Origin of the sequence: Methylobacterium indicum (assembly GCF_001043895.1) — a bacterium.
Taxonomy (GTDB): Bacteria; Pseudomonadota; Alphaproteobacteria; order Rhizobiales; family Beijerinckiaceae; genus Methylobacterium; species Methylobacterium indicum.
Window position 1 is genome coordinate 1 of sequence record NZ_JTHF01000105.1, and the last position, 42,421, is coordinate 42,421.

The 42,421-nt window shown below is 72.4% G+C and carries 51 protein-coding genes; 22 read left to right on the forward strand and 29 right to left on the reverse strand.

The window, feature by feature from the left end; genetic code table 11:
• From QR78_RS12335 to QR78_RS12355, 5 genes are all read right to left on the reverse strand, one after another.
• A partial coding sequence (locus QR78_RS12335) for an AI-2E family transporter (protein ID WP_048427863.1) occupies positions 1 to 779 on the reverse strand: 779 nt, incomplete at its 3' end.
• Positions 780 to 984: 205 nt separating this feature from the next.
• On the reverse strand, positions 985 to 1,257 hold the full coding sequence (locus tag QR78_RS12340) for a hypothetical protein (protein ID WP_048427822.1): 273 nt from the start codon (positions 1,255 to 1,257) through the stop codon (positions 985 to 987).
• Positions 1,258 to 1,351: 94 nt separating this feature from the next.
• Positions 1,352 to 2,221 (reverse strand): hypothetical protein, encoded by an 870-nt coding sequence (locus QR78_RS12345; protein WP_048427823.1) that lies wholly within the window; start codon positions 2,219 to 2,221, stop codon positions 1,352 to 1,354.
• 210 nt (positions 2,222 to 2,431) lie between these two features.
• A complete protein-coding gene (locus QR78_RS12350) occupies positions 2,432 to 2,818 on the reverse strand; it encodes a phasin (RefSeq protein ID WP_274534413.1) in 387 nt (128 codons plus the stop codon).
• 131 nt (positions 2,819 to 2,949) lie between these two features.
• Positions 2,950 to 4,221: a TadE/TadG family type IV pilus assembly protein gene (locus QR78_RS12355; protein ID WP_048427824.1), complete on the reverse strand. Its 1,272-nt coding sequence runs from the start codon at positions 4,219 to 4,221 to the stop codon at positions 2,950 to 2,952.
• 254 nt (positions 4,222 to 4,475) lie between these two features.
• On the opposite strand from QR78_RS12355, the gene QR78_RS12360 reads away from it, so the two are divergent.
• Complete coding sequence (locus QR78_RS12360; RefSeq protein ID WP_048427825.1) at positions 4,476 to 4,889, forward strand: lipase chaperone; 414 nt, start codon at positions 4,476 to 4,478, stop codon at positions 4,887 to 4,889.
• 72 nt (positions 4,890 to 4,961) lie between these two features.
• Here the strand turns inward: QR78_RS12360 and QR78_RS12365 are convergent, their stop codons facing one another.
• From QR78_RS12365 to QR78_RS12375, 3 genes are all read right to left on the reverse strand, one after another.
• Positions 4,962 to 5,324, reverse strand: a complete 363-nt coding sequence (locus QR78_RS12365; RefSeq protein ID WP_244276540.1) for a hypothetical protein — start codon at positions 5,322 to 5,324, stop codon at positions 4,962 to 4,964.
• 230 nt (positions 5,325 to 5,554) lie between these two features.
• Entirely contained in the window at positions 5,555 to 6,439 is an 885-nt protein-coding gene (locus QR78_RS12370) for an HpcH/HpaI aldolase/citrate lyase family protein (protein ID WP_048427826.1), read from the reverse strand.
• A gap of 175 nt (positions 6,440 to 6,614) precedes the next feature.
• Positions 6,615 to 7,505 carry an N-formylglutamate amidohydrolase gene (locus QR78_RS12375; RefSeq protein ID WP_048427827.1) on the reverse strand — a complete coding sequence of 297 codons (891 nt, stop codon included), beginning with the start codon at positions 7,503 to 7,505 and terminating at the stop codon, positions 6,615 to 6,617.
• 241 nt (positions 7,506 to 7,746) lie between these two features.
• Here QR78_RS12375 and cpdR point away from each other — a divergent pair, with 241 nt between their 5' ends.
• From cpdR to QR78_RS12395, 4 genes are all read left to right on the forward strand, one after another.
• The gene (gene cpdR / locus QR78_RS12380; RefSeq protein ID WP_048427828.1) at positions 7,747 to 8,103 is read left to right on the forward strand and encodes a cell cycle two-component system response regulator CpdR; all 357 of its coding nucleotides are present in this window, start codon (positions 7,747 to 7,749) and stop codon (positions 8,101 to 8,103) included.
• A gap of 95 nt (positions 8,104 to 8,198) precedes the next feature.
• Positions 8,199 to 8,456 (forward strand): glutaredoxin 3, encoded by a 258-nt coding sequence (grxC, locus tag QR78_RS12385; RefSeq protein ID WP_048427829.1) that lies wholly within the window; start codon positions 8,199 to 8,201, stop codon positions 8,454 to 8,456.
• Positions 8,457 to 8,539: 83 nt separating this feature from the next.
• Positions 8,540 to 9,379: a carbon-nitrogen hydrolase family protein gene (locus QR78_RS12390; protein WP_048427830.1), complete on the forward strand. Its 840-nt coding sequence runs from the start codon at positions 8,540 to 8,542 to the stop codon at positions 9,377 to 9,379.
• Positions 9,380 to 9,451: 72 nt separating this feature from the next.
• Complete coding sequence (locus QR78_RS12395) at positions 9,452 to 9,937, forward strand: DUF1178 family protein (protein ID WP_048427831.1); 486 nt, start codon at positions 9,452 to 9,454, stop codon at positions 9,935 to 9,937.
• Positions 9,938 to 9,941: 4 nt separating this feature from the next.
• Here QR78_RS12395 and QR78_RS12400 read toward each other — a convergent pair whose 3' ends face one another.
• Together QR78_RS12400 and QR78_RS12405 are read right to left on the reverse strand one after the other, a co-directional pair.
• The gene (locus QR78_RS12400; RefSeq protein ID WP_048427832.1) at positions 9,942 to 12,140 is read right to left on the reverse strand and encodes a cation:proton antiporter domain-containing protein; all 2,199 of its coding nucleotides are present in this window, start codon (positions 12,138 to 12,140) and stop codon (positions 9,942 to 9,944) included.
• A gap of 118 nt (positions 12,141 to 12,258) precedes the next feature.
• Entirely contained in the window at positions 12,259 to 12,534 is a 276-nt protein-coding gene (locus tag QR78_RS12405) for a hypothetical protein (RefSeq protein ID WP_125901242.1), read from the reverse strand.
• Between the two features lie 211 nt (positions 12,535 to 12,745).
• Here QR78_RS12405 and QR78_RS12410 point away from each other — a divergent pair, with 211 nt between their 5' ends.
• Positions 12,746 to 13,096: a hypothetical protein gene (locus QR78_RS12410; protein WP_053220897.1), complete on the forward strand. Its 351-nt coding sequence runs from the start codon at positions 12,746 to 12,748 to the stop codon at positions 13,094 to 13,096.
• A gap of 9 nt (positions 13,097 to 13,105) precedes the next feature.
• Here the strand turns inward: QR78_RS12410 and QR78_RS12415 are convergent, their stop codons facing one another.
• Both QR78_RS12415 and QR78_RS12420 read right to left on the reverse strand, forming a co-directional pair.
• Positions 13,106 to 13,630, reverse strand: a complete 525-nt coding sequence (locus QR78_RS12415; RefSeq protein ID WP_244276539.1) for a disulfide bond formation protein B — start codon at positions 13,628 to 13,630, stop codon at positions 13,106 to 13,108.
• 10 nt (positions 13,631 to 13,640) lie between these two features.
• The gene (locus QR78_RS12420; protein ID WP_048427835.1) at positions 13,641 to 14,222 is read right to left on the reverse strand and encodes a YqaA family protein; all 582 of its coding nucleotides are present in this window, start codon (positions 14,220 to 14,222) and stop codon (positions 13,641 to 13,643) included.
• Positions 14,223 to 14,502: 280 nt separating this feature from the next.
• Here QR78_RS12420 and QR78_RS12425 point away from each other — a divergent pair, with 280 nt between their 5' ends.
• On the forward strand, positions 14,503 to 14,799 hold the full coding sequence (locus QR78_RS12425; protein ID WP_048427836.1) for a hypothetical protein: 297 nt from the start codon (positions 14,503 to 14,505) through the stop codon (positions 14,797 to 14,799).
• A gap of 417 nt (positions 14,800 to 15,216) precedes the next feature.
• Here QR78_RS12425 and tyrS read toward each other — a convergent pair whose 3' ends face one another.
• Complete coding sequence (gene tyrS, locus QR78_RS12430) at positions 15,217 to 16,491, reverse strand: tyrosine--tRNA ligase (protein WP_048427837.1); 1,275 nt, start codon at positions 16,489 to 16,491, stop codon at positions 15,217 to 15,219.
• Between the two features lie 138 nt (positions 16,492 to 16,629).
• Between tyrS and QR78_RS12435 the strand changes: the two genes are divergently transcribed.
• The 3 genes from QR78_RS12435 to trhA all read left to right on the forward strand — a co-directional run bounded on the left by QR78_RS12435 (position 16,630) and on the right by trhA (position 19,817).
• Positions 16,630 to 17,769, forward strand: a complete 1,140-nt coding sequence (locus QR78_RS12435) for an anhydro-N-acetylmuramic acid kinase (RefSeq protein ID WP_179945823.1) — start codon at positions 16,630 to 16,632, stop codon at positions 17,767 to 17,769.
• Between the two features lie 62 nt (positions 17,770 to 17,831).
• Complete coding sequence (locus QR78_RS12440; protein ID WP_082171763.1) at positions 17,832 to 18,998, forward strand: COX15/CtaA family protein; 1,167 nt, start codon at positions 17,832 to 17,834, stop codon at positions 18,996 to 18,998.
• A 93-nt stretch (positions 18,999 to 19,091) separates the two neighbouring features.
• Entirely contained in the window at positions 19,092 to 19,817 is a 726-nt protein-coding gene (trhA, locus tag QR78_RS12445; protein WP_048427838.1) for a PAQR family membrane homeostasis protein TrhA, read from the forward strand.
• A 239-nt stretch (positions 19,818 to 20,056) separates the two neighbouring features.
• Here the strand turns inward: trhA and QR78_RS12450 are convergent, their stop codons facing one another.
• On the reverse strand, positions 20,057 to 20,305 hold the full coding sequence (locus tag QR78_RS12450) for a hypothetical protein (protein ID WP_048427839.1): 249 nt from the start codon (positions 20,303 to 20,305) through the stop codon (positions 20,057 to 20,059).
• A gap of 186 nt (positions 20,306 to 20,491) precedes the next feature.
• On the opposite strand from QR78_RS12450, the gene QR78_RS12455 reads away from it, so the two are divergent.
• On the forward strand, positions 20,492 to 20,707 hold the full coding sequence (locus QR78_RS12455) for a hypothetical protein (protein WP_048427840.1): 216 nt from the start codon (positions 20,492 to 20,494) through the stop codon (positions 20,705 to 20,707).
• Between the two features lie 37 nt (positions 20,708 to 20,744).
• On the opposite strand, the gene QR78_RS12460 is transcribed toward QR78_RS12455, so the two are convergent.
• Both QR78_RS12460 and QR78_RS12465 read right to left on the reverse strand, forming a co-directional pair.
• On the reverse strand, positions 20,745 to 21,230 hold the full coding sequence (locus QR78_RS12460; protein ID WP_048427841.1) for a DUF192 domain-containing protein: 486 nt from the start codon (positions 21,228 to 21,230) through the stop codon (positions 20,745 to 20,747).
• Between the two features lie 94 nt (positions 21,231 to 21,324).
• Positions 21,325 to 21,954 carry a cold-shock protein gene (locus tag QR78_RS12465; RefSeq protein ID WP_048427842.1) on the reverse strand — a complete coding sequence of 210 codons (630 nt, stop codon included), beginning with the start codon at positions 21,952 to 21,954 and terminating at the stop codon, positions 21,325 to 21,327.
• Between the two features lie 307 nt (positions 21,955 to 22,261).
• Here QR78_RS12465 and QR78_RS12470 point away from each other — a divergent pair, with 307 nt between their 5' ends.
• A complete protein-coding gene (locus QR78_RS12470; RefSeq protein ID WP_048427869.1) occupies positions 22,262 to 23,245 on the forward strand; it encodes an acetyltransferase domain-containing protein in 984 nt (327 codons plus the stop codon).
• A gap of 18 nt (positions 23,246 to 23,263) precedes the next feature.
• Here QR78_RS12470 and efp read toward each other — a convergent pair whose 3' ends face one another.
• The gene (gene efp / locus QR78_RS12475; RefSeq protein ID WP_048427843.1) at positions 23,264 to 23,833 is read right to left on the reverse strand and encodes an elongation factor P; all 570 of its coding nucleotides are present in this window, start codon (positions 23,831 to 23,833) and stop codon (positions 23,264 to 23,266) included.
• Positions 23,834 to 23,988: 155 nt separating this feature from the next.
• Here efp and epmA point away from each other — a divergent pair, with 155 nt between their 5' ends.
• From epmA to QR78_RS12500, 5 genes are all read left to right on the forward strand, one after another.
• Entirely contained in the window at positions 23,989 to 25,056 is a 1,068-nt protein-coding gene (epmA, locus tag QR78_RS12480) for an EF-P lysine aminoacylase EpmA (RefSeq protein ID WP_048427844.1), read from the forward strand.
• On the forward strand, positions 25,053 to 26,114 hold the full coding sequence (locus QR78_RS12485) for a lysine-2,3-aminomutase-like protein (RefSeq protein ID WP_048427845.1): 1,062 nt from the start codon (positions 25,053 to 25,055) through the stop codon (positions 26,112 to 26,114). Before epmA ends, QR78_RS12485 begins: the two co-directional genes overlap by 4 nt.
• Before the next feature lie 17 nt (positions 26,115 to 26,131).
• Positions 26,132 to 26,749, forward strand: a complete 618-nt coding sequence (locus QR78_RS12490; protein WP_048427846.1) for a glutathione S-transferase family protein — start codon at positions 26,132 to 26,134, stop codon at positions 26,747 to 26,749.
• Between the two features lie 105 nt (positions 26,750 to 26,854).
• Entirely contained in the window at positions 26,855 to 27,562 is a 708-nt protein-coding gene (locus QR78_RS12495; RefSeq protein WP_048427847.1) for a ribonuclease activity regulator RraA, read from the forward strand.
• 40 nt (positions 27,563 to 27,602) lie between these two features.
• Entirely contained in the window at positions 27,603 to 28,391 is a 789-nt protein-coding gene (locus QR78_RS12500; RefSeq protein ID WP_048427848.1) for a YdcF family protein, read from the forward strand.
• 7 nt (positions 28,392 to 28,398) lie between these two features.
• Here QR78_RS12500 and QR78_RS12505 read toward each other — a convergent pair whose 3' ends face one another.
• From QR78_RS12505 to QR78_RS12520, 4 genes are all read right to left on the reverse strand, one after another.
• On the reverse strand, positions 28,399 to 28,662 hold the full coding sequence (locus QR78_RS12505) for a DUF3253 domain-containing protein (protein ID WP_048427849.1): 264 nt from the start codon (positions 28,660 to 28,662) through the stop codon (positions 28,399 to 28,401).
• Entirely contained in the window at positions 28,652 to 29,359 is a 708-nt protein-coding gene (locus tag QR78_RS12510) for a DUF599 domain-containing protein (RefSeq protein WP_048427850.1), read from the reverse strand. Before QR78_RS12510 ends, QR78_RS12505 begins: the two co-directional genes overlap by 11 nt.
• A gap of 12 nt (positions 29,360 to 29,371) precedes the next feature.
• On the reverse strand, positions 29,372 to 29,659 hold the full coding sequence (locus QR78_RS12515; RefSeq protein WP_048427851.1) for an acylphosphatase: 288 nt from the start codon (positions 29,657 to 29,659) through the stop codon (positions 29,372 to 29,374).
• 83 nt (positions 29,660 to 29,742) lie between these two features.
• On the reverse strand, positions 29,743 to 30,150 hold the full coding sequence (locus QR78_RS12520; RefSeq protein WP_048427852.1) for a hypothetical protein: 408 nt from the start codon (positions 30,148 to 30,150) through the stop codon (positions 29,743 to 29,745).
• 222 nt (positions 30,151 to 30,372) lie between these two features.
• Between QR78_RS12520 and QR78_RS12525 the strand changes: the two genes are divergently transcribed.
• The 3 genes from QR78_RS12525 to QR78_RS12535 are packed head-to-tail and all read left to right on the forward strand — an operon-like array spanning position 30,373 to position 33,685.
• The gene (locus QR78_RS12525; protein WP_244276414.1) at positions 30,373 to 30,723 is read left to right on the forward strand and encodes a hypothetical protein; all 351 of its coding nucleotides are present in this window, start codon (positions 30,373 to 30,375) and stop codon (positions 30,721 to 30,723) included.
• Positions 30,724 to 30,731: 8 nt separating this feature from the next.
• Entirely contained in the window at positions 30,732 to 32,687 is a 1,956-nt protein-coding gene (locus QR78_RS12530) for an AAA family ATPase (RefSeq protein WP_048427871.1), read from the forward strand.
• Positions 32,684 to 33,685: a hypothetical protein gene (locus QR78_RS12535; protein WP_048427853.1), complete on the forward strand. Its 1,002-nt coding sequence runs from the start codon at positions 32,684 to 32,686 to the stop codon at positions 33,683 to 33,685. The genes QR78_RS12530 and QR78_RS12535 overlap by 4 nt, the downstream gene beginning before the upstream one ends.
• Before the next feature lie 12 nt (positions 33,686 to 33,697).
• Here the strand turns inward: QR78_RS12535 and QR78_RS12540 are convergent, their stop codons facing one another.
• Together QR78_RS12540 and QR78_RS12545 are read right to left on the reverse strand one after the other, a co-directional pair.
• On the reverse strand, positions 33,698 to 34,465 hold the full coding sequence (locus QR78_RS12540; RefSeq protein ID WP_053220898.1) for a glyoxalase superfamily protein: 768 nt from the start codon (positions 34,463 to 34,465) through the stop codon (positions 33,698 to 33,700).
• A 192-nt stretch (positions 34,466 to 34,657) separates the two neighbouring features.
• Complete coding sequence (locus QR78_RS12545) at positions 34,658 to 35,338, reverse strand: hypothetical protein (RefSeq protein WP_048427854.1); 681 nt, start codon at positions 35,336 to 35,338, stop codon at positions 34,658 to 34,660.
• Between the two features lie 345 nt (positions 35,339 to 35,683).
• Here QR78_RS12545 and QR78_RS12550 point away from each other — a divergent pair, with 345 nt between their 5' ends.
• Positions 35,684 to 36,424 (forward strand): hypothetical protein, encoded by a 741-nt coding sequence (locus QR78_RS12550; protein ID WP_048427855.1) that lies wholly within the window; start codon positions 35,684 to 35,686, stop codon positions 36,422 to 36,424.
• A 55-nt stretch (positions 36,425 to 36,479) separates the two neighbouring features.
• Here QR78_RS12550 and QR78_RS12555 read toward each other — a convergent pair whose 3' ends face one another.
• The 6 genes from QR78_RS12555 to QR78_RS12580 form a co-directional block, all read right to left on the reverse strand.
• The gene (locus QR78_RS12555) at positions 36,480 to 37,361 is read right to left on the reverse strand and encodes a 3-hydroxybutyryl-CoA dehydrogenase (protein ID WP_048427856.1); all 882 of its coding nucleotides are present in this window, start codon (positions 37,359 to 37,361) and stop codon (positions 36,480 to 36,482) included.
• Positions 37,362 to 37,497: 136 nt separating this feature from the next.
• Complete coding sequence (locus tag QR78_RS12560) at positions 37,498 to 38,448, reverse strand: electron transfer flavoprotein subunit alpha/FixB family protein (protein WP_048427857.1); 951 nt, start codon at positions 38,446 to 38,448, stop codon at positions 37,498 to 37,500.
• Positions 38,449 to 38,491: 43 nt separating this feature from the next.
• Positions 38,492 to 39,241 carry an electron transfer flavoprotein subunit beta/FixA family protein gene (locus QR78_RS12565; RefSeq protein WP_048427858.1) on the reverse strand — a complete coding sequence of 250 codons (750 nt, stop codon included), beginning with the start codon at positions 39,239 to 39,241 and terminating at the stop codon, positions 38,492 to 38,494.
• A gap of 232 nt (positions 39,242 to 39,473) precedes the next feature.
• Entirely contained in the window at positions 39,474 to 40,049 is a 576-nt protein-coding gene (locus tag QR78_RS12570; protein ID WP_048427859.1) for a cob(I)yrinic acid a,c-diamide adenosyltransferase, read from the reverse strand.
• Positions 40,050 to 40,233: 184 nt separating this feature from the next.
• Positions 40,234 to 40,824: an acyloxyacyl hydrolase gene (locus QR78_RS12575; RefSeq protein WP_048427860.1), complete on the reverse strand. Its 591-nt coding sequence runs from the start codon at positions 40,822 to 40,824 to the stop codon at positions 40,234 to 40,236.
• Between the two features lie 135 nt (positions 40,825 to 40,959).
• A complete protein-coding gene (locus tag QR78_RS12580; RefSeq protein WP_048427861.1) occupies positions 40,960 to 41,145 on the reverse strand; it encodes a twin transmembrane helix small protein in 186 nt (61 codons plus the stop codon).
• Between the two features lie 429 nt (positions 41,146 to 41,574).
• Here QR78_RS12580 and QR78_RS12585 point away from each other — a divergent pair, with 429 nt between their 5' ends.
• Positions 41,575 to 42,330 (forward strand): outer membrane protein, encoded by a 756-nt coding sequence (locus tag QR78_RS12585; RefSeq protein ID WP_053220899.1) that lies wholly within the window; start codon positions 41,575 to 41,577, stop codon positions 42,328 to 42,330.
• Positions 42,331 to 42,421 lie beyond the last annotated feature (91 nt).

Genomic DNA, 42,421 nt, shown 5'->3' on the forward strand with positions numbered 1-42,421 from the left:
GCGACGCCGGTCGAGAGCAGGAAGCCGGTGAGCGAGCCGACATACGGGATGAAGGTCAGGAGGCCCGACATCAGGCCGATCAGCACGCCGAAATTGAGCCCGACGCACCACAGGCCGACGGCGTAGAAGGTGCCGAGCAGGAGGCAGACCAGGGTCTGGCCGCGGATGAACGCGGTGATCGCCCCGTCGATCTCGCGGGCGAGGGTGCGGGCGGTATCCCGGTGGCGGGGCGGCACCCAGCGGTCGAGGGTGGCGATCATCCGGTCCCAGTCGACCAGGAGGTAGAACGCCACCACGGGCGTCACCACGAGCAGCGAGACGATGCCGACCACCGCCTGGCTGCCCGACCACAGCGAGCGCAGGAAGCCGAGGAGCCAGGCCACCGCCTGCCCGGTCAGGTTGCCGACGGAGGATTGCAGCTCCTGGAACGCGCCCGCGCCGCCGGCCCGCTCGATCAGGGGGCCGGCCCGCTCGGCGATGATCGCCTGGAGCTTGGCGATCATCGCCGGCAGCGAGGCGACGAGGGCGGCGATCTGGTTGGCGGCGAGCGGTACCACCACGATCAGCGCCAGGATCAGCCCGCAGACGAAGGTGGCCAGGATGAGCAGCGTCGCCGCGAGCCGCCCGAGTCCGAGGCGCTCCAGCCGGTCGGCGACGGGATCGAGGGCATAGGCCAGGGCCGCGCCCGCCACGAAGGGCAGCAGCACGTCGCGCAGCTGGTAGAGCAGGAAGACCAGCAGGGCGAGGACCGCCAGGGTGATGGCGGCCCGGCGTTGGATCGGCATCGGTGCGGAACCCCGTCCCCCCACGCGAATCCGTCGCGCCCCGGCCGGTCCGAGATGGAAGCGGTGCGCCGCACGGTCAAGCGGGGCGTGAGGGGGGAGGGCGTGCGCGCGGGGTCGTCCGGAGCGGTTCCGGGGCCGTCGCCGGAGGGCGCGGCGCTCCCGGGCGTGCCCGGGAGCAACGGGAGAGTCGCGTCGCCCGTCAGTGGCCGGCGGGGTGATCGTCGGTGGGCGTCGAGAGGCGCGCGACGTTGTTGCGGACGTGCTCGCGGTAGCGGTCGATCACCGCCTCGGGCGTGCCGCCGCCGAGCAGGGTGCCGGTCGCCTCGAGGGCGGCGCCGATCTTCTCGCTCACCATCCGCTGCGCCTCGACCTGGCCGGCGAGGCCGCCCCAGGCGAGCTTGACCATGCGCAGCTCGATGACCTTCTGGGATTCCATCGCGAGCATCGCGGTCGCGTACCAAGCGTCGAACATCCCGGTCTCCTTCTGCTGGTGGCGGGTCGAGGCCCGGATTCGTCGCCGATCCGGGCCCGGCGACCGGCATCGGGGATGCCGGCCGGGCGTGCGGTCAGGCGGCGCGGGACCGGGACGGCACCACGGTGGCGAGACGGCCCATGCGGCGGGCGAGGTCGGTCCAGCAGGCGAAGGCGGCATCGATCGCCCGGCTCATCTCGGCGGCCTGGAGCTGCGCCAGGTCGCCCGGCGAGCGGACGGTCATGGCCGACTTCCAGAACGCCACGGCGGCCTGGCCCTCGCCCTGGAGGAAGGCCACCAGCCGGCCGTTGATCTCGATGAAGCCCTGCAGGGCGGCGAGCGGCACTTCCTGCTCCGCACTGGACGGCTTCGACGCACCGGCGGCGGAGGCCGTGTCCGGCGAAGCGGCGGGGGCCGGCTCCGCGGCGCTCGCGATAGCCGGCACCTCGGCCGGTACCGGGGCTGACGAGACGGTCTGCGGGCGCGCGGTCGCCTCGTCCGACCCCTGTGGGGCGACGGGCTCGGGCTCCTGGGTCGCCGGCTCCTGCGCCGCAGCGTCATGGGCCTCGGCGTCATGGGCCTCGCCGTCATGGGCCTCGCCGTCATGGGCGGTCGGCTCCTGCGAGGCAGGGACGTCGGCCGACGCCTCGGCCGGTTCGGCGGGGGACTCGGACGCCGCGGCCTCGGTCTCCTCGCTCACCGCGTCGGCGGGCTGGGCGGCGGTCTCCCGCTCGGCGACGGACTCCGGCGCGGCAGGCTCCGGCGCGACGACCTCGGCGGCGTCCGGCGTGGCGGCAGGCGCGACGGCGACGGTCTCGGCGACCGTGTCGGGGGCCGTCTCGGCGGTGCCGGCCGGGCCGGTCTCGCCCTGGACGGACTGGGATGCACCATTCGGGCGCGCGGCCGTCCGCACGGGGGGACGGCGGGGCGGCTTGCGGGTCTTGTCGATGCGGCGCGTGGTCATGGCTCGGCCTCCTGGAGTAGCGGGCGCGCCCGCCCTCACCCGGAGCGGGGGGCGAACGCGCGACACCGGAGCGCCGGCAGGCTCGTCCGGGGCACCGGCGGATCGGCGCGGGCGGGGCCGGACGCGGAAGGCCCGGCGGGCCTCGCGCGGCCCGGCCCGCTGCCGTCATCGGCGCGGGGCGAGGCCTGTCGGCCCCGCCCCGTGGCGGCCTCAGGCCTTGGTCTGGGCCTTGGTCAGGTCGTCCTTGATCGACTCGGACAGGGTGGCGAACTCCTTCGCCTGGGCCTGCAGCGCGCTCATCTGGTTGCGCATGTACTCGCCCTGCAGCTCCAGCGCCTCCTTGACGTCGCGGGTGCGCACGAGCTTCTCGGCGAGGTCGAAGGTCGCGGTGGCGTGCTGCTCGGTGTAGTCGAAGCCGCGGGCCACGGCGGCGCCCATGCCGGTCTGCGAGGTCTGGGTCGAGGTCTGCACGGTTTCGGCGAGCTTGCGGGCGGAGCCCAGGAAGGTGCCGAACGCGGTGCGGGCGTTCTGCACGCCCTTCTCGGCGAAGTCGCGCATCTCGGTCGGGATCTCGAAGGGCTTCTGGGTGCTGCTCACGGGCGTGGCCTCCGGCTTGTCGCTACGCGCGCCGCCCTGAGGATTTGTGCGACGCAGCAATCACGATGCTGCAACGCAACGCAAGAGTCAACGGGTGGTCTCCGGCCGGCTTGTTGCGGACCGAGCCCGCCCTACTGCGTCAGCCGGAATTGCGCGATCGAGCGGCCGATGCTCTGGAAGGCCGGTTTCAAGTCGTCGGCCGTGATCACGTTGTAGAAGAACCCGTCCTTGCTCGCGCAGGACCGCAGCATGTCGGCATTCCCGTCGATCACCCGCACCGTGTAGATGACGATGCCGGCGGTCTTGGCGGCCGTGCAGGCGCTGAGCGTGCGGGCGTCGATGACGCTGTCGTCGACGCAGCCGGGGAGGGCGAGGAGATCGTACAGGAAGTTGCCGGTGCAGGCGACTTTCCAGCGGTTCTGCGTGTTCAGCCCGTCGGTGAGCACGATCATGACCTTCGTGACCCGGTCGTCGGCGAGGCTCGTGGCATTGGCGAGCGGCCCGTAGGGCGTCAGCGCCTCGAGACCCCAGGCCACCCCGACGGTGACGTTGGTGGCGCCGCCCGCGCTCATCGCGTCGATGGCGGCGTTGAGCGTCGCGTAGTCGGTGCCGAGGGGGCGGATCTCCGCGAGCGTCGGCTTGCCGTTCTGGAGCGAGGCGCAGCGGTCCGCGGGATAGGCGGCGGCCCCGGTCGGCTCGGCGTTCGGAGCCTGGACGTCGTAGGGCTGGTCGCGGTCGGTGATGCAGCCCTGCCAGTTCGTCGGCCCGACGGTGCCGAGCTTGCCGTAGCTGAGCCAGCCGGCGCTCGTGACGGCGGTCCCGAGATTGACCTGGGTCGAGAACGGGACCAGCGCGACCTTGGCGTCCGCCCGGCTGACCACGACCTTGTCGAGATAGGCCAGAAAGTCCTTCGCCGCCTGCTTGAGGGCCGGCAGCTTGCCGGCGTCGTTCATCGAGCCGGTATTGTCGAGGACCAGCGCCACCTCCAGCGCCCGGCCGCCGGACATCGCCTGCGACGTGCCGCTGACCACGAGCGGGGCCGGGTGCATCAGGCGCCCGAGGGTCATCTCGACCTGCGCGGTGGCGCTGACCGTCACCTGCGTGCCGGCGCGGGCCGGGGTGAAGCCGGTCACGGTCACGCCGGACTGGGGCGGGAAGCTCGCATCGAAGAAGGCCCGGGCGCGGGCGCGGAACGCCGCCTCGGAGGGCAGGGTCGGCGCCTCGCGGATGACCGCCAGCACCGCGGCGTCGGTGGCGGTCTGGAGCTTCGCCCGGACGGCGGCGGCGCGGGCGTAATCGACCCCCGCCCCGACCAGGAAGGTCACCGGGATCATCGTCAGCGCCATGATCACCGCGATGCTGCCGCGGCGGTCTGATCGGAAGCGGTCGATGAGCCGCATCATGACGGGTCCGCCCCTCCCGGCGCCGGCCTTGCTCTAACAGGACTAGGCCTAACGGATGGGGTGTTAAGCCTTCGTCCCGCGATCTCCCGGCAGGAGCGAAGGTCGCGGTAACCCAACATCAAGGTTTCCCGCCGCGTCGCCGAGCAAGGCCGCGTTAACGAAGATCCGTCATTGTTGCGGACAGTCGTGTTCCCGGGTTCGGGACATCCTCGGCCGCCACCGGCGGCCCTACGAGTATCTGACGAGGACTGCCGATGCGCGCCCTGCGGTTCCGCCCCACGCCCGCCCTTCTCGCGGCCGGCATCCTCGGCCTCGGCACCCTGTCGGGCTGGGGCGCCTACGGGGTGTCCTCGTCGGGCAAGAGCGCCCTGCGGGCCCAGCTGGCGGAGACCGAAGGCCAGCGCGACGCGCTCGCCGCGCGCTTCAAGCAGTTCCAGGACGTCGAGGCCGAGCTGCGCGACCGTCAGGCCAAGATCGCCGCGACCCGCGACGAGATCGCCCAGCTCGGCGCGACCCGCGACAAGGCCAAGGCGCAGCTCGCCACCACGCAGCGCGACCTCGCCGCCCTGACGAAGCGCCTCGACACGGCGCGGGACAAGGTGAACCAGACCGGCAGCATCGCCCCGGCCGCGGCGGCGGCCGAGCCGGCGAAGAAGCCCGCTCGCTGACGAAAACCCGCCGGTCGAAAGCCACCGAAGCCCGGTGACGCCGCGGGTGTCGCAGGCCGGCGACCCGGCCGCTCAGGCCGGGATGGCGTCGAGCACGGCGCCCTGCGGGTGCTGGAGCGCCGTCTCGGCCTCGCGCCGCGACAGGCTCTCCACCAGGGCGGCCCAGCGCATCCCGACCTCGTGCCCGAGGGTGAGTCGGCCCGCCTCGTCGTAGCGGCGCCAGCCGCAGCGCGACGCACCGTCGGCGCCGACCTCGTCGTAGGTCTCGTAGCGCGCCACCAGGCGGTCGCGCCGGTCGTATTCCCGGTGGAACCAGCACAGGCCGAAGACCCGGCCGCCGCGGCCGAGCATGCCGTCGCTCTCCAGCCGGTGCTCGCCCGGGATGCGGAAGATGGTCTCGAAGGCCGGGGGCTCGCAGCGCATGGGCGTCTCCATGGGCGTCTCCGTCGCGGGGGGGTGACGAGGGAGCGGCGCCGAAGGGCCGGGGGCGCCGAAGTAGGCCGGGCCTTGCGGCTGGCCGGAGGTGACGCGCGAGCCAAGGTGCCGTGGGGGGACGGTCCCGGCGCCCGCGCGTTCACTGTTCGTTAGGAATTTGTGCAGTGCGAACGTCCGGCGGTCAAGCCGGACGCACCGCGCGGTCCACCTGCCTCGGCGGCCTCGGGGCCTTACTGGCCCCGGGCGGCGATCGCCTCCGACCAGGCGACGGCGCGCCGAGCCATCGGGATATGCTGGCGCTCGAACATGCGGCCGCTGATCTGGATCGCGCCGCGCCTGGCGTTCTCGGGCCGCTCGAAGGCCTCGATCACGCTGCGGGCCACCGCGACCTCGGCCTCGGTCGGCGCGAAGGCGGTGTTGGCGAGCGCCACCTGGCTCGGATGGATCAGGGTCTTGCCGTCGAAGCCGAGGATGCGGGCCTGCTCGCATTCCTCGCGGCAGCCATCGAGGTCGGAGAAGTTGTTGTAGACGCCGTCGAGGATCGTCAGCCCCTCGGCCCGGGCGCCGGCGAGCGCGGTCATCAGCCAGGGCATCATCGGGGCGCGGCCGGGGACGATCTGGGTCCAGGTGTCCTTGGCGAGGTCGTTGGTGCCCAGCACGAAGCAGGTGAGACGGGTGCCCGGGTTGCGCCGCGCCGCCGCGATCGCCTGGATGTTGAGGATCGCCGCCGGGGTCTCGATCATCGCCCAGATCTTGATGCCGGCGGGCGCGTCGAGGGCCTCGAGCCGGTCGGCGATGTTCTCCAGCACCGCCGGCGAGGAGACCTTCGGCATCAGGATCGCGTCGGGCCCGGCTTCGATCGCCGCCCGCAGGTCCGCCTCGCCCCACGGAGTCTGCGGGGCGTTGACCCGGATGATCAGCTCCCGGTCGCCGTAGCCGCCCTGGCGCACCGCGGCGCAGACCTGCTCGCGCGCCACGTCCTTGGCGTCCGGGGCGACCGCGTCCTCAAGGTCGAGGATCAGCGCGTCGGCCGGGAGGCTGCGCGCCTTCTCGAGGGCGCGCAGGTTCGAGCCCGGCATGTAGAGCACGCTGCGGCGCAGGCGGAGGTCGATCATCGCAGGCTTCCCCAAGGTTCGCGCGGGAGTGTCACGCGCGAGAGTTTCACGCAGCAGTTTTGCGCCCCGGATCCGCCAGGGGAGCCGCGGGGCCGCGTCGCCGCCCTGCTTAGCCGATCGAACCGGCCGCGCCAGCCCGGCGATCGTCGGACGACGAAAGGGGACTTCGCAGGCTCTATTCGGCGGCGATGCGCCGGGGGCCGAGGTCGAGGGCGGCGTGCCCCAGCGTCTCGGCCACTCCCGTCAGGACCCGCGACAGCGCCTCGAAGCCGGGCCGGGGCAGGAGCTTGCGCTCGTCCATGTAGAGGGCGCGGTTGACCTCGATCTGCAGGGCGTGGCGGCCTTGCGCCGGCTCGCCGTAATGCTCGGTGACGAAGCCGCCCGCATAGGGCTTGTTGCGCACCACCCGCAGGCCGTGGCCGCGGAAGGCGGCCTCCGCGCAGTCGATCAGGTCGGGCGCGCAGGCGGTACCGAACCGGTCGCCCAGCACCACGTCGACCACCGGTCCCTCGTCGCGCGACAGGCTCGTCGAGGGCATCGAGTGGCAGTCGATCAGGACCGCGTGGCCGAAGGTCCGGGCGGTGCGCGCCACCAGCTCCTTCAGGGTGCGGTGATAGGGCTTGTACAGCTCCTCGATGCGCGCGAGCGCCTCCTCGACCGGCAGGCGTCCGCGGTAGATCTCCTGACCGTCCGCCACCACCCGGGGCACCGTGCCGAGGCCGCCCGCCACCCGCATCGAGCGCACGTTGACGAAGGGCGGCAGCCGCCCCTCGAACATCCGCGGGTCGAGCTCGTAGGGCTCGCGGTTGACGTCGAGATAGGCGCGCGGGAACGAGGCGCGCATCAAAGGGGCGCCGAGCCCGACGACGGGCGCGTAGAGCCGGTCGACGAAGGCGTCCTCCGAGCGGCGCAGGGCCATCGCGTCGAGCCGCGAGGCCGCCACGAAGGAGGCCGGGTACACCGCTCCGGAATGGCCGGTATTGTAGACGAACGGCAGGGTGTGCCGCTCCGGCTCGTCCACCTGGAAGGGCGGGGCGAACAGGCTGGCGGGGGAAACTCGGCTCATCCGGACGTGCCGGGGCGGGGGGCGGGATGCGATCGCACCATCATCATCCGGCTAATCTGGCGCCCCGGCCCGGGCCTGTCCACTGCCGCGCGGCCCCGGGGCGGCCGGATTCCGCCCGACGATTCCGCTCGACGATTCCACCGTGGACGGAGCGGCTCGGCGGCGCGGCGTCAACACTCTGTTTACCACGACGCCGCTTTATGGAATGAACGCTCCGAATCGGTATCCGGGACTTTCGTTCATGAAGATCCTCCTCGCGGAAGACGACAACGACATGCGTCGCTTCCTCGCCAAGGCGCTCCAGAACGCAGGCTACGACGTGGCCTCGTTCGACAACGGGCTCTCGGCCTATAACCGCCTGCGCGAGGAGCCGTTCGAGCTCCTGCTCACCGACATCGTGATGCCCGAGATGGACGGCATCGAGCTGGCGCGCCGCGCCACCGAGCTCGACCCCGACATCAAGGTGATGTTCATCACCGGCTTCGCCGCCGTGGCGCTCAACCCCGATTCGAAGGCTCCGAAGGACGCCAAGGTCCTCTCCAAGCCCTTCCACCTGCGCGAGCTGGTGACCGAGGTCGAGAAGCTGATGGCGGCCTGATCCGGCCGTCCGGGGGGCGCCGTTCAGGCGCCGCTGGCGTGCCGATCCGCCGGCGCCTATATCGGGTGACGTAACCCAGCAGCGCGAGCCGACGGATGCAGCCGGTCACGATCTACACCACCAGCTGGTGCCCCTATTGCTCGGCGGCCAAGTCGCTGCTGAAGGAGAAGGGCGCCGCCTTCACCGAGATCGACGTCGAGGCCAAGGCCGGCGCCCGCAGCGAGATGGTCGGGAAGGCCGGCGGGCGCACCAGCGTGCCGCAGATCTTCGTCGGCGAGACCCATGTCGGAGGCTGCGACGACCTCTACGCCCTCGACCGGTCCGGTCGCCTCGAGCCGCTGCTCGCCGGCTGATCCTCCGGCCGGGCGGGGCCCGCTCTAGCGGAGCGGGGGCTCGACGGCGTAAGCTTCCCGGATCGTCCCGGAGTCCGCCGCCCATGACCGCTCCCCGCTTCGTCGCCGCCTGCGTGCAGATGCGCTCCGGCCGCGACCCCGCGCAGAACCGCGACGCCGCGGTGGCGGGCATTCGCGAGGCGGCCGGGCGCGGCGCGCAGTATGTCCAGACGCCCGAGATGACCTCGCTCCTGGAGCGGGACAGGCCGAGCCTGTTTCGGAAGATCCGCGCGCCCGAGGACGACGCGACGCTCGGTGCGTTGCGCGACGTCGCCCGCGAGCGGGGAGTCGTGGTCCATGTCGGCTCGCTGGCGGTGACGAACGGCGACAAGGTCGCCAACCGCGCCTTCGTGATCGACCGCGAGGGCGCGATCGTCGCGGCCTACGACAAGCTCCACCTCTACGACGTCGATCTTCCCAACGGCGAGAGCTATCGCGAATCCGCCACCTATACGGGCGGCGACCGGGCCGTCGTCGCCGACCTGCCCTGGGGCCGCCTCGGCGTCGCGATCTGCTACGACGTGCGCTTCCCCGCCCTCTACCGGGCGCTCGCCGAGGCCGGGGCCGAGATCCTGTCGGCCCCCGCCGCCTTCACCCGCCAGACCGGGGAGGCGCATTGGCACGTCCTGCAGCGCGCCCGGGCGATCGAGACCGGCTCGTTCATGATCTCGGCCGCGCAGGGCGGCCGGCACGAGGACGGGCGCGAGACCTACGGCCACTCCCTCATCGTCGATCCCTGGGGCCGGGTGCTCGCCGAGGCCGACGGCAACGAACCGGGGGTGATCCTGGCCGAGATCGACATGGCCCTCGTCGCGGAGGCCCGCGCCCGCATCCCGGCCCTGCGCCACGCCCGCCCCGTGGCGGTCGAGGCGGCCCGCGCCTGACTGACACCGTACGGCGCCTCCAGCGTCGCATCTCCCTCGCAACGGCGCGCCCGCGCACCGATATCCGGTTCCATGATCCGCTACGCCCTGTCCTGCGATTCCGGCCACAGCTTCGAGAGCTGGTTCCCGTCGAGCGATTCCTACGACGAGCAGGCGCGCGCCGGCTTCGTGACCTGCCCGTTCTGCGACAGCGCGAAGGTCTCCAAGCAGATCATGGCGCCCTCGCTCGGCCGCGCCGTCGCGTTGCCCGCGCCCCCGTCCGATGCACCGGCCGCGGCACCCGCGCAGTCCGCGCCGGCCCCCGCCGAGGCACCGGTGAGCCTCGTATCCGAGCCCGAGCGGCAATTGCGGGCGATGATCCGCTCCCTGCACGAGCACGTCGCCCGCACCGCCGACCATGTCGGCGCGAACTTCGCCGCGGAAGCGCGGAAGATGCATTACGGCGAGGCCGAGCAGCGCGCGATCTACGGCGAGGCGAGCCTCGACGACGCCCGCGCGCTCCTCGACGAGGGCATCGCCGTCCAGCCGCTGCCGTCCCTGCCGGACGACCGGAACTGAGTCGTCAGCTCGCCAGAAACAGCACCGAGCGGTCCGAGGCCTCCAGCACCGTCTCGGCGAGCGGCCCGAAGGACGCGGCTTCGCCGGCGCGGCGCGTGACCCCCATCACGATCAGGTCGTGGTCGCCGGCCCGGGCCTGGCGCAGGATCTCGCGCTCGGGCGAGCGGGTCGCCCGGACGTGGGTGCGCACCCGCAGCCCGGCCCGCTCGGCGAGATCGACCACCTCGCGCAGGGCCGCGGCGTCGCCCTGACGCATCCCGGCGAGCCGGCGGCCCGCCCCCCCGCCGTCGGCCAGGAAGAGCACCGAGAGCGGGGCGCTCGCGCCGCGGGCCAGGGTGACGGCGATCTCGGCACCGCGGCGCGCGGCCTGCGTGCTGTCGGTCACCGCCAGGATCCTCAGCGCGGCGTCCGGATCGTCGCGGTGGGCGCCGCGGGCGGCCGCGATGGCGAGCGGCCCGTCGAACCGCTCCGCCGCGCCCGCCACCGCGTCGGTGAGGCCGCCCTCCGGCGCCACGGTGGGGCTGATGCCGACGATCAGGAGATCGTAGCCCTTGGCGGCCTCCTCGCCCACGGCCTCGGCGGCGGGCTCGGGACGAGCGTGTTCCGTCACTTCGACCGGCCCGGTCTCCTCGCCCCGGGCACCCTCCGCGGCGGCCGCCACCGCTCCCGACAGCACGGCCTCCTCGGTCGGCGTCCCGAGCCGCACCACCGTCACCGGCATGCCGCGGGAGCCCGCGACGAGGCCGGCGATCCGCGCGGCGAAGCGGCCTTTCGCCCCGTCGTCGGCGGCGACGAGCAGGCGCTCGAGCCGGGCGACGAAGCCGGTCTCCTCCGCCGCCTCGCGCTCCAGCCGCTCCTTCTCCTCGCCTTCCAGCGGCAGGCGGTGGAGGGCCCAGCGCAGCATCGGCGGCATCGCCAGGGTGGTGATCAGCGCCATCGCGACGATCATCGTGAACAGGTCCTGGCTCAGCGCGCCCATGCCGAGCCCGATCGAGGCGACGATCACCTCGGTCGAGCCGCGGGCGTTCATCCCGCAGGCGAGCGCCAGGGATTCCGGCCGCCGCAGGCCCCCGATCAGTCCGCCCGCGAAGGCGCCGGCGAACTTGCCGAGGCTCGCCACCGCGATGAGCCCGAGGGTGAGGAGCAGCAGGCGCGGGTCGCGCAGGATGGTCAGGTCGGCGCTGAGGCCCGCGAGCCCGAAGAAGATCGGCGCGAACAGGGCGGTGACGACGCCGCGCAGCTGCTCGTCGATCCGGCGGGTCAGGATCGGCGACTGGCCGACCAGCAGCCCGGCCACGAAGGCGCCCAGCACCGTGTGGACGCCGATGGCCTGCGTGACGAGCGCCAGCACCCCCATCAGCACCAGGATCGCGGTGATCACCGCCGCCTCGCTCCTCAGCGAGTCGTTGGCCCAGCGGATCAGCCAGAAGACCAGGCGGCGCCCGACCGTCAGGCTGATCCCGAGGAAGACCAGGGTGCCGGCGAGGCTGCGGCCGACCTCCCACAGATCGATGGTGCCGGCCCGTGCCAGGCTGAAGATCACCGCGATGATCACCCAGCCGATCGTGTCGTCGATGATCGCCGAGGCGACGATGACCTGGCCGACGTTGCGGCGCAAAAAGTTCATCTCGCGCACCACCATGGCGACGATCTTGACCGACGAGATCGCCAGCGCGGTGCCGAGGAAGAGCGAGGTGACGAGGCGCAGCTCCGGATGCGGCAGCATCGCCTCCGGCAGGAACCAGCCGAGGAGGAAGCCGCAGGCGAACGGCACCGCGACCCCGGTGACCGAGACGCTGACCGCCGCGCGCCGGACCTTGCGCACCAGCGCGAGGTCGGTCTCCATCCCGGTCATCAGCAGGAGCAGCAGGATGCCGAGCTGGGCGATGCCGTCGAGGAGCGCCCGCTGGTCGCGCCCGGGCGGAAACAGCCAGTGCTGCACCTCCGGCCAGACCGCCCCGAGGAAGGACGGGCCGAGCAGCAGCCCGGCGAGCAGCTGGCCCATCACCGCCGGTTGCCCGACCCGCAGCATCGCCTCGCCGAGCAGGCGCCCGAGGCTGAGGAGCAGCACGATCTGGACGACGAGAACGACCTCGGACGGGCCGCCGCCCGAACCGATCCCGGCGGCGTGCGCGCTTCCGGCCATCACGAAAGCGGCCAGGGCCAGGACGGCCGAGGCCGGGACGGGGTATGCGGGACGCATACGCCTCACGCGGCGGGTCCGGGCCGGGCCGGAGAGAAGGTCGGTGCCACGCGAATCGCTCGGGTCCTCGCCGGATTGCGGCCGTCAACCGGGCCGCACTGCCCGGGTTCCGGCGGGATCAACGCGGGGAGGCGAGGATTTCGACGGCCGGTTTCCGGTGGCGCGCGAAGCCCCGCAGCGCGGCACGGCGCCGGTGCGGCAGGCGCGGGAGATCGTCGGATGCTCGCCCGGCGTCGGTGGCCGGATCGATCCGGCGGTCGAGCCGGGCGAGAAGGGCTGCGGCCATGACGGCACTCGCCGCGCCGGCCATGGCCCCCGCTGCCGCCGCCACGGCCGGGCCGTCCTCGAGCAGCCAGATCGCGGCCATCATCCCGCCGCCGATCGCCGCCGTCATGGTAAAGAACATCGATCTCTTCCCCTTTGCGGGAAGAAGTCGTTAGGAACTGACAGGTTCGGACGGCCGCAGGAACAGCGTGTACGAATCCTGAATCGGATCGTGGATGGACAGGTGGCACCGGCAGGGCGAGAGATCAGGAGGCAAGGGGATCATTAAGGGTCGGCGCCTAGGCTCCGGGATGGTCAACCGTTCCTTGAGTACCCGGCCCGTGTCCCTGCGTACCAACCTCTTCCTCGCGACCGTCGCGAGCCTCGGCTTCGCCACGGTCTGCGCCGTCTGCTCGGCCCAGCTCGACCGCGAGCCGCCGCGCCCGCAGCTCGTCGCCGCCGCGAAACCCGCGATGCCCCTCGACGAGCCGGTCACCACCGGCTCGATCGTGCCGACGCCGCCCGTCGCGAAGGCCGCCCGGATGGCGCGGCCGGAGAAGATCGAGGCCAGGAAGGCCGAGGCGGCGAAGGAGGCCCGCAAGGAGGCGAAGCCGAAGCCCGAACCCGCCCTCGATTCCGAGCGGCTGGCCGCGCTCCTGGCCGAGCCGACGGTGATGAAGCCGAAGCGCTGATCCGCCGGATCAGCCGCGGCGCAGGGCGCGCCAGGCCGCCGTGCCGGCGAGCCCCGAAAGGGCCAGCGCGATGAGGGCGTTGTAGCCGGCGAGCGAGATCCCGAGGAAGCGCCAGGCCGCCGCGGTGCAATCCACCGGGCGGGTGGCCTGCAGGGATTTGAGGAAGTCGTCGACGCCGGCCGGCGCCGGGCCGGCCCCGCCGCCGCAATCGCTCGGCCCGGGCCAGAAGCCCCATTCGGCCCCGGCATGGTAGACGCCCAAGCCCGCCCCGACGAGGAAGATCACCGCCGCCAGCGCCAGGAGCCCGCCCGCAAGCCGGCGCGGCAGCAGCAGGGCGGCGGCGAGCAGCGGCAGGGCGAGGTAGTAGGGCTGACGCTCCGTCAGGCAGAGCTTGCACGGCACGTAGCCGAAGCCGTGCTGGAAGATCAGCGCGCCGCCGACGGTGGCGGCGGCTCCGACGAGCAGCAGCAGGGCCGCCGGACGGGGCGCCGTGAGCCGCCGCGCGAGGGTGGGAGCCATGAGGGTGTCGGCCATGGCGATGTCCTCAGACCAGGTAGCGGAAGCCGACGAAGCCGAGCACGGCGACCGCGACGCAGATCGCGGCCACGGCGTTCAGGTGCCGGTCGAGGACGGTGCGGATGCCGACGCCGTAGCGGCGCACCAGTCCCGCCAGGATGAAGAACCGCGCGCCCCGGGTGACGAGCGACAGCACGACGAACCAGAACAGGTCGTAGCCGGCGAAGCCCGACGTGATGGTGACGAGCTTGTAGGGGATCGGCGTGAGTCCCTTCAGCAGGATCACCCAGTGGCCGTAATGGGCGTAGGCCTCCCGGAACTGGTCGGCGCCCTTGTCGAGGCCGTAGAGGTGGAAGAGCCAAGCGCCGAGGGAATCGTAGAGCAGCGCGCCGATGGCGTAGCCGGCGATGCCGCCCGCGACCGAGGTCAGCGTCGCGATCAGCGCGTAGGTCCAGGCCTTCTCGGGCCGGGTCACCACCATCGGCACCAGCATCACGTCGGGCGGAACCGGGAAGAACGAGCTCTCGGCGAAGGAGACCGCGCCGAGCGCGTAGGGAGCCGAGGGGCGCGCGGCGAGCGCGAGGATCCACTCGTAGAGGCGGCGCAGCATCGTGGGGGTCAGCCCGTCAGTCGTCAGGTGGCGCCCTTTGAGCACAGGATGGTGGCGCTGGCGAGGGTTCCGGCCGCCACAGCCGGGCGGGAACCGTCGGGTCGGGGCGGGGCGCCTCCCCCGGATCGGCCAGACCGGGCCTCGTCCTGTCGGATTAGGCCTCTTGGCGGTTCCTCTTGGCGAGATCCGGTTTCTGCTTGACGGGACTGCGCCGATCCGCCCGATCCACGCCACGATCGTCTCGCATCGATCCGTTCGTCTTGACCGAAGGTCCCGCGCGATGCCGTCCCTGCGTCCGTTCCTCGTCCTCGTGCCGCTTCTCGCCGGCACCGTCCCGGCCGCCGCGGAGGACCTCGTCGCGCGCTGGCAGCGGGCCGACGCGGCCTGTGCCCTGCCGGCCTCGCCCCTGGCCAACCAGGCCTGCGAGGATCGCGACCGCGCCGCCACGGCGCTCCGCCGCCAGGGCTGGTGCGAGGCCCGCGCCACGACCGCCTACGACCATTGGGGCTGGCAGCGTTGCGCGCCGGCAGCGACCGCGCGGGCCGCGACCCGCCGCCGGGCCCGCCCGCACGCCTGATCCCTCCCGCGCAGCCTCCGCGACGGCTCGTGCCTGAGCCCTCCCCCGCTGAGGCAGGGCTGTCCGGGGATGAGGATAAAGGGCGCGGGTTTCCCCTCTCCCCGCGGGCGGGGAGAGGCCTTCGCCCCCCTCGTCGGGGGCGAAGGGAGCAGCGGACCGCAGGTTCGCCGCGAGGGTGAGGGGGTGTTTCCGGAGGAGCCTCACTCGTCGAGACCCCCTCACCCTCGCTCCGGCTGCGCCTGCGCTTGCCCCGTCTCCTGAACGGAGACGCGGCCCTCTCCCCGCCCGCGGGGAGAGGGGGAAACCCGCGCTCTTTTGCTTGTCCCCGAACAGCTCTGCCGCAGAGAGGGAGGGTTGTCGCGCCAGTCCGGGAAACGCCCCGGCCTGGGCCACGCGCACGCTCTCGCGCGAAAAACCCTACACCACCCGCAGCAGCACATGCTTCTTGCGGCCGAAGGACAGCTTCACCACGCCTTCCGGCGTTACGTCACCGGTGCCGATCACCGCGCGCTCGTCGGTGACGGGCGCATCGTTGACCTTGAGGCCGCCGCTCTTCACCTGGCGCCGCGCCTCGCTGGTCGAGGGCACGAGGGCGGCATGATCCGGCCCGAAGGCCGAGAGCACGCCCAGGCCCGCCTCGATCGCGGCGCGCGGCACCTCGACGGTGGGCAGGCTCTGGGCGAGCGCGCCCTCCTCGAAGGTGCGGCGTGCCGTCTCGGCGGCGGCCTCCGCGGCGTCTCGACCGTGCAGCAGGGCGGTGGCCTCGGTGGCGAGCACCTTCTTGGCCTCGTTGATCTCCTGGCCGCCTAAGCCTTCGAGCCTTGCCACCTCGTCGAGGGGCATCAGGGTGAAGAGGCGCAGGAAGCGGCCGACATCGGCATCCTCGGTGTTGCGCCAGAACTGCCAGTACTCGTAGGGGCTCAGCATGTCCGGGTTGAGCCAGACCGCGCCCGACGCCGTCTTGCCCATCTTGGCGCCCGACGCGGTGGTCATCAGCGGGCAGGTCAGGGCGTGGAGCTGCGGCGTGCCGAGGCGCCGGCCGAGATCGATGCCGGTGACGATGTTGCCCCACTGGTCCGAGCCGCCCATCTGCAGCGTCACGCCGTAGCGGCGGTTCAGCTCGGCGAAGTCGTAGGCCTGGAGGATCATGTAGTTGAATTCCAGGAACGACAGCTCCTGGTCGCGCTCCAGCCGCAGCCGCACGCTGTCCATCGACAGCATCCGGTTGACCGAGAAGTGCCGGCCGATGTCGCGCAGCATCTCGATGTAGTTGAGCGTGGTCAGCCACTCGGCGTTGTCGGCCATCACGGCGGCGTTGGGGGCGCTTCCGAAATCGAGGAAGCGCGCGAAGGTCTTGCCGATCTCGGCCTTGTTGGCCTCGATCTGGTCGAGCGTCAGGATCTTGCGGGTCTCGTCGCGGCCGGACGGGTCGCCGACGCGGGTGGTGCCGCCGCCCATCAGCGCCACCGGCTTGCCGCCGGTCGCCTGGAGCCAGTGCAGCATCATGATCGAGAGCAGGTGGCCGATATGCAGCGACGGCGCCGTGCAATCGTAGCCGACATAGGCCGTCAGCCGGCCCTCGCAGGCGGCCTCGTCCACGCCCGCGAAGTCGGAGCATTGGTGGACGTAGCCGCGCTCGATGAGGACGCGGAGGAAGTCGGAACGCGGCGCGAAGTCGGTGGGCGCGGCCATGGAACTCTCGATCAGTCTCGTGAAGGCAATCTGCCGTGGGCTCGGCGACAGCGCGGCGCCGCCATGCTAGCTCCGTCGGATTCGGAACGGGTCGGTCCATAGCAGTGCCGGCCCCGAAAGGCACGGGGGCGATTCGGCATGACGATGCGGCGGGCGATCGGGCTGATGAGCGGCACCTCCCTCGACGGCGTCGACGTCGCGTTGATCGAGACCGACGGCGAGGCGATCCGGGTCGAGCGCAGCCACAACGGCTACCTGGAGCCGCTGGGCCCCACCGGCTACCGCGCCTATTCCGACGACGACCGGGCGCTCCTGCGCCAGGCGCTGATCGACGCGGAAGCCGTGACCGAGCGCAGCGAGCGGCCGGGCTGCTTGCGCCAGGCCGAGGAGCTGGTGACGCGGCTGCACGCCGAGGCGGTCGAGAACTTCCTCTCCGAGAACGGGCTCACCGCGGCGGACATCGACGTGATCGGCTTCCACGGCCAGACCGTGGTGCACCGGCCCGACCAGAAGATGAGCGTCCAGATCGGCGACGGCCGGGTCCTCAGCCGCCGCCTCGGCATCAAGGTGGTGTCGGACCTGCGCCACGCCGACATCGAGGCGGGCGGGCAGGGGGCGCCCCTGGTGCCGGTCTTCCACCGGGCCCTGGCCCAGGCCTCGGGCTTCACCGAGAGCCTCGGCATCCTCAATATCGGGGGTGTGGCCAACGCGACGCTGATCGCCCGGGACGGACAAATCCTCGCTTTCGATACCGGGCCCGGCAACGCGCTCATCGACGACTGGATGCGCGAGCGCACCGGCCACGCGCTCGACGACAACGGCCGCACCGCCGCCCGCGGCCGGCCCGACGAGCAGCTCCTCGCCTGGCTCCTGGTCCACCCGTTCTTCGCCCGCCGGCCGCCGAAGTCGCTCGACCGCAACTGGTTCTCGCACAAGCTCGCCGGTCAGCTCACGACCGAGGACGGCGCCGCGACGCTCACCGCCTTCACGGCCCGCGCCGTCGCCCGCGCCCTCGACCACGCCTCCGACCCGCCGGTCCGCTGGATCGTCGCCGGCGGCGGCGCCCGCAATGGCGAGTTGCTGCGCCAGCTCAACTACCACCTGCGCGCCGAGATCACGACGGCGGACGCGATCGGCTGGTCCTCCGCCTTCCTGGAGGCCCAGGCCTTCGCCTATCTGGCGGTGCGCTCGGTGGAGGGCCTGCCGATCACCTTTCCGTCGACCACGGGGGTCCGCGAGGCGATCAGCGGCGGCGTGCTGGCGCGGCCGGAGGATTAAGCGGGCAGTGCGGCACCGCTGGATGTTGCGCGAGGCCCGGTCCCGCCGGTAAGCCGTCGCGCATGAGCAGCACGTCCTTGATCGGCCTCGTTCCTCCCGCGGCACCGGCCGCCGCGGCGCCCCGGTCCCGCCGCGCCGTGCGGACCTGGCTCTTCGTCATGGCCGCCCTGGTGGTGGCGATGGTGGCGGTGGGCGGCGCGACGCGGCTGACCGGCTCCGGCCTGTCGATCACCGAGTGGAAGCCGGTGACCGGTGCGATCCCGCCGCTTTCAGGCGCAGCCTGGGCCGAGGAATTCGCCAAGTACCAGGCGACGCCGCAATACACGCTGCTCAACCAGGGCATGACCCTGTCCGAGTTCCAGTTCATCTACGGGTGGGAATGGGGCCACCGGCTGCTCGGCCGGATCATCGGGCTCGTGTTCTTCCTGCCGCTGCTGGTCTTCTGGCTGCGCGGCCAGCTCGACCGGCGCCTGGCCTTGAGCCTGCTCGGCCTCGGGGTGCTCGGCGGCCTGCAGGGGGCGGTGGGCTGGATCATGGTGGCGTCGGGCCTCCAGCCCGGCATGATCGCGGTCGCGCCGATCAAGCTCGCCCTGCACCTGACGCTGGCGAGCGGGATCTATGCCGGCCTCGTCTGGCTCGCCGCCGGCCTCGACCGCAAGCGCGACGAGGTCGTGCCGGCGCGGCTCTCGCGGACGGCGCTCGCCCTGATGGCCCTGGTGCTGGTGCAGGTCGCGCTCGGCGGCCTCGTGGCGGGCTCCAAGGCGGGGCTCACCTACAACACCTGGCCGCTGATGGATGGCGGCCTCGTGCCCGGCGGCCTGTTCGCCGGCACGCCGTGGATCGAGAACTTCGTCGACAACGTCGCCCTGGTGCAGTTCAACCACCGGCTGATCGCCTACGCGCTTCTGGCCCTGGTGATCGTCCACGCTCTCGACGCCCGCCGCAGCGCGCCCGGCACCGGCGCGGCGCGGCGCGCCACCGCGCTCGCCGGCCTCGTCGCCGCGCAGGCGACGCTCGGCATCGTCACGCTGCTTCTCGCGGTGCCGCTCTGGGCCGGCCTCGCCCACCAGGTCGCCGCCATGCTGGTGCTCGGGATGGCGAGCGCCCATGCCCGGCTCAGCCGGGCGACCCGCGATGACCGGCTCAGCCGGGCGACCCGCGATGACCGGCTCGGCCGGGCGACCCGCGATGACCGGCTCGGCAGGGGCCCCGCGATCCGGGCGGTCTGACGCGGGGCGGGAACGTTCGTCCCACGTTCATGCTTGCGCTTTAACCTCGATCGACCGGGAGGCCGTCTCCCGACCCCGAGGAGCGGAGGCCCGATGTCCGTGCAGGAGCACTCCCTGGAATTGTCCTCAATCCCCGCCCCGCGCTTCGCGCCGGACGGACGGCCCCTGAGCCTCGCCTGGACCTACACGCCGCGCGAGCTGCTCGCCGACGGCATCGTGCACGTGGTCGGGGTGAGCCTCGGCGTCATCGGCGCCGTGGCGCTCACGATCAGCGCCGTCGTCTCGAGGCTCGGCCCCGCCGAGACGGTGGCGGTGGGCGTCTACGCCGCCGGTCTCGTGGCGATGCTGGGAACCTCGGCGGCCTACAACATGTGGCCGATCGGCCGGATGAAATGGCGCCTGCGCCGGTGCGACCACGCCACCATCTTCCTGATGATCGCCGGCACCTACACGCCCCTCGTGATGCTGGTCGGGACGGATGGCCTCGCCTTCGGGCTGCTCGCCGGGATCTGGCTCGTGGCGGTGGCGGGCGCCGCCGTGAAGCTGACCCTGCCCGGGCGCTTCGACCGCCTGGCGATCGCCCTCTACCTCGCGCTCGGCTGGAGCGGGATGATGGTCTACGATTCGGTCATCGCCGCCCTGTCGCCGCCGGCCCTGTGGCTCCTCGCCGCCGGCGGCCTGCTCTACTCGCTGGGCGTCGTCTTCCACGTCTGGCGCCGGCTCCCGTTCCAGAACGCGATCTGGCACGGCTTCGTGCTGGCCGCCGCCGCCTGCCATTACGGCGCGGTGTTTCGCAGCATGCTCGACGTCGGGGCGTGAGACGGGAGAGGTCGGCCAGAGCGTCGATCGGCCGGGTGTTGCGACCGACGGCCCGAGCGGTTTTGCGGGTCACTCCGGGGCCACGCCGGCGGAGTCAGGAATCCAGAGCCGCGGAGGCTCGAGGAGATACCGGCGGACATTCGACCCGATCATCGACCAGGCGAATGCCCGAGATCGCGGGCTCTGCGTCGCGGCCCCGGAACGAGGGGGGAGCGCGACGATCCCTGTCGAGCCGGTTCTCAGAACGGCGTGTAGTCCCCGCCATCCGTGATCGTATCGAGCGCCCGCTCGATCGAGGTCACGGCGTCGAGCACCATCTGCACCGTGCGCTCGGCCTCCGTGCGCGGCCGGCCGAGGGCGGCGGCGCGGGCGCCGATGTCGTGCAGCTGCTCGGCGATCGTCACCAGGTCGGAGACGACCATCGCGGTGGCGCGGGCGGCGGCATCGGGCGCCGGGCGCGGGCGCAGCAGGGGAACGACGTTGCTCATCGGCCCGGACTCTCGCGCAAAGCCCGGGACTCCGCCAGCCGGAGAATCGCGGCCCTCCACACATTCCGCGGAGCGCGGCCCGGGAGGCACAGGGGCGGAGGTTTCCCGCCGCGCGCGGGGCCGGCGCCTTGACGGGGGGGCGGCAGCCGGGCACCCCGGCTCGACTGTCAGAGCCCAGGATCCCCCATGCGTCTCCTCCGTGTCGCCGCGGCGCTCACCCTCGCGGGCCTCGCCGCCGCCTGCACCAGCTCCGGCGACCCGCGCGGCAGCGGTCTCGCCGAGTCCTTCGACACCAAGAACTACGTGCGCTCGAACGACACCAACGGGACGCAGCGCCGCCCCGACGTGAACCGCGCCTTCACCCAGCCGTCGATCCCGAGCATCTCGAACCGCGGCTTCTGACGCCCGGACGTCCCGGCGGCGAGAGCCGCCGGGGCTCTCAGCGCCCGCGAAACAGCGGGTGCTCGACCTTGTCGCCCGGATGGATGCCGAGGCGCGCGGCGGTGCCGGCATTGAGCTCGAGCACGCCGAGGACCGGCTCGCCCGAGGTGATGGTGCGGGTCGAGAGCGGCTCGGTATCCGCCGCGATGCGCGCCACCGTGCCGTCCGGGCGGATGAACAGCATGTCGAGCGGCAGGTAGGTGTTCTTCATCCACATCGCGACCGGCTCGTTGCGTTCGAAGTCGAACAGCATGCCGCGGTCCGGCGCCATGGTGCGGCGGAACATCAGCCCCTGGGCCCGGCCCGCATCGTCGCGCATCACCTCGACCTGGAAGGTGTGGCGGCCGGAGCGGGAGGCGATCGTCAGCGGCTCGAAGGCGCCGTCGGCGAGCGCCGCCGAGGGCGCGAGCGCCATGAGGAGAAGGAACGCGGCGAGGAGCCGGCGCGGCGAGGCGGCGAGAGGCCGTGCGAAGCGGAGCGACATGAGGCTGAGCTAGAGCATCGTCCGGCGAAGGGGATGGGCGCCCGCCGCCGGACATGCACGGGAAACCAAAAATCCGGTGGCGGGACGCCTGGCCTCAGTGCGACGAGGGCGGGCCGGCCTCGGTCAGCAGGCGCACCTCGGCGGCCATCAGCCCCTTCGAGCCGTCGCCGTAGCGGACCTGGACGTACTCGCCGGGCTTGAGCTCGGCGATGCCGTAGCGCCGCAGGGTCTCCATGTGGACGAAGATGTCCGCCGTGCCGTCGCCGCGGCTGAGGAAGCCGAAGCCGCGCAGGCGGTTGAACCACTTCACCACCGCGGTCTCGAGCCCGCTCGTCGGCACCACGGTGACGTGGGTGCGCGGCATCGGCAATTCGGCCGGGTGGGTCGCGGTGGTCTGGTCGAGGGAGACGACCCGGAAGGCCTGCCAGCCGCGGGGGCGCTGCACCGCCTCGACCACGATCCGGGCGCCCTCGCTGGCGCTCTGGTGGCCGTCGCGCCGCAGGCAGGTGACGTGGAGCAGCACGTCCGGCGAGCCGTCGTCCGGGACGATGAAGCCGAAGCCCTTGGCGACGTCGAACCACTTGATGCGGCCGCTGACCTCGACCAGTTCGACCGGGCGCTCCAGCGTCGCCGCGTCGAGCCCGGACCGGGTGTCGCGCGCGTCGTCCCCGAACGCGCCCTCCCGCCGCTCCCCGGCGAGACCTGAACCGAACTCGTCCGACATCGTAAGCAACCCACTCGAATCGCGTCGCGCGCTTCACCGGCAGATTAACAAAGTCATGACTCGGGGGAAGCCCAAATCCGCCGAGTTGAGACACTGGACCGGCCCCGTTCCCCGCCGATGTCGCCTCGTTGCCGCGCATCCTGCAATCGCGGGAGGCATGATGTGGGGTCGCTACCCGGTAGTTGTGGCGATTCCCAGCTCTCACAGGGCAGGACTGCGCGTTTTCGCCGCAGGAAGGGGCCTGGATGGCGAGCCTCGGCCGAGGCTCGGCTATGACGGCGCCCGTGCGTCGTCCGGGAGAACCGCGATTCAGACCTCATCGTCTCCAGCCTTGCCCATCCGGCGCTTCGCGGCCATCGATCTCGCCCGCGGGGTCGCGCTCCTGGCGATGGCGCTCTACCACCTGACCTGGGATCTCGGCTTCCTGCGGCTGACGCCCGAGAATTTCGCCCTGACGCCCGTCGGCCGGGCGGCGGCCCACGGCATCGCCGGAAGCTTCCTGGTCCTCGTCGGAATCAGCCTGGTGCTCGCCCGGCCGGGGCGCTCCGGGGCGTGGCGCCCCTATCTGATGCGGCTCGCGCGCATCGCGGCGGCGGCGGGCGCGATCTCGCTCGCGACCGTCTTCCTGTTTCCGGATTCGTGGATCTTCTTCGGCATCCTGCACTGCATCGCCGTCGCGAGCGTGCTGGCGCTGCCGGCTCTCGTCGCGCCGCTGCCGCTCGTCGGGCTCGCCGCCGCCCTGGTCTTCGCCGGACCGACGCTCGCGGCATGGATGGGGGCGCCGGCCGTCCTCGACGCGCCCGGGCTCCTGTTCCTCGGGCTCGGCGCGACGGTGCCGACCACCAACGACTACGTGCCCCTCTGTCCCTGGTTCGGCTTCGTGCTGGCGGGGGTCGGGCTCGGCCGGCTCGGGCTGCCGCGGCTCGCGACCTCGCGGCTCGGGACCTGGGCGCCGCGGGAGCGGATCGCACGGTTCGGCGCGGCGGCCGGGCGGCACAGCCTCGCCGTCTACCTGATCCACCAGCCGGTGCTGCTCGGGCTGCTCTACGGTGTCGCGACGCTCACCGGGCCGCATCCGCGGGCGGGGGAAGCGCAGTTCCTGCGCGAGTACCGGGCGAATTGCGCCGAGGCCGGCGGGGGCGAGGCGGCCTGTCGGGTGGCGGCGCGCTGCGTCGTCGGGCGCCTGCGCGCGGAGGGTCTGTGGCGGGCCGGCGGCGGCTTTTCGGCGGAGGAGCAGGGCCGGGCGATCGTCGCGTCCCGGGCCTGCTTCCACGCGGCGGGCGGCGGGTAGCCGCCCGCCCTCCGGCGATCAGTCCTTGGCGCGCTCGACGTAGGAGCCGTCGGCCGTCATCACGACGATGCGGGTGCCGGTGCCGATATGCGGCGGCACCAGGGTGCGCACGCCGTTCGAGAGCGTGGCCGGCTTGTAGGACGAGGAGGCGGTCTGGCCCTTGGTGACCGGCTCGGTGTCCGTGACCTCGAGGGTGACGCGCTGCGGCAGCTCGAGCGCCAGCGGCACGCCGTTATGGGTCGAGAGCATCACCGCCATGCCCTCCTGGAGGTAGGGAGCCATGTCGCCGATCACGTCCTCGGGCACGGCGAGCTGCTCGTAGGATTCCGGGTTCATGAAGTGGAACCCTTCGCCGTCGCTGTACAGGAAGGTGTGCTCCCGGTCCTCGACATAGGCGCGCTCGACCTGCTCGGTGGTGCGGTAGCGCTCCGAGACCTTCACGCCGTCGGTGATGCGGCGCATGTCGAGCTGGGTCACCGGCGTGCCCTTGCCGGGATGGATGTTCTCGGCGGAGAGGATCACGTAGAGCCGGCCGTCCTTGTCGACGACGTTGCCTTTGCGGAGAGAACTGGCGATGACCTTCGGCACGGGGCGAATCCTGGACTGGAAGCGTTGACAGAAAGCGGCGGCGTCCGCCAAGCCGCGCACGTTCGAGCGCCGCGCCGGCAGAGGATGCCTTCGGCCCGCCCTATCGCATCTCAGGCGCGACCGCCAGTCGCCCGCCATTCGATGATATCCGCACCATGACCTCCGCCTCGCCCTGGTGGGCCCCCCACGTCCACGCCGACCGCCGGCCGCGGCTCATGGCCCGCAACCGCATCGCCGCGTCCCTGCGGGCTTGGTTCTCCACCCGCGACTTCGTCGAGGTCGAGGCGGCGATCCTCCAGGTCTCGCCCGGCAACGAGGCGCATCTGTCTGCCTTCGCCACGCAGGGCATCGCGCCGGATGGGACGGCGCATCCGCTCTACCTGCACACCTCGCCGGAATTCGCCTGCAAGAAGCTCCTGGCGGCGGGCGAGCCCCGGCTGTTCAGCCTCGGGCCGGTCTACCGCAACCGCGAGCGCGGGGCGTTGCACCACCCGGAATTCACCATGCTCGAATGGTACCGGGCGGGGGAGACCTACGACAGCCTGATGCGCGACTGCGGCGCCGTCCTGGGTCTGGCCGCCGAGACGGCGGGCGCCAAGGTCTTCGCGTGGCGCGGGACCGAGGCGGATCCCTTCGCCGAGCCCGAGCGTGTGAGCGTGGCGGAAGCGTTCCATCGCCACGCCGACATCGACCTCCTGGCGACGGTGGCGCCGGACGGGGCAACCGACCGGGCGGGCCTCGCCGCGGCGCTCCACCGGGCCGGCATCCGCACCGCCCCCGACGACACCTGGGCCGACCTGTTCAGCCGGGTGATGGTCGAGCGGGTCGAGCCGGCTCTGGGCCGCGGCCGGGCGACGATCCTATGCGAATACCCGATCCCCGAGGCGGCGCTCGCCCGGCCGAGCCCCGCCGATCCGCGGGTGGCGGAGCGCTTCGAGCTCTATGCTTGCGGCGTCGAGCTCGCCAATGCCTTCGGCGAGCTGACCGATGCCGATGAGCAGCGCCGCCGCTTCACCGCCGAGATGGACGAGAAGGCGCGCGTCTACGGCGAGCGCTACCCCCTCGACGAGGATTTCCTGGCTGCCCTGGCGCAGATGCCGGAGGCGAGCGGCATCGCGCTCGGCTTCGATCGGCTCGTCATGCTGGCGACCGGCGCCCGCCGGATCGAGGACGTGATCTGGACGCCCGTCGCCGAGTATCCCCGTTCCGAGGATCCCCGGTGAGCGGACCGATCCGCAGCGCCCGCGACCTCGCCGCGGCCGGCCTCGTGCCGGCGGAGCGGCTGCCGGCCCTGGAGCGGGTGGCGGCGCGCTACGCGGTAGCGATCACCCCGGCCATGGCCGAGCTGATCGCGGAGGCCGATGACGCCATCGGCCGCCAGTTCGTGCCGCGGGCCGAGGAGCTGGTCACCACGCCCGAGGAGCGCGCCGACCCGATCGGCGACGAGGCCCATGCGCCGCTCCCCGGCATCGTCCACCGCTATCCCGACCGGGTGCTCCTGAAGCCCCTCCATGTCTGCCCGGTCTATTGCCGGTTCTGCTTCCGCCGTGAGGTCGTGGGCCCGGAGGGGCAGGGCAGCCTGACCGAGGCGGAGCTCGACGCTGCCCTCGCCTACATCGCCGCCCGTCCGGAGATCTGGGAGGTGGTGGTCACCGGCGGCGACCCGCTCGTCCTCTCGCCCCGGCGGCTCGGCCGCATCGCCGAGGCGCTGCGGGACATCCCGCATGTCCGCGTCCTGCGGCTGCACACGCGAGTGCCGGTGGTCGATCCGGCCCGGGTCGAGGCCGACCTGATCGCGGCGCTCAAGCGTTTCGAGGGGGCGGTGTTCGTGGCGCTCCACGCCAACCACCCGCGGGAATTCTCGGACGCGGCGCGCGGGGCGATCGCCCGGCTGGTCGATGCCGGCATCCCGATGGTGAGCCAATCGGTGCTGCTCGCCGGCATCAACGACGATCCCGACACCCTCTCGGCCCTGATGCGGGCCTTCGTCGAGAACCGGATCAAGCCGTACTACCTGCATCACGGCGACCTCGCCCCCGGCACCGGCCATCTGCGCACCACCCTCGACCACGGCCAGGACCTGATGCGGTCCCTGCGCGGGCGGCTGTCCGGTCTGGCCCAGCCGACCTACGTCCTCGACATCCCGGGCGGATACGGCAAGGTGCCGGTGGGGCCGGGCTACCTGGCGGGCGGGGCCGCGGCCTGGACCGTCACCGACCCGGCGGGCGGACGCCACGCCTACCCGCCCGACATCGATCCACGCGAGATCGATTCGGAATAAACCGAGGAGGACACGCCATGCGCAGGCTCTGGGGACGGCTGAGTTCCGTCAACGTGCAGAAGGCGGTGTGGGGGCTCGAAGAGGTCGGCCTGGCCTACGAGCGGGTCGAGGCCGGCGGCGCCTTCGGCCGCGTCCGCGACCCGGACTACGTCGCGATGAACCCCAACAGCCTCGTGCCGGTGCTGGAGGAGGACGGCTTCGTCCTGTGGGAGTCGAACGCGATCCTGCGCTACCTCGCCCGCGGGCAGGCGGCGCACGGCCTCTGGCCCGAGGATCCCCGCGAGGCGGCTTTGGTCGACCAGTGGCTCGACTGGCAGGCGACCCGCTTCACGCCCGCGACCCGGGACGCGTTCTGGCAGACCGTGCGCACCCCGGCCGAGCAGCGCGACCAGGCGGTCATCGACCGCTCGGTGGCGGCCTCGGAGGAGTGCGCGGCGCTCCTCGACGCGCACCTGATGGGCCGTCCCTTCCTGGTCGGCGACCGCTTCACCGCGGCCGACATCGCGGCCGGCGCCGCGGCGCATCGCTGGCTCCACCTCGACGTGCCGCGCATCGAGCGGCCCGCCCTGCGGGCCTGGTACGAGCGGATCCGCACCCGCCCGGCCGCCGCCTCGGCGCTGCCGCCGCTGAGCTGACGCCGGGCCGTGCCGGAGCGGGGCCATGCGCTGACGGCGTGGCCGCGTCCTCCCGGATCGGCTACGTCTCGAACCGTCCCTTCTCCCCACGCTCCCGAAGGCCCGATGCCGCTCGACAAGACGCTCCTCGACGCCCTGCAGGCCGTCACCACCGCCACCCTCACCACCGTGCTCCTGAAGAAGGGCATCCGCCGCTGCTGGATGCGCGGGCCGATGCCGCGCTTCGCCGCCGGACAGCGGATCGTCGGCCCGGCCTTCACGCTGCGCTTCGTGCCGGCCCGCGAGGATCTGGCGACCCCGGAATCCTGGTCGAGCCCGACCTCGACCCGCGCGGCGATCGAGGCGATGCCCGAGGGCTGCATCGCGGTCGTCGACGCGATGGGGGTGCAGGAGGCCGGCATCTTCGGCGACATCCTGTGCGCCCGGATGAAGAAGCGCGGCGTCGCGGCGCTCGTCACGGACGGCGTCGTGCGCGACGGCGAGGGCGTGGACGGTACCGGCCTGCCGGTCTGGTGCTCGGGTGTGGCGGCGCCGGCCTCCGTCGCCGGCCTGACCTTCGTCGGCTGGGGCGAGCCGGTCGGCTGCGGCGGCGTCGCGGTCTATCCGAACGACATCGTGGTGGCGGACGGCGACGGTGCGGTGCTGATCCCGGCGGCGCTCGCCGAGGAGGTGGCGCTCGCCGCCGTCGAGCAGGAGCGTCTCGAACTCTGGATCATGCGCGAGGTCGACAAGGGCCTGCCCCTGCCGGGTCTCTACCCGCCGAACGCCGAGACCCGTGCCCGCTACGAGGCCGAGACCAACAAGGCCCAATGACCACCAAGGCCTGATCGATCGCGCGGCCGGGACCGTCCCGATGTTCTTCGTGCTCTCGAAGGTGCTGTGGTTCCTCGCGGCGCCCTCGAACCTGCTCCTGCTCCTCGTCGTCGCCGGGGCGGGGCTGGCGTTGCGCTGGCGGCGCCTCGGTGCCGGTCTCGCCGCCCTCTGCGGTCTCGCGCTCCTCGCCGGCGGCGTCTCGCCGCTGGCTTCCCTGGTCTTCGGCCCGCTCGAGAACCGCTTTCCCGAGTTCCGCGACGACGGCGTCCCGGTCGCCGGGATCGTGGTGCTCGGCGGCGCGGTCGAGACCGGCCTGTCGGCCGCCCGCGGCCAGCTCGTCGTCAACGATGCCGGCGAACGGATGATCGCGCTCGGCGACCTCGCCCGGCGCTACCCCGCCGCGACCGTCGTCTTCGCCGGCGGCTCCGGCCGGCTCACCGGAGACGGGGCGGTGTCGGAATCCGCGATCACCCGCCGCCACGCCGCGTCCCTCGGCGTCCCGCCGGAGCGGATCACCTACGAGAACCGGTCCCGCAACACGCACGAGAACGCGACCTTCAGCGCCGCACTGGTCAAGCCGAAGCCCGGCGAGCGCTGGCTCCTCGTCACCTCGGCGTGGCACATGCCGCGGGCGGTCGGCTGCTTCCGCCGCGCCGGCTTCACGGTGGCGGCCTACCCGGTCGATTACCGCACCGGTCCCGGCGCGCTCACGATCCACGCCACGGCCGGCGACGGCCTGTTCGAGCTCGACATCGCGGTGCGCGAATGGCTCGGCCTCGCGGCCTACCGGGCCTCGGGCTACACCGAGGCGGTGTTTCCGGGGCCGTGATCCCGGCTTACCGCGGCAGCGACAGCCTGTAGATCCCGCGAAAATCGTCCGGGTCGTCCACCACCTTGCCCTTGCGCAGGATCGCGATGCGGCCGGCCTTCATCAGGCGCACCGCCTGGCGGCGGACCGGCTGCATCAGCGGGCCCCAGCCGTCGGGGTGGGGGCCGCCGAGCGCGCGGGCGACCTCGGAGGGGCAAACGGACTTGTCGGCGCCGCGTTCTTCGACGAGGCGCACCAACGTCAGCTCGATCTCGTAATCGTCAGGGATCATCGTGGTCCTGCAGGGCCCGGCGGGCGTCGGAGGCGAATTGGCGCTGCCACATCACGGTGAGCACCATCGCGGTGGTGGCGAACAGCACGTAGGCGCTGACGAACCATCCGAGATACGCCAGCGCGAAGAAGAACGCACGCTGCCCGCGGTTGAAATGGCCGCCCGCCACCACGTTCATCGCCGCGGCCCGCCGCGCCGCGCGCTCGATCCGCACCGGGTCGCCGTCGCGCGGCGGCACGGCGCCGATCAGGATGGCGCCGTAATTGAACAGCCGGTAGGCCCAGGCGAACTTGAAGAACGCGTAGACGAAGATCAGGGCGAGGCCCGCCACCTTGATCTCCCACACCGCCCGGGTCATCGGCGCGCCGAAGGGCAGGGTCGAGAACAGGGTCAGGGCGTCGTCGGTGGACCGCGACAGGGTGAGCGCGCTGCCCAGCGCGATCAGGGCCGTCGAGGCGAAGAAGGCGGTGCCGTTCTGCAGCGAGGCGTTGATGGTGGTGTCCACCACCCGGTTCTCGCGCACGATCTGCTGGTCGGCCCAGGCATGGCGGTAGCGGTTCATCATGCCGTTGAGGCTGCGCTTGCCCCCGGCGAGATGCTCGACCGCGTAGGAATAGCCGAACCACGCCGACAGGAAGCAGACGAGGGCGGCGAGATCGAGGAGCGAGAAGCTGCTCAAGCCCAGATCCGGTTGCATGGCCGGGCGCCGTCAGGCCGTCGGCAGGATCTGCACGCCGCGCGTGCCGGCGGGCGGAGCAGCCTCGCTCACGGCGAGGTCCGCGACCCGCGCCCCGGGCGGACCCTCGCGGCAGGCCTCGATCATCGCGGCGACCGCCTCGGCGGGTCCGGCGAGGCGGGCCTCGACGCTGCCGTCGAGCCGGTTGCGCACGGTGCCGACGAGGCCCTTGGCCTCGGCCACGCCCTTGGTCCAGGCCCGGTAGCCCACGCCCTGGACGCGGCCCCGGACGACGATCTCCACGCTGCGCTGCCCGCTCACGCTCGCCCACTCCCCGTACGGCGTCACCCGGGGCGGGCTCTAGAGCATATTTCGCCGCGAGGGGAGAGCGCGGTTCCGCGCCGTCAGGCGCTCGCGGCGACGAGCGGGCGGACCAGGGCCGGGCGGGGGGCCGGCGCACGGGGACGCACGAGGTCGGCGAGGGGCACGAAGGCGTCGGGCGCCGCGCCTCCGACCCGCGTGCCGAAGCCGAGGGCGAAGGACAGGGTGAGCTTGCGGTCGGGGGCGATGCCGAAGGCGCCGAGCGCCGCCGAGAACGCCTCGCGGAAGCTGCGCACGCCGCACCAGCTCTTCTCCGAGAGGTGGAGCGGCCATTCCCAGTAGCCGTCCGGCCGCCGCGCCGCGAGGGCAGCGCGGTCGATGAAGTAGCCGGTGCCGCGGTGCTCCAGCCCGTCCGCGTGGAGGCACCAGTCCCGGTTCTCGAACAGCGGGGCAGCCTCGGCCGCGACGTTCTCCAGGCGGGTGGTCTCCATGCCGGGTCTCCCACGATTCCGTTGCGACGCCGTGCCGCCTCCCGGGCCGGCTCGTCGCATGGAACATTACCGGAACACTGGTCTGATTTGCACAGGTCGTCAACAGGGCGCGGCGAACATTTCTCGAACGGCGCCGCTGTTGCCAAAGGTCGGTCCGGGTGCCACCTCCGGCCCATCGGTTCCGCCGTGGGAACCGGCATGAGACCCGGCATGAGGCCCGGCATGGGAACGAGGACCGAGATGGAGCGCGGCCGCAAGGGGCAGGAGAAGGATCAGGGTCCCCGGGAGGCGGGTCCCGACGTCGAGGCCCTGCGTCGCCTCGAGGCGCTGCAGCCGGCCTACGAGCGCCTGCGGGCCGACCGGATCCGGGCCGAGAGCGACGTCGAGCGCCTGACCGCGGAACTCGCCGCCGCGCGAGCCCAGGCCCGCGAGGAGCTGGGCACCGACGACGAGGCCGAGATCCGCCGGATGATCGAGGAGGCCCGGGCCGAGAACGCCCGCCGGGTCGAGGACTTCGCCCAGGCCCTGCGGGCGGTGCAGGACCGTCTCTCCGCCCTCGACACCGCGCGGTGACCGCGGCCTTGACCGTTTCCCCGGCCCCCGCCGACCGCCAGGACGCGCTCTCCCGCGCCGGCCGCCTGCTCGCCCGCCTGGAGGCGACCCGCGACCGCGATCGCGAGACCCTGGCCGTCCGGACCCGGGAGGTGGCCGCCGCCAAGGGGCGTCTCGCCCAGCGCGACGCGGTCGACACCTACCTGCGCGAGCTGCAGCAGGAGGCCAACCGCCGCAGCGTCGCGACCTTTGAGACCCTGCTCACCGCCCTCGTCCAGGAGGTGCTGCCCGGCGAGAAGCCGGTACGCCTGGATCTCACCACCGAGCGCGGGCTGCCGGCCCTCGATATCGGGGTCGAGCGCCCGGATGGCGGCCGGGAGGACGTGCTGGAGGACAACGGCGGCGCCATGACCAACGTGGTCGGCATGGCGCTCCGGCTGATCGCCGTGGTCAAGGCCGGGGTCGGACGCTTCCTGGCCCTCGACGAAGCCGATTGCTGGATCGCTCCCGACCGGGTGCCGGCCTTCTACCAGGTGCTGGAGGAGAGTGCCGCCAAGCTCGGCGTGCAGTGCCTGGCGATCTCCCACCACGATGTGGCGGGCTTCGGCGCCGACCTCACGGTCAGCCGGATCGCCGGGCGGCCGGAGACCGGCGTCGCGATCGTGGGGCCGTCCGCTGCCTGCGCGGCGGCCTGGAGCCCGGAGACGCCGGGCTTCCGCTACCTGCGCCTGGTCGACGTCCAGGGTTTTGCCGACGCGACGCTGCCGCTCGCCCCCGGCGTCAACGCTCTCGTCGGCCCCAACAACCACGGCAAGTCGACGGTGATCCGGGCCCTGCGGGCGGTCTTCTACGGCGAGGTGCGCGACAGCCTGGTGCGGGCGGGCGCGAGCGCCGCGCGGGTCGAGATCGGCGTCGCCGACGGTCGGCTGCTGCGCTACGTCCGCCAGCCCAAGCGCACCCCGGTCAACCTGTGGTCGCTGCACGAGGCCGACGGGGCGCTGGTGCGGGAGAACGGCACCACCCTGGAGACCGGCGGCCGCGACGTGCCGCCCTGGGTCGAGCGGCTGTTCGGCATCACCCGGGTCGAGGATCTCGACGTCCACGTGGCGCACCAGAAATTCCCGGTCTTCCTGCTCGGCGAGAAGCCGGCCCGGCGCTCGGCCGTGCTCTCGATCGGCCGCGAGGCCGGGCTCGTGCGCGACATGCAGGCTTTGCAGCGCGAGCGGGTGACGGAGGACCAGCGCACGATCCGCGAGGGCGAGCGTGAGATCGCCCGCCTGCGCGAGGCGCTCGGGCCCCTCGACGACCTCGACGCCCTGGCCGAGACCCTGGGTGGGCTCCGGGCGCGGGCCGAGGCGCTCGCCGCCGCGGAAGCGCGCCTGCGCGAGCGCGAGGCCCTGGCCGACCGCCTCGCCCGCTCCGAGCGTCTCGCCACCGGGGCCGCCGCCCGGGCCCGGGTGCTGGCGGATCTGCCGGCGCCCGAGACCGGAGCCGAGATCGGCCGCGCGCTGGCCGAGGCGCGCCACCGCGCCGCCCTCGGCCGCCGGGTGCTCGTGACGGCCGACGATCTCGCGACGGCGCGCGACAGGGCGGCAGCCCTCGGTCGGTTGCCGGCCCAGGCGCCGGTGCCGCACGACACCGCGCGGAACACCCTCCATGCCGCGCGGCTGCGACGCCTGCGCGCCGCCCTCGCGGAGGCCGAGGCCCGCGCCTCGGTCCTCGCCGGGCTGCCGGACGCGGCGCCCCGGCCGGTGCTCCGACCCGACGCCGCCACGACGGCACAGCGCCTCGCCGAGACCGGCCGGCGTCTCGCCGAGGCGCGGGGACGCGCGGCCGCGGCCCGGGACGGACTCGCCGTCGCGGAGGCCGAGATGGAGATGGTCCTCGCCGCGACCGGCGGACGCTGCCCGGCCTGCGGCACACCGGTCGCCCCCGCCTCGCTGCTTGCCGGCCACCGCCACTCCGGTAGGGGAGACGCCGCATGATCCTCGGCCGCGAGCGGCTCGACGCCGCGCCGGTGGCGTGCGCCGGCCTCCTCGTCATCGGCGATCCTCACGTCTCGTCGCGCCGGCCCGGGAGGCGGAAGGATCCCGACTGGCCGGCGCCGGTCCTGAACAAGCTCGAGCACTGCATCGCGCTGGCCAATGCCCGCGACCTCGCACCCGTGCTCCTCGGCGACCTGTTCGAGCGGCCCGTGGAGCCGGACGAGAGCCTGAAGTCGCGCCTGATCCGGATCCTCAAAGGCTTCCGGCACCGGCCGCTCGCCAATGTCGGCAACCACGACATCCGCCACACCCGCCTCTCCGACGGCGACAGCCTGGCGATGCTGGCGGTGAGCGACGTCCTCGACGCCGTCCCCGAATCCGGCCCGGCGGCGCTCTACGCGGTGGCGGGGCGCCGCCTCGGCCTCGGCGCCACGCCCTTCGGTCAGGCGATCCCCCCGGACGTGCGCGGGCTGATCCCGCAGGCCGATGCCGTCGTCTGGCTCACACACCACGACCTCGCCTTCGGGGCGGGTTATCCGGGCGCAAAGCCGCCGGAGGCGATCCACGGCTGCGCGCTCGCCATCAACGGCCACGTCCACAAGCGCCATGCGCCGGTACAGGTCGGCGAGACGCGCTGGTTCAACCCGGGCAACATCACCCGCGGCTCGGTCGACCTGATCGCCCACATCCCCGCGGTCTTCGTACTCGCGGGCGACCTCGCGCTCACGGAGGAGCGCCTGCCCTACGTCGCCGACGTCTTCGACCTCACCGGCCGGCAGGTCGCCGCCGATGCCTCGCCCGAGGCGATCGGCCGGATCGAGAGCGCCTTCGTGTCGCTGCTGCAGGCCGAGACCGCCACCGACCTCGCCCGCAGCGACGACGGCGCCCTGATCCGCGAGGAGATCGAGGCGAAATTCTTGCGCGACGCGACCCCGGAGCCGGTCCGGGCGGCGATCCGCTCGCTCGTCGAGGCGGCGGTGGCGCGGCGCGGGACCTGACGCCCCGCGCCCTCACGCTCGGTCCTCAGCGTGCCGTGCCCGTTCCCCGCCAGGGCTCGGCGAAATCGAGAGGTTCACCGGCGCCGGGCTGATGCGGGCGCGGGCGGCCTCCCCGTCCTCGGGCGAGGCCTCCCGCAGCGCGAACCCGCCGGCCCAGGCCTCGCCGCTGCCGCGGAGATAGAAGCCGAAATGCAGGCTCTCCGCCGTCTCCGGCACGTCGAGCACGATGCGGCGGCCGGTCCAGCCCCGCGTGCCCGTCAGTGGCCCGTCGACCGAGCGCTCCTCCATGTTGTCGAAGGCGACGCTCCGCCCGGTCGCGGCGTCGGCCCGCAGCCACAGGGTCGCGGCGCCGACGACGTCGCGGCTCCGCAATTCGGCGCTCAGGCAGACCCGCTTTCCGCGATAGGGCGCGGCCGCGATGCTCTGCATCAGCGTGGCGAAACCCTTCTCCATCGCCGCGTAGGTCGGGTCGTCCTCGGCGTAGCGGCAGCGGATCAGCGCCGCGCGACCGCCGCCATGGGACGTGGCGGGATCGATGCCCGCCTCGTAGAGGTGCGGCTTCGAGCCGGAGACGATCCAGCCGGCGGGCCGCTCCAGGGGCACGGCCGGTGCCGGTTCGGGCGAGGTCGCCAGGCGGGCGGATAGCACGTTCCAGTTGTCGAGGCCGAAGAGGCGCGCGACGATCTCGAGGCATTCGCCGTGCGAAAGAGCCGTGCCCCGCCGCCCGAGTTCCTCGCGAAGGCTCTTGGCCATCGCCTTGGCGTGGTGATAGGTGCGCATGATCCCATCCCTGCTCGCGGGCGAACCAAGGGGATCAGTGCCTGCCTTGCTGACCGGCTCGCCCGACGGACGGGGAAGGACGGAAGCGCCTCGCGGGATGCATTCACCGAACCCCGGACGGGGCGCAGGCGGCAGGCTGCATCGGCCTTGCGGGCGATCAGACCGCGAACCGGCCCCAACGTCAAGCCAGCCTCAGAACCCGAACGGATCCGGGTAGGGCAGCGGGCGGCGGCGCACGGCGGTCTCGGGCAGGATCGGACGGCCGATATCGACCGCCACCAGGCCCTCGACCGCGAGCGCCAGCACCGCCGCCACGCCGTCCTGGGCGTTGATCGCCATGCCGGCACAATCGACCAGGCGGCCGGTGCCGCATTCGTCGAGGTGGTGCAGGATCCGCACCCGGTCGCCGGCCGAGACGTAGGTGCGGCGGCACGCCATGATCAGCCGCACCGTCGAGATCCGGGGCTCCGCCCGCAGCGAGGCCGCGCTCTCGATGATGAAGCGCCGCCCGTCCTCGGCCACAACCGGCTCGCCCGCCACGTAGGCGGTGCGGAAGGGATGGCGGCTCAGATCGGCCTCCGCCACCACGTCGACGAGAAGGCCCGGCTCGTCGGTGCGGACCTGCTCGAAATCGGCAGCGTGCTCGATCACCGCGTCGCCCAGCGGCAGGCGGATCGGCGCCGGCGCCGCCTTCAGCCGCTCCACCCCCGGATCGAGGGCCGCGATGGCGAGAAAATCCGCGATCAGGGCCTGGCGCGGCACCGCGGCGACGAGGGGAGCGCCGCGCCTGGGCGAGGGGCTGCGCACGGCACTGCGGCGCTGGCCCGGCCGCTCCAGCAGGGCCGACGAATCGAGGAGGGCGGGCGTGCTCATGCGGCGCTCCGGAGAGGAGGGGCGTGGGGCGTCACACGAACCGATACAGTCGAGGTGACGTTCCATGATAGGAACATTTAGCGAACACAATCGGGTTCGGCAACGCGGCCAAATTCTCATATGCCGAGGAACGCTGCGATGTAGGATCGACGATCTTGCGGCAGCTTGGCGTCGGGACGATATCGCGCCGGCACTGCGACGAAAAATCCGTCGTTGCCCCGGCATCCTCTGCCGGCAAGCTCGCGAAATCGCTCGCGCATCGCGGGTCGGCATGCTAGAGAACAAAGACGGAACGAGTTGTCCGGCCCGCCCGGAGCCCGCCGTCAGCAGGTGAGATCGATCGAGATGAGCGCAACCACCGACAAGCAGATCGCCGACATCCTCGCCACCTACGGCGAGCCGCTCGCCGGCAACGTCTGGCGCGTGCAGGGCACCGCCGTGATCTACCACAAGGCCCTGGAACGGATCGCCGTGCAGGCCCGCATCCGCTTCGACGCGCCGGTGATCGTGCGGGCGGAGCGTGACGAGGCGGTGATCCTGGTGACCGGCCACATGCCGGGCCCGAACGGCGACCGCACCGAATGGTCGATCGGCGAGGCGCTGATCGGCGTGAATTACCGCGTCTCGGGCCGCCAGGCGGCCTACGTCTTCGCCATGGCGGAGAAGCGGGCGAAGGACCGGGTGATCCTCAAGCTCGCCGGCCTGCACGGCCTGCTCTACTCGGAGGACGAGGCCGACGAGTTCAAGGCGAGCCGTCCCGATCTCGTGGCCGCCAACGCCCCGGCGCGCCGGGCCGAGCCGGCGCCGGAGGGGGACCGCAAGGCGGAGGTCGCGAACGACGCCGAGCTGCCGCAGGCCGAAATGAACGGCGGTGCGAGCGAGGCCGACCTGACGGCGCGCATCGACGAGGCGCAGTCGATCAACGCGGTCACCGACCTGATGCTGGCGCCCGAGACCCAGGCCGCGCTGGCGGCGATGGCGCCGGGCCTGCGCGACGAGGTGCGCGAGCACGCCAAGGCCCGGCTCGTCGCTCTCGGCTGGCCGGCCCGCAACACGGCCAAGTCCCGGAAGGCCGCGGTGGCGTGATCCGCCCGGCCGCGCGGACGGCGCGGGAGCGAGAGACGCCCGGTGCGCTCCGCCCTCAGCGGGTCGGCACCGGCTCCGCGCCGCGGTAATCGTAGAAGCCGCGCTTGGTCTTGCGGCCGAGCCAACCGGCCTCGACGTACTTCACCAGGAGCGGGCAGGGGCGGTACTTCGAATCGGCCAGGCCCTCGTAGAGCACCTGCATGATCGACAGGCAGGTATCGAGGCCGATGAAGTCGGCGAGCTGGAGCGGCCCCATCGGATGGTTGGCGCCGAGCCGCATCGCGGTGTCGATCGAATCGACCGAGCCGACGCCCTCGTAGAGGGTGTAGATCGCCTCGTTGATCATCGGCAGCAGGATGCGGTTGACGATGAAGGCCGGAAAATCCTCCGACACCGTCACGATCTTGCCGAGGCGCCGCACGAAGGCCTTGGCCGATTCGTAGGTCGGGTCCTCGGTGGCGATGCCGCGGATCAGCTCGACGAGCTGCATCACCGGCACCGGATTCATGAAGTGGATGCCGATGAAGCGCTCCGGCCGGTCGGTCGAGGCGGCAAGGCGCGTGATCGAGATCGACGAGGTGTTGGTCGCCACCATCGTCTCGGGGCGCAGGGACGGACAGAGCGCGCTGAAGATGCTGCGCTTGATCGTCTCGTCCTCGGTCGCGGCCTCGATCACGAGGTCGCAGGGGCCGAAATCGTCGAAGGAATCGACCGCGATGATGTGCTCGATCGCGTCGCGGCGCTGGCTCTCGGTGATCGCCCCCTTGGAGACCTGACGCTGCAGGTTGCCGTTGACGGTGGCGAGCCCGTTCTTCAGGCGCTCGGGATCGCGGTCGTTCATCCGCACGTCGAGACCGGCCAGGGAGCAGACATGGGCGATGCCGCTGCCCATCTGGCCGGCCCCGATGATCCCGACCGTCTTGATCTCGATGCCCATCACACCCTGCCTTCCCGCCACGCGGTCCAGACCGTTCATATCATCGCGCCTTCGCAGATGCGAAGGGTTCCAGGGGAGCCCGGAGGGGTCTCGATGCCGCCCCTCGCACGGTTACGTGCGCGAGGGGCGGTCTGCCTCAGCCCTTGGCCTTGGCGATTTCCTGCTGCAGGTCCGGCACGACGCTGAACAGGTCGCCGACGAGGCCGTAATCGGCGACCTGGAAGATCGGCGCCTCCTCGTCCTTGTTGATGGCGACGATGACCTTCGAGTCCTTCATGCCGGCGAGGTGCTGGATCGCCCCCGAGATGCCGACCGCGACGTAGAGGTCCGGCGCCACGACCTTGCCGGTCTGGCCGACCTGCCAGTCGTTCGGGGCGTAGCCCGCATCGACCGCCGCGCGCGAGGCACCGACCGCAGCGCCGAGCGAGTCGGCGAGCGGCTCGATCAGCTCCTTGAACTTGTCGGCCGAGCCGAGCGAGCGGCCGCCCGACACGATGATGCGGGCGCCGGCGAGCTCCGGGCGGTCGGACTTGGCGATCTCCTCGCCCTTGAACGACGACTTCGCGGCGGGCGCCGACGCGGCCGACACCGCCTCGACCGGGGCGGCGGACCCGCCCTCGGCCGTCGCCTGGAAGGCGGCGGTGCGCACCGTGATCACCCGCTTGGCGTCGGTCGCCTGCACGGTCTGGATCGCGTTGCCGGCGTAGATCGGCCGCTCGAAGGTGTCGGGACCGACCACCTTGATGATGTCGGAGACCTGCGCCACGTCGAGGAGGGCGGCGACGCGCGGCAGCACGTTCTTGCCCTCGGTCGAGGCGGCGGCGATCACGGTGTCGTAGGAGGCGGCAAGCTCGGCGACGAGCGACGCCGTCGGCTCGGCGAGGAGGTGGTCGAAGGCGGCGTCCGCGGCCACCAGAACCTTCTCGATCCCGTCGAGCTTGGCGGCGGCCTCGGCCGCGCCTTGCGCATCGGCGCCGACCACGAGGGCGTGGACCGGGGCGCCGAGCTGCTTGGCCGCCGTCAGGGCCTTGGTGCTGGCGTCCTTCACGGCGCCGCCGGCATGCTCGACCAGCAGGAGGGTGGTCATGGCGTGTCGTTCCTTCCTTTCCAGGGATGCCGATGCGCCCTCGTCAGAGGACGCCGGCCTCGACCTTCAGCTTGTTGACGAGCTCGGCGGCGCTGGCGACCTTGACGCCGGCCTTCCGGCCGCCCGGCTCGACGGTCTTGAGCACCTTGAGCCGCGGGCTCACGTCGACGCCGAGCGCCTCCGGCTCCACGGTGTCGAGGGGCTTCTTCTTCGCCTTCATGATGTTGGGCAGCGACGCGTAGCGCGGCTCGTTGAGGCGCAGGTCCGTCGTGACGATCGCCGGCAGCGTCAGGTTCAGGGTCTGCAGGCCGCCGTCGATCTCGCGGGTCACGTCGAGATGGCCGTCCGCCACCTCGAGCTTGAACGCGAAGGTGCCCTGCGGCCAGCCGAGCAGCGCGGCGAGCATCTGGCCGGTCTGGTTCGAATCGTCGTCGATCGCCTGCTTGCCGAGGATGACGAGATCCGGGCTCTCCTTCTCGACCAGCGCCTTGAGGAGCTTGGCAACGGCGAGCGGCTCGACGGCGGCGTCGGTCTTGACCAGGATGCCGCGGTCGGCGCCCATGGCGAGCGCGGTGCGAATCGTCTCCTGCGCCTGCTGCGGGCCGATCGACACCACCACAATCTCCGTGGCCTTGCCCTTCTCCTTGAGGCGGATCGCCTCCTCGACGGCGATCTCGTCGAAGGGGTTCATCGACATCTTGACGTTGGCAAGCTCGACGCCGGAACCGTCCGGCTTCACCCGGATCTTCACGTTGTAGTCGACCACCCGCTTGACGGGCACCAGGACCTTCATGATCGTCGCATCCTTCAGGACGAAGGGACGATGATGGCCGGGCCCTCCCTCGGCCGGCCAGCGATCATCCCCGATGGAGCACGGTGGCGCGGACCGTAGCGGCCGATTTTCGCAATTGTCAACGCGCGCCGGCGGGGCCCCGCCCCACCGTTAAGTGCAGCCCGCGGCACCTGCGCGGGACCCGTGCTGCCCGCGCGGGCGACCGTGCCTGTCAGCGCCCGGAGGGGGTATCTCAGGTGCGGGTCTTGCCCGGCACCCACAGCACGTCGGCGGCTCCGCCGTCATTGGCGACCCGGGCGGCCACGAACAGGAAGTCCGACAGGCGGTTCAGGTACTGGATCGCCACCGGCGAGACCGTCTCGCCCGGCGTGGCGGCGAGGGCGACCGCCAGCCGCTCGGCCCGCCGGCAGACCGTGCGGGCGAGGTGCAGCGCCGCCGCCGCGGCCGATCCGCCCGGCAGCACGAAGGAGCGCAGGGGGGAGAGCCCGGCATTGAGCGCGTCGATCTCGCGCTCGACCCGCTCGACCTGGGCGGCGACGATCCGCAGCGGCTCGTAGGACAGGGGCTCCCCGGTCTCCGGGGTGGCGAGGTCGGCACCGAGATCGAACAGGTCGTTCTGCATCCGCCCGAGCATCGCGTCGAGGTCGCCGGTGGTGTGCAGGCGGGCGAGCCCCAGGCAGGCATTGGTCTCGTCGACGGTGCCGTAGGTCTCGACCCGCAGGTCGGCCTTCGAGCGGCGCTCGCCGCTGGCGAGAGCCGTCGTGCCGGTATCGCCGGTGCGGGTATAGATGCGGTTGAGAACGACCACGGGCCAGGCTCCCTTCGGCGGACCTCGAGCCCGCCGTCACGAGCGTTGTTCTAGCGGCCCGCCGCCGCGGCGCCAGGGCCACCATCGTCGGGCCGGCCCGGACCCGGCTTCATCTTCGACGCCGCGCAGGGCATCGGGCCGTGTCGATGCTCAGACCGTGTCGGCGCTCAGACCGTGTCGGCGCTCAGAACGTGTAGGCGATCTTGCCGCCGAAATTGGTCAGGCCGCGATTCGTGACGCAGAGGCCGGCATTCGACATGTGCTCGATCGTCGCCATGACGCTCCAGTGCTCGGTGAGCCGGAAGCCGACGGCCGCCGCCTCGCGGAACAGCGGGTTGCAGCCGAGCGCGTTGAAGGTCTTGGGCACGCCGGCCTTCGGGCCGGTATAGCCGTCGTGGAAGCCGGCGCCGAAGAAGCCCTCGACGAAGATCCGGTCGGTGATGTCGGCGGTCCAGGTCGCGCCGAGATAGGCGTAGCTGGTGCGGCCGTCGAAATTGTAGCTGCCGCCCACCGTCGGGCGCGGCACGAAGGCGGCCCAGAACCGGTCGAGCCCGGTGACCGGCTTGGCGAACAGGATCTCGCCGTTGATGTTGCTGGTGTTCTTCTCGTTGCTGCCCGGGTCCTGGGCGGAGCCGCCGATGCGGAACTCCGAGACGATGCTGAGGGGCTGGACCGGCGGCCGGTAGGACGGCACCAGGGCCGAGGGGTCGGCGGCCTGGGCGGCCGGAGCCGCCAGCACGATCGCCGCGGCAAGGCTCGGAAGGGTTACGCGCATCTGTCGAACGGTCCACCGCCCCGTGGCTGGGGCGGGATTCACCCTAGTCCTCCCGCTCCCGTCCCGTCTCGCCGCGCAATCCGCGCGCGCATGGTTTTCCACCCCGTGCGACCGGCTCGCCACAGTCGCGCTGGGTCAAGCGCCGCGCCACCACAGCACCCCCATGATCACCACGATCGCGACGAGCTGGAGCACCACCCGCAGCCGCATCAGGCGCTGCGAGAGATTGGGGCTGCCGCCGCGCAGCATGTTGACGAGCCCGAGGAGCAGCACCGCGGCGACCGCGAGGCAGGCGATGAGGACGACGGTGTTGCTGGACATCGGGCGCGAACTCGTGGCGGCACGTCACCCGGGGCAGGGCGCGCGAGGGGTGCACGGCCTGATAGGGCGGATCGGGACCGCCCGGGGAGGTGGCTCCGCGCCGCAGGGGCGAGCGCCGAGGACGGCGCGGCAGTCCGTCCGCTCGGGCGCCATCCGCGCGCCCGGGCCATGCTCGACCGATCGTCCCACCCGCATCATTGTCGACCTGTCCCAAAGTCATCGCCACAATTGTGGCAGCGCATATACCTCTGATTCAGCTTTGACTGCAGGCTCCAGTGTTGCGCAAATGCGATAGCCTTGAACAGCCCACCATGATTGTGTGGGGCCGCCGGGCTGCTGCGATGCAGCAATGCGTCCGCCCGGCGCGCCATCCGAACCGGGCGGCGACGGCATGATCCGGCCGGCCCGACGACCATGGGGGTTGTTCACGTGAAGTCCTATCTGCTCGCCGCCACCGGCCTGCTCGCGCTGGCGGGCGCCGCCCATGCCGCCGATCTCCCGCGCCGCGTCGCCCCGCCGCCGGTCTACCCGGTGGCTCCGCCGGCCTTCACCTGGACCGGGTTCTATGCCGGCGTGAACGCGGGCGGCGCCGTCGGCGGCGACTTCCGCGCCTCGACGACCTCCCCGCGTCCGGCCGCCCTGCCGGCCTCCCGCGCCGAGGTCTCGGCCGCCGGCTTCGTGGCGGGCGGCACCGTCGGCTACAACTACCAGTTCACGCCCAACAACGGCTTCGTGGTCGGCGTCGAGGCCGACGCCAACTACTCGGACATCCACAACGAGTTCCGTGCCTCGGCGGGGACCGCCAGCGCCAATGGCGGCCTGAAGACCGACACCTACTTCGTCACCGTCCGCGGCCGCATCGGCTATGCCTGGGGTCCGCTACTCGCCTACGCCACCGGCGGCTGGGCCTTCACCGAGATCGGCGTCCGCGGCATCGCCACCGGACCCGGCCTCGTGCTGCCGGCTTCCTTCAACGCCTCGGTCCCGGTCGACGGCTACACCGTCGGCGCCGGCCTGGAATACATGATCACCCCGAGCCTCTCGGTGAAGGGCGAGTATCTCTACGCCGATCTCGGCCGCGACGTCCGCTTCCGCGCCTTCGGCACCCAGTTCGGCGCCCGCACCGGCCTCGACACCCACCTGCTGAAGGTCGGCATCAACTACCACTTCAACCTGTTCAACTGAGCGAGCGGGGCCGCGGGCCACGGCCCCGCTCCCATCGAACGGCGCAACGAGAAGCGGCGCGGTCTCTCGGGACCGCGCCGCTTCTCGTTGC

Excerpts from the sequence above, each read along its gene's own strand:
- trhA (WP_048427838.1), top strand. The coding sequence starts at position 19,092 with ATGTCCGTGCAGGAGCACTCCCTGGAATTGTCCTCAATCCCCGCCCCG.
- QR78_RS12575 (WP_048427860.1), bottom strand. The coding sequence starts at position 40,824 with ATGCGCGTAACCCTTCCGAGCCTTGCCGCGGCGATCGTGCTGGCGGCT.
- QR78_RS12545 (WP_048427854.1), bottom strand. The coding sequence starts at position 35,338 with ATGAGCACGCCCGCCCTCCTCGATTCGTCGGCCCTGCTGGAGCGGCCG.
- QR78_RS12395 (WP_048427831.1), top strand. The coding sequence starts at position 9,452 with ATGATCCGCTACGCCCTGTCCTGCGATTCCGGCCACAGCTTCGAGAGC.
- QR78_RS12565 (WP_048427858.1), bottom strand. The coding sequence starts at position 39,241 with ATGAAGGTCCTGGTGCCCGTCAAGCGGGTGGTCGACTACAACGTGAAG.
- QR78_RS12450 (WP_048427839.1), bottom strand. The coding sequence starts at position 20,305 with ATGAGCAACGTCGTTCCCCTGCTGCGCCCGCGCCCGGCGCCCGATGCC.
- QR78_RS12420 (WP_048427835.1), bottom strand. The coding sequence starts at position 14,222 with ATGCTGCGCCGCCTCTACGAGTGGATCCTCGCGCTCGCCGCGCGCCCC.
- QR78_RS12540 (WP_053220898.1), bottom strand. The coding sequence starts at position 34,465 with ATGCGCACCTATCACCACGCCAAGGCGATGGCCAAGAGCCTTCGCGAG.
- QR78_RS12580 (WP_048427861.1), bottom strand. The coding sequence starts at position 41,145 with ATGTCCAGCAACACCGTCGTCCTCATCGCCTGCCTCGCGGTCGCCGCG.
- QR78_RS12440 (WP_082171763.1), top strand. The coding sequence starts at position 17,832 with ATGAGCAGCACGTCCTTGATCGGCCTCGTTCCTCCCGCGGCACCGGCC.
- QR78_RS12560 (WP_048427857.1), bottom strand. The coding sequence starts at position 38,448 with ATGACCACCCTCCTGCTGGTCGAGCATGCCGGCGGCGCCGTGAAGGAC.
- QR78_RS12460 (WP_048427841.1), bottom strand. The coding sequence starts at position 21,230 with ATGTCGCTCCGCTTCGCACGGCCTCTCGCCGCCTCGCCGCGCCGGCTC.
- QR78_RS12370 (WP_048427826.1), bottom strand. The coding sequence starts at position 6,439 with ATGATCGACCTCCGCCTGCGCCGCAGCGTGCTCTACATGCCGGGCTCG.
- QR78_RS12510 (WP_048427850.1), bottom strand. The coding sequence starts at position 29,359 with ATGCAACCGGATCTGGGCTTGAGCAGCTTCTCGCTCCTCGATCTCGCC.
- QR78_RS12400 (WP_048427832.1), bottom strand. The coding sequence starts at position 12,140 with ATGCGTCCCGCATACCCCGTCCCGGCCTCGGCCGTCCTGGCCCTGGCC.
- QR78_RS12355 (WP_048427824.1), bottom strand. The coding sequence starts at position 4,221 with ATGATGCGGCTCATCGACCGCTTCCGATCAGACCGCCGCGGCAGCATC.
- QR78_RS12340 (WP_048427822.1), bottom strand. The coding sequence starts at position 1,257 with ATGTTCGACGCTTGGTACGCGACCGCGATGCTCGCGATGGAATCCCAG.
- QR78_RS12550 (WP_048427855.1), top strand. The coding sequence starts at position 35,684 with ATGAGCGCAACCACCGACAAGCAGATCGCCGACATCCTCGCCACCTAC.
- QR78_RS12365 (WP_244276540.1), bottom strand. The coding sequence starts at position 5,324 with ATGGAGACGCCCATGCGCTGCGAGCCCCCGGCCTTCGAGACCATCTTC.
- QR78_RS12505 (WP_048427849.1), bottom strand. The coding sequence starts at position 28,662 with ATGATCCCTGACGATTACGAGATCGAGCTGACGTTGGTGCGCCTCGTC.
- QR78_RS12390 (WP_048427830.1), top strand. The coding sequence starts at position 8,540 with ATGACCGCTCCCCGCTTCGTCGCCGCCTGCGTGCAGATGCGCTCCGGC.
- cpdR (WP_048427828.1), top strand. The coding sequence starts at position 7,747 with ATGAAGATCCTCCTCGCGGAAGACGACAACGACATGCGTCGCTTCCTC.
- QR78_RS12455 (WP_048427840.1), top strand. The coding sequence starts at position 20,492 with ATGCGTCTCCTCCGTGTCGCCGCGGCGCTCACCCTCGCGGGCCTCGCC.
- QR78_RS12520 (WP_048427852.1), bottom strand. The coding sequence starts at position 30,150 with ATGGAGACCACCCGCCTGGAGAACGTCGCGGCCGAGGCTGCCCCGCTG.
- QR78_RS12345 (WP_048427823.1), bottom strand. The coding sequence starts at position 2,221 with ATGACCACGCGCCGCATCGACAAGACCCGCAAGCCGCCCCGCCGTCCC.
- QR78_RS12360 (WP_048427825.1), top strand. The coding sequence starts at position 4,476 with ATGCGCGCCCTGCGGTTCCGCCCCACGCCCGCCCTTCTCGCGGCCGGC.
- grxC (WP_048427829.1), top strand. The coding sequence starts at position 8,199 with ATGCAGCCGGTCACGATCTACACCACCAGCTGGTGCCCCTATTGCTCG.
- QR78_RS12435 (WP_179945823.1), top strand. The coding sequence starts at position 16,630 with ATGACGATGCGGCGGGCGATCGGGCTGATGAGCGGCACCTCCCTCGAC.
- QR78_RS12425 (WP_048427836.1), top strand. The coding sequence starts at position 14,503 with ATGCCGTCCCTGCGTCCGTTCCTCGTCCTCGTGCCGCTTCTCGCCGGC.
- QR78_RS12555 (WP_048427856.1), bottom strand. The coding sequence starts at position 37,361 with ATGGGCATCGAGATCAAGACGGTCGGGATCATCGGGGCCGGCCAGATG.
- QR78_RS12500 (WP_048427848.1), top strand. The coding sequence starts at position 27,603 with ATGTTCTTCGTGCTCTCGAAGGTGCTGTGGTTCCTCGCGGCGCCCTCG.
- QR78_RS12465 (WP_048427842.1), bottom strand. The coding sequence starts at position 21,954 with ATGTCGGACGAGTTCGGTTCAGGTCTCGCCGGGGAGCGGCGGGAGGGC.
- epmA (WP_048427844.1), top strand. The coding sequence starts at position 23,989 with ATGACCTCCGCCTCGCCCTGGTGGGCCCCCCACGTCCACGCCGACCGC.
- QR78_RS12375 (WP_048427827.1), bottom strand. The coding sequence starts at position 7,505 with ATGAGCCGAGTTTCCCCCGCCAGCCTGTTCGCCCCGCCCTTCCAGGTG.
- tyrS (WP_048427837.1), bottom strand. The coding sequence starts at position 16,491 with ATGGCCGCGCCCACCGACTTCGCGCCGCGTTCCGACTTCCTCCGCGTC.
- QR78_RS12490 (WP_048427846.1), top strand. The coding sequence starts at position 26,132 with ATGCGCAGGCTCTGGGGACGGCTGAGTTCCGTCAACGTGCAGAAGGCG.
- QR78_RS12525 (WP_244276414.1), top strand. The coding sequence starts at position 30,373 with ATGGGAACGAGGACCGAGATGGAGCGCGGCCGCAAGGGGCAGGAGAAG.
- QR78_RS12535 (WP_048427853.1), top strand. The coding sequence starts at position 32,684 with ATGATCCTCGGCCGCGAGCGGCTCGACGCCGCGCCGGTGGCGTGCGCC.
- QR78_RS12415 (WP_244276539.1), bottom strand. The coding sequence starts at position 13,630 with ATGGCCGACACCCTCATGGCTCCCACCCTCGCGCGGCGGCTCACGGCG.
- QR78_RS12495 (WP_048427847.1), top strand. The coding sequence starts at position 26,855 with ATGCCGCTCGACAAGACGCTCCTCGACGCCCTGCAGGCCGTCACCACC.
- QR78_RS12405 (WP_125901242.1), bottom strand. The coding sequence starts at position 12,534 with ATGACGGCGGCGATCGGCGGCGGGATGATGGCCGCGATCTGGCTGCTC.